Source organism: Pseudovibrio sp. Ad37 (assembly GCF_001623075.1).
Classification (GTDB): Bacteria; Pseudomonadota; Alphaproteobacteria; order Rhizobiales; family Stappiaceae; genus Pseudovibrio.
The window spans coordinates 1-56511 of the sequence record NZ_LMCF01000219.1 but is presented as its reverse complement, the minus strand read 5'-3'; the positions used below and the strand labels follow the sequence as shown (position 1 = coordinate 56511).

Annotated in this window: 59 protein-coding genes (1 of these 59 only partly in view); 36 read left to right on the top strand and 23 right to left on the bottom strand. The window is 52.4% G+C overall.

The window, feature by feature from the left end; translation table 11 throughout:
* The 8 genes from fliF to PsAD37_RS24700 all read left to right on the top strand — a co-directional run.
* Positions 1-619, top strand: the end of a protein-coding gene (gene fliF / locus PsAD37_RS24735) for a flagellar basal-body MS-ring/collar protein FliF (RefSeq protein WP_084408112.1). It extends 1028 nt beyond the left edge of the window; 619 of the gene's 1647 nt are visible here — the last part of the coding sequence; its start codon lies beyond the left edge, outside the window; it ends in the stop codon at positions 617-619.
* Between the two features lies 1 nt (position 620).
* On the top strand, positions 621-1685 hold the full coding sequence (locus PsAD37_RS24730; protein WP_063298353.1) for a flagellar motor switch protein FliG: 1065 nt from the start codon (positions 621-623) through the stop codon (positions 1683-1685).
* 36 nt (positions 1686-1721) lie between these two features.
* The gene (locus tag PsAD37_RS24725) at positions 1722-2402 is read left to right on the top strand and encodes a FliH/SctL family protein (protein WP_063298352.1); all 681 of its coding nucleotides are present in this window, start codon (positions 1722-1724) and stop codon (positions 2400-2402) included.
* A 60-nt stretch (positions 2403-2462) separates the two neighbouring features.
* On the top strand, positions 2463-2801 hold the full coding sequence (gene fliN / locus PsAD37_RS24720; protein WP_153039854.1) for a flagellar motor switch protein FliN: 339 nt from the start codon (positions 2463-2465) through the stop codon (positions 2799-2801).
* A gap of 31 nt (positions 2802-2832) precedes the next feature.
* Entirely contained in the window at positions 2833-4206 is a 1374-nt protein-coding gene (locus tag PsAD37_RS24715; RefSeq protein WP_063298351.1) for a sigma-54 dependent transcriptional regulator, read from the top strand.
* A 19-nt stretch (positions 4207-4225) separates the two neighbouring features.
* On the top strand, positions 4226-6400 hold the full coding sequence (flhA, locus tag PsAD37_RS24710) for a flagellar biosynthesis protein FlhA (RefSeq protein ID WP_063298350.1): 2175 nt from the start codon (positions 4226-4228) through the stop codon (positions 6398-6400).
* Positions 6401-6494: 94 nt separating this feature from the next.
* Positions 6495-7103 carry a GNAT family N-acetyltransferase gene (locus PsAD37_RS24705; RefSeq protein ID WP_063298349.1) on the top strand — a complete coding sequence of 203 codons (609 nt, stop codon included), beginning with the start codon at positions 6495-6497 and terminating at the stop codon, positions 7101-7103.
* A gap of 310 nt (positions 7104-7413) precedes the next feature.
* A complete protein-coding gene (locus tag PsAD37_RS24700) occupies positions 7414-8043 on the top strand; it encodes a hypothetical protein (protein ID WP_063298348.1) in 630 nt (209 codons plus the stop codon).
* Between the two features lie 79 nt (positions 8044-8122).
* Here the strand turns inward: PsAD37_RS24700 and PsAD37_RS24695 are convergent, their stop codons facing one another.
* Positions 8123-9058, bottom strand: coding sequence for a metallophosphoesterase (locus PsAD37_RS24695; RefSeq protein WP_084408110.1), 936 nt, complete (start codon positions 9056-9058; stop codon positions 8123-8125).
* A gap of 526 nt (positions 9059-9584) precedes the next feature.
* Here PsAD37_RS24695 and PsAD37_RS24690 point away from each other — a divergent pair.
* Together PsAD37_RS24690 and PsAD37_RS24685 are read left to right on the top strand one after the other, a co-directional pair.
* Positions 9585-9989: an NUDIX domain-containing protein gene (locus PsAD37_RS24690; RefSeq protein WP_063298347.1), complete on the top strand. Its 405-nt coding sequence runs from the start codon at positions 9585-9587 to the stop codon at positions 9987-9989.
* Positions 9990-10312: 323 nt separating this feature from the next.
* Positions 10313-10888: a GNAT family N-acetyltransferase gene (locus PsAD37_RS24685; protein ID WP_063298346.1), complete on the top strand. Its 576-nt coding sequence runs from the start codon at positions 10313-10315 to the stop codon at positions 10886-10888.
* A gap of 59 nt (positions 10889-10947) precedes the next feature.
* Here the strand turns inward: PsAD37_RS24685 and PsAD37_RS24680 are convergent, their stop codons facing one another.
* From PsAD37_RS24680 to PsAD37_RS24665, 4 genes are read right to left on the bottom strand one after another with little or no spacing between them, the layout of a single operon-like run.
* A complete protein-coding gene (locus tag PsAD37_RS24680) occupies positions 10948-13032 on the bottom strand; it encodes a hypothetical protein (RefSeq protein ID WP_063298345.1) in 2085 nt (694 codons plus the stop codon).
* A 37-nt stretch (positions 13033-13069) separates the two neighbouring features.
* On the bottom strand, positions 13070-15880 hold the full coding sequence (locus tag PsAD37_RS24675) for a DUF4159 domain-containing protein (protein WP_208992073.1): 2811 nt from the start codon (positions 15878-15880) through the stop codon (positions 13070-13072).
* Positions 15877-16803, bottom strand: a complete 927-nt coding sequence (locus tag PsAD37_RS24670; protein ID WP_063298344.1) for a DUF58 domain-containing protein — start codon at positions 16801-16803, stop codon at positions 15877-15879. Before PsAD37_RS24670 ends, PsAD37_RS24675 begins: the two co-directional genes overlap by 4 nt.
* Positions 16804-16825: 22 nt before the next feature.
* A complete protein-coding gene (locus PsAD37_RS24665; protein WP_063298343.1) occupies positions 16826-17839 on the bottom strand; it encodes a MoxR family ATPase in 1014 nt (337 codons plus the stop codon).
* A 455-nt stretch (positions 17840-18294) separates the two neighbouring features.
* Between PsAD37_RS24665 and PsAD37_RS24660 the strand changes: the two genes are divergently transcribed.
* From PsAD37_RS24660 to PsAD37_RS24635, 6 genes are all read left to right on the top strand, one after another.
* Positions 18295-18915, top strand: coding sequence for a DUF1285 domain-containing protein (locus tag PsAD37_RS24660; RefSeq protein WP_063298342.1), 621 nt, complete (start codon positions 18295-18297; stop codon positions 18913-18915).
* A gap of 27 nt (positions 18916-18942) precedes the next feature.
* A complete protein-coding gene (locus PsAD37_RS24655; protein ID WP_084408108.1) occupies positions 18943-19563 on the top strand; it encodes a CoA pyrophosphatase in 621 nt (206 codons plus the stop codon).
* Entirely contained in the window at positions 19563-19835 is a 273-nt protein-coding gene (locus PsAD37_RS24650; protein ID WP_208860182.1) for a DUF6111 family protein, read from the top strand. Before PsAD37_RS24655 ends, PsAD37_RS24650 begins: the two co-directional genes overlap by 1 nt.
* Positions 19832-21052 (top strand): CCA tRNA nucleotidyltransferase, encoded by a 1221-nt coding sequence (locus tag PsAD37_RS24645; protein WP_063298340.1) that lies wholly within the window; start codon positions 19832-19834, stop codon positions 21050-21052. Before PsAD37_RS24650 ends, PsAD37_RS24645 begins: the two co-directional genes overlap by 4 nt.
* A 2-nt stretch (positions 21053-21054) precedes the next feature.
* Positions 21055-21492, top strand: a complete 438-nt coding sequence (locus tag PsAD37_RS24640; protein ID WP_063298339.1) for a DUF1284 domain-containing protein — start codon at positions 21055-21057, stop codon at positions 21490-21492.
* Between the two features lie 173 nt (positions 21493-21665).
* Positions 21666-22718, top strand: a complete 1053-nt coding sequence (locus PsAD37_RS24635; protein ID WP_063298338.1) for a Tim44 domain-containing protein — start codon at positions 21666-21668, stop codon at positions 22716-22718.
* A 177-nt stretch (positions 22719-22895) separates the two neighbouring features.
* Here PsAD37_RS24635 and PsAD37_RS24630 read toward each other — a convergent pair whose 3' ends face one another.
* Positions 22896-23327 carry an organic hydroperoxide resistance protein gene (locus PsAD37_RS24630; protein ID WP_063298337.1) on the bottom strand — a complete coding sequence of 144 codons (432 nt, stop codon included), beginning with the start codon at positions 23325-23327 and terminating at the stop codon, positions 22896-22898.
* Between the two features lie 181 nt (positions 23328-23508).
* Between PsAD37_RS24630 and PsAD37_RS24625 the strand changes: the two genes are divergently transcribed.
* Positions 23509-23979, top strand: coding sequence for a MarR family winged helix-turn-helix transcriptional regulator (locus PsAD37_RS24625; RefSeq protein WP_208992072.1), 471 nt, complete (start codon positions 23509-23511; stop codon positions 23977-23979).
* A gap of 3 nt (positions 23980-23982) precedes the next feature.
* Here PsAD37_RS24625 and PsAD37_RS24620 read toward each other — a convergent pair whose 3' ends face one another.
* The 3 genes from PsAD37_RS24620 to PsAD37_RS24610 form a co-directional block, all read right to left on the bottom strand.
* Positions 23983-24456, bottom strand: coding sequence for a PAS domain-containing protein (locus PsAD37_RS24620; RefSeq protein ID WP_063298335.1), 474 nt, complete (start codon positions 24454-24456; stop codon positions 23983-23985).
* Positions 24457-24536: 80 nt separating this feature from the next.
* On the bottom strand, positions 24537-25520 hold the full coding sequence (locus PsAD37_RS24615) for an EamA family transporter (protein WP_208992071.1): 984 nt from the start codon (positions 25518-25520) through the stop codon (positions 24537-24539).
* Positions 25521-25522: 2 nt separating this feature from the next.
* Positions 25523-26647, bottom strand: a complete 1125-nt coding sequence (locus tag PsAD37_RS24610) for an AAA family ATPase (RefSeq protein ID WP_063298334.1) — start codon at positions 26645-26647, stop codon at positions 25523-25525.
* 242 nt (positions 26648-26889) lie between these two features.
* On the opposite strand from PsAD37_RS24610, the gene fumC reads away from it, so the two are divergent.
* Positions 26890-28296 carry a class II fumarate hydratase gene (gene fumC, locus PsAD37_RS24605; protein WP_057463612.1) on the top strand — a complete coding sequence of 469 codons (1407 nt, stop codon included), beginning with the start codon at positions 26890-26892 and terminating at the stop codon, positions 28294-28296.
* On the opposite strand, the gene PsAD37_RS24600 is transcribed toward fumC, so the two are convergent.
* A complete protein-coding gene (locus tag PsAD37_RS24600; protein ID WP_063298333.1) occupies positions 28283-28855 on the bottom strand; it encodes a TetR/AcrR family transcriptional regulator in 573 nt (190 codons plus the stop codon). The two genes, fumC and PsAD37_RS24600, sit on opposite strands and share 14 nt — an antisense overlap.
* Before the next feature lie 86 nt (positions 28856-28941).
* On the opposite strand from PsAD37_RS24600, the gene PsAD37_RS24595 reads away from it, so the two are divergent.
* Both PsAD37_RS24595 and PsAD37_RS24590 read left to right on the top strand, forming a co-directional pair.
* Positions 28942-29349 (top strand): hypothetical protein, encoded by a 408-nt coding sequence (locus PsAD37_RS24595; RefSeq protein WP_063298332.1) that lies wholly within the window; start codon positions 28942-28944, stop codon positions 29347-29349.
* Between the two features lie 215 nt (positions 29350-29564).
* Positions 29565-30155 (top strand): DUF2087 domain-containing protein, encoded by a 591-nt coding sequence (locus tag PsAD37_RS24590; protein ID WP_208992070.1) that lies wholly within the window; start codon positions 29565-29567, stop codon positions 30153-30155.
* A 74-nt stretch (positions 30156-30229) separates the two neighbouring features.
* Here the strand turns inward: PsAD37_RS24590 and hemF are convergent, their stop codons facing one another.
* From hemF to PsAD37_RS24570, 4 genes are all read right to left on the bottom strand, one after another.
* Positions 30230-31141 (bottom strand): oxygen-dependent coproporphyrinogen oxidase, encoded by a 912-nt coding sequence (gene hemF, locus PsAD37_RS24585; RefSeq protein WP_063298331.1) that lies wholly within the window; start codon positions 31139-31141, stop codon positions 30230-30232.
* A gap of 89 nt (positions 31142-31230) precedes the next feature.
* Entirely contained in the window at positions 31231-31806 is a 576-nt protein-coding gene (locus PsAD37_RS24580) for a DUF1176 domain-containing protein (RefSeq protein WP_208992069.1), read from the bottom strand.
* A gap of 242 nt (positions 31807-32048) precedes the next feature.
* On the bottom strand, positions 32049-32495 hold the full coding sequence (locus tag PsAD37_RS24575) for a DUF1176 domain-containing protein (RefSeq protein ID WP_208992068.1): 447 nt from the start codon (positions 32493-32495) through the stop codon (positions 32049-32051).
* A 200-nt stretch (positions 32496-32695) separates the two neighbouring features.
* On the bottom strand, positions 32696-33151 hold the full coding sequence (locus tag PsAD37_RS24570; protein ID WP_063298329.1) for a tRNA (cytidine(34)-2'-O)-methyltransferase: 456 nt from the start codon (positions 33149-33151) through the stop codon (positions 32696-32698).
* 567 nt (positions 33152-33718) lie between these two features.
* Between PsAD37_RS24570 and PsAD37_RS24565 the strand changes: the two genes are divergently transcribed.
* The 11 genes from PsAD37_RS24565 (at position 33719) to PsAD37_RS24515 (ending at position 43673) form a co-directional block, all read left to right on the top strand.
* Entirely contained in the window at positions 33719-34108 is a 390-nt protein-coding gene (locus PsAD37_RS24565; protein WP_063298328.1) for a hypothetical protein, read from the top strand.
* A gap of 73 nt (positions 34109-34181) precedes the next feature.
* The gene (locus PsAD37_RS24560; RefSeq protein ID WP_063298327.1) at positions 34182-36020 is read left to right on the top strand and encodes an ABC transporter ATP-binding protein; all 1839 of its coding nucleotides are present in this window, start codon (positions 34182-34184) and stop codon (positions 36018-36020) included.
* Between the two features lie 366 nt (positions 36021-36386).
* The gene (gene petA / locus PsAD37_RS24555) at positions 36387-36947 is read left to right on the top strand and encodes a ubiquinol-cytochrome c reductase iron-sulfur subunit (protein WP_063298326.1); all 561 of its coding nucleotides are present in this window, start codon (positions 36387-36389) and stop codon (positions 36945-36947) included.
* A 23-nt stretch (positions 36948-36970) separates the two neighbouring features.
* The gene (locus tag PsAD37_RS24550; RefSeq protein ID WP_063298325.1) at positions 36971-38227 is read left to right on the top strand and encodes a cytochrome b/b6; all 1257 of its coding nucleotides are present in this window, start codon (positions 36971-36973) and stop codon (positions 38225-38227) included.
* Between the two features lie 18 nt (positions 38228-38245).
* The gene (locus PsAD37_RS24545) at positions 38246-39088 is read left to right on the top strand and encodes a cytochrome c1 (protein ID WP_063298324.1); all 843 of its coding nucleotides are present in this window, start codon (positions 38246-38248) and stop codon (positions 39086-39088) included.
* Positions 39089-39233: 145 nt separating this feature from the next.
* Positions 39234-40106 carry an S-methyl-5'-thioadenosine phosphorylase gene (locus PsAD37_RS24540; RefSeq protein WP_063298323.1) on the top strand — a complete coding sequence of 291 codons (873 nt, stop codon included), beginning with the start codon at positions 39234-39236 and terminating at the stop codon, positions 40104-40106.
* Between the two features lie 77 nt (positions 40107-40183).
* Positions 40184-40738 (top strand): adenine phosphoribosyltransferase, encoded by a 555-nt coding sequence (locus PsAD37_RS24535; protein ID WP_057463664.1) that lies wholly within the window; start codon positions 40184-40186, stop codon positions 40736-40738.
* Positions 40735-41418: a 5,6-dimethylbenzimidazole synthase gene (gene bluB / locus PsAD37_RS24530; RefSeq protein ID WP_063298322.1), complete on the top strand. Its 684-nt coding sequence runs from the start codon at positions 40735-40737 to the stop codon at positions 41416-41418. Before PsAD37_RS24535 ends, bluB begins: the two co-directional genes overlap by 4 nt.
* 11 nt (positions 41419-41429) lie before the next feature.
* Complete coding sequence (locus PsAD37_RS24525; protein ID WP_063298321.1) at positions 41430-41924, top strand: GNAT family N-acetyltransferase; 495 nt, start codon at positions 41430-41432, stop codon at positions 41922-41924.
* Positions 41925-41993: 69 nt separating this feature from the next.
* On the top strand, positions 41994-42788 hold the full coding sequence (locus PsAD37_RS24520; RefSeq protein WP_063298320.1) for a DeoR/GlpR family DNA-binding transcription regulator: 795 nt from the start codon (positions 41994-41996) through the stop codon (positions 42786-42788).
* A gap of 75 nt (positions 42789-42863) precedes the next feature.
* Positions 42864-43673, top strand: a complete 810-nt coding sequence (locus PsAD37_RS24515; RefSeq protein ID WP_208992067.1) for a DeoR/GlpR family DNA-binding transcription regulator — start codon at positions 42864-42866, stop codon at positions 43671-43673.
* Positions 43674-43752: 79 nt separating this feature from the next.
* Here the strand turns inward: PsAD37_RS24515 and ychF are convergent, their stop codons facing one another.
* From ychF to lgt, 9 genes are all read right to left on the bottom strand, one after another.
* A complete protein-coding gene (gene ychF / locus PsAD37_RS24510; RefSeq protein WP_063290039.1) occupies positions 43753-44853 on the bottom strand; it encodes a redox-regulated ATPase YchF in 1101 nt (366 codons plus the stop codon).
* Positions 44854-45618: an aminoacyl-tRNA hydrolase gene (gene pth, locus PsAD37_RS24505; protein WP_063298319.1), complete on the bottom strand. Its 765-nt coding sequence runs from the start codon at positions 45616-45618 to the stop codon at positions 44854-44856. It abuts the gene before it with no gap.
* Between the two features lie 29 nt (positions 45619-45647).
* A complete protein-coding gene (locus PsAD37_RS24500; RefSeq protein WP_063298318.1) occupies positions 45648-46262 on the bottom strand; it encodes a 50S ribosomal protein L25/general stress protein Ctc in 615 nt (204 codons plus the stop codon).
* A gap of 316 nt (positions 46263-46578) precedes the next feature.
* Positions 46579-47514 (bottom strand): ribose-phosphate pyrophosphokinase, encoded by a 936-nt coding sequence (locus PsAD37_RS24495; protein ID WP_057463594.1) that lies wholly within the window; start codon positions 47512-47514, stop codon positions 46579-46581.
* A 234-nt stretch (positions 47515-47748) separates the two neighbouring features.
* Positions 47749-48252, bottom strand: coding sequence for a hypothetical protein (locus PsAD37_RS24490; RefSeq protein WP_063298317.1), 504 nt, complete (start codon positions 48250-48252; stop codon positions 47749-47751).
* Positions 48253-48328: 76 nt separating this feature from the next.
* Positions 48329-49489 (bottom strand): Xaa-Pro peptidase family protein, encoded by a 1161-nt coding sequence (locus tag PsAD37_RS24485; protein WP_193778332.1) that lies wholly within the window; start codon positions 49487-49489, stop codon positions 48329-48331.
* A 71-nt stretch (positions 49490-49560) separates the two neighbouring features.
* Entirely contained in the window at positions 49561-50328 is a 768-nt protein-coding gene (gene pgeF, locus PsAD37_RS24480; protein WP_063298315.1) for a peptidoglycan editing factor PgeF, read from the bottom strand.
* Between the two features lie 24 nt (positions 50329-50352).
* Positions 50353-51444, bottom strand: coding sequence for a class I SAM-dependent methyltransferase (locus tag PsAD37_RS24475; protein ID WP_063298314.1), 1092 nt, complete (start codon positions 51442-51444; stop codon positions 50353-50355).
* Complete coding sequence (lgt, locus tag PsAD37_RS24470; RefSeq protein ID WP_063298313.1) at positions 51441-52274, bottom strand: prolipoprotein diacylglyceryl transferase; 834 nt, start codon at positions 52272-52274, stop codon at positions 51441-51443. Before lgt ends, PsAD37_RS24475 begins: the two co-directional genes overlap by 4 nt.
* Positions 52275-52581: 307 nt before the next feature.
* Between lgt and PsAD37_RS24465 the strand changes: the two genes are divergently transcribed.
* From PsAD37_RS24465 to PsAD37_RS24445, 5 genes are all read left to right on the top strand, one after another.
* The gene (locus tag PsAD37_RS24465) at positions 52582-52866 is read left to right on the top strand and encodes an accessory factor UbiK family protein (RefSeq protein ID WP_063298370.1); all 285 of its coding nucleotides are present in this window, start codon (positions 52582-52584) and stop codon (positions 52864-52866) included.
* Positions 52867-53147: 281 nt separating this feature from the next.
* Positions 53148-53648: a YbjN domain-containing protein gene (locus PsAD37_RS24460; RefSeq protein ID WP_063298312.1), complete on the top strand. Its 501-nt coding sequence runs from the start codon at positions 53148-53150 to the stop codon at positions 53646-53648.
* Positions 53645-54466, top strand: a complete 822-nt coding sequence (gene proC / locus PsAD37_RS24455; protein ID WP_063298311.1) for a pyrroline-5-carboxylate reductase — start codon at positions 53645-53647, stop codon at positions 54464-54466. Before PsAD37_RS24460 ends, proC begins: the two co-directional genes overlap by 4 nt.
* A gap of 341 nt (positions 54467-54807) precedes the next feature.
* Positions 54808-55500 (top strand): hypothetical protein, encoded by a 693-nt coding sequence (locus PsAD37_RS24450; protein ID WP_057463661.1) that lies wholly within the window; start codon positions 54808-54810, stop codon positions 55498-55500.
* 121 nt (positions 55501-55621) lie between these two features.
* A complete protein-coding gene (locus PsAD37_RS24445) occupies positions 55622-55978 on the top strand; it encodes a tRNA-binding protein (RefSeq protein WP_057463587.1) in 357 nt (118 codons plus the stop codon).
* The last annotated feature ends 533 nt before the right edge of the window (positions 55979-56511 follow it).

Below are 56511 nucleotides of genomic sequence, written 5' to 3'. Positions count from 1 at the left end.
AGCTGGTGGTCTGGAACGGTTATCTGTAGCGGTTCTGGTTGATGGTACCTATACAACCAGTGAGGATGGCACGCAGACCTATCAGCCACGCAGTAAAGATGAGCTGGAGCAAATTGCTACTCTGGTTCGAACTGCAGTTGGTTTTAACAAACATCGCGGTGACAATGTTGAAGTGGTCAACATGCGCTTTGTCGAAGCTCCTCTTCAGGACTTTGGTGATAGCGAAGGCGGGCTGTTCGACTTTACACGTGCTGACATCATGAAATTTGCTGAGCTGGGTGTTCTGTTTGTGATCACCATCTTGCTGTTGATCTTCGCAGTCTCTCCGCTGATGAAGCGTATTCTTGCTAAAGAAGAAGAGAGAGCTGCGGCGGCAGAACGCGGTGTTCAGATGCTGCCAGATGGCACATTGGTCGCTGAGGGCCCTGCGCAAATTGGAGGTGTCGTTGGTGAAATGGAGGAGGTTCCTTCTGAAATGCCAACAGCAGAATGGATTGAAGATGCCAAAATGCAGGCAGCTCTCCATCAAAGCTCAATTCAGCAAATAAGTGAGTTGATTGAAGATTCTCCGAGCGAAGCGGTCAATATCGTTCGCGGTTGGTTGAACGAGGCAGCGTAGGATGAGTGAGGAGATACAGCCGCAGGAATCGACAGCGCAAGCCTTATCAGTCTCATCCGGAATAGCTGAACGAGAGCTTGGGGGAGCAGAGCGCGCAGCCGTTCTGCTCTTGGCGCTTGGGCAGAAGTATGGGAAGGCCATTTGGGCCGGGCTGGATGAAATAGAAGTGCGTCAGGTTTCCAGCGCGATGGCGAGCCTTGGTCCTGTTACGCCGACCATGCTTGAAGAGCTGTTTGTTGACTTCCTGAAGCGACTTTCCACCCGGGGTGCGTTGAATGGCAACGTAGATGTTACGGAGCGCCTGCTGAACTCTTTCCTGCCAACTGATCGTGTTGCGATCATTATGGAGGAAATTCGAGGTCCTGCAGGTCGGAACATGTGGGAGAAGCTTTCAAACGTTCCTGAAAACGTTCTGGCGAACTACCTGAAGAATGAGTATCCGCAGACCATTGCAGTGGTTCTTTCCAAAATTCAGAGCGACCATGCGGCTCGCGTTCTGGCTCTGCTGAATGAAGAGCTGGCGCTGGATGTGGTGAACCGCATGTTGCGTATGGAGTCTATTCAGAAGGATATTCTGGAGAAGGTTGAGCAGACACTGCGGGTCGAGTTCATGTCGAACCTGTCCCAGACCAGTCGTCGTGATAGCCACGAAATGATGGCAGACATCTTCAATAATTTCGACAGGCAGACCGAAGGCCGCTTTTTGGCAGCACTGGAAGAAGATAGTCGCGAGTCTGCAGAGCGTATCCGCAATTTGATGTTCACCTTCGAGGACTTGTTGAAACTAGATTCCGCTGCCTGTCAGACCTTGCTTCGCAATGTTGAGAAGGATCAGCTGGCCATGGCTCTCAAAGGAGCTTCTGAAACTGCTGTTGTGTTCTTTACGGCCAACATGTCATCGCGTGCAGCAAAGATGCTTCAGGAAGACATGGAAGGTATGGGACCAGTTCGATTGCACGATGTAGATGAGGCGCAAAGCTCACTTGTCCTGAAGGCGAAAGATTTGGCAGCCACTGGTGAAATCAGCATTAACAAGAAGAAAGGAGAGGAAGAGTTTGTCTACTAATCGTTCCTTTTCTTCGCGATCACTGGAGGCCCGCTGATGGTTACTGTGATGCCTCAAGGTGCCGTGCGGCGACGCTTTTTGTTTGATACTAAATCGATCGATGAGGCTGAGGCCGCAGCAATAGTCGAAGACCTCCCTCCGCTGGAGCCTACTATTACAGTTGCTGAGCACAAGCAGCTTTTAAAAGCTGCTGAAGAGGCTGCGTTTGTTCGTGGTGAGATGCAGGCCCGGCAGGCCATTGCCGAGCAGCAGAAGCTGAGTGCACAGGAAGAACTGGTAGTGTTGCGGGACCGACTTGAAGTTGCTCTTGGTGATCTTGAAAGCCAGATCCGCGCTCAAGAGCAGAACCTGGTTTCTATGTGTTTTCTGATTGCGCGCCGTCTTTGCAGTCACCTTATTGCGCGTGAGCCGCTTGCTGAAGTTGTGGCATTGCTTGCCGAATGTCTGGCTCCTCTGCGCAAGATCCCTCAGATTTTGATTGAGGTGCCGACAGAAGATACGCATGCGCTGGAAGACATGGTTGATGGTCTGGTTCTGAACAGCAGCTTTGAAGGCAAGGTGCATGTTGTGAAGTCAGAGAGCATGTCGCGCGGTGATTGCCGGATCGAATGGCCGGATGGCGGAATTATTCGTGATCGTCGCAAAACGGTTGAGCATATTGAACAAGTCATAAAATCTCATTTCGACGCCCGTGAGCGGGCGAGTCGAGCAGCGTGATTTTAGTTTTTGCCTATGACCGGGCTGGCTATGGTCGGTGCGGGATCAGAAAGGTTGATTATGAGCAGTGATGAACAGGGAATGGTGCTGGACCAACACCAGAGTACCCAGCGCGCTGGTGGCCTGGATGAAGAAGGTGCAGGTGGCATTAAAGCAGCTGAGGATTTGGAAGCTGTCTTTGATGTTCCGGTCCAACTGGCTGCTGTGCTTGGACATACAAAGATGAAGGTTTCCGACCTTTTGCATTTGGATACCGGGATGGTTATGGAGCTCGACCGGAAAGTGGGTGAGGCCATCGACGTTTACGTGAATAACAGGCTAATTGCGCGCGGAGAAGTTGTGCTCGTGGAAGATAAGCTTGGTGTCACCATGACTGAAATCATCAAAGCGGATAAGTGATTGTCATGGGGCGTAATGGAAAGGAACTGACATGCGACTCTTGATCGTTGGGACCCTTGGCGGTCAGCTGACGACCGCAACCAAGATCGCGATGGAGCGGGGGGCCTCTGTTACCCATGCGCCTGGCGTTCCTGAGGCCATGAAAGTCTTGCGCTCTGGTCAGGGTGCGGATCTTCTGATGGTGGATGTCAATGAAGATATCGGTCAGCTAGTGGAGCTGACAGAACGCGAGCGTATCCATGTGCCACTCGTTGCGTGCGGGTTGGGAACGGATGCGCGCGCGGCTGTGTCTGCCATTCGGGCTGGAGCAAAGGAATACATTCCGCTGCCTCCTGATCCGGAGTTGATTGCTGCTGTGCTGGCTGCTGTTACGGAAGAGCGCGAAGACCTAATCTATCGCGACGCGGCCATGGCGAGTGTGATCAAGTTGGCGGAGCAGGTGGCTCCATCTGATGCATCGGTTCTGATTACGGGTGAGTCCGGGTCTGGTAAGGAAGTGATTTCCCGCTTCCTGCACAGCAAGTCCAGTCGTGCTGATAAGGCCTTTATCTCCATCAACTGTGCTGCCATTCCTGAGCATCTTCTTGAATCCGAGCTTTTTGGTCATGAAAAGGGTGCCTTTACCGGTGCTGTTGCGCGCCGTGTTGGTAAGTTTGAGGAAGCCAATGGCGGCACCTTGATGCTTGACGAAATTTCTGAAATGGATGTTCGTCTGCAAGCCAAGCTGCTACGCGCTATTCAGGAGCGGGTGATTGACCGTGTTGGCGGTAGCCGTCCAGTTCCCGTTGATATTCGCATCATCGCGACATCCAACCGCGATTTGGCTGAGGAAGTGCGTAATGGCGGCTTCCGTGAAGATTTGCTGTACCGCTTGAACGTGGTGAACCTGAAGCTGCCAGCGCTGCGAGAGCGGCCAGCAGATATTCTGGAGCTGGCAAGCCACTTCATCGAAATTTATGCCAAGGCGAATGGTACCAAGGCACTGCCAGTTTCTCAGGAAGGCCGTCAACTTCTGTTGGCTAACCAATGGAAAGGAAATGTACGCGAGCTGGAAAATACCATGCACCGCGCTGTTCTTCTTTCCTCTGGTAGCGAGATTGATGCAGACGCTATTCGCATGCCGGATGGGTCCCCAATCGCCATGGGGGCTGGTCAGCAAACGGCTGCGCGGGCAGCCCATGCAGCTGAAGCTGTCTCGCGCGATATGGTCGGGCGTACCGTTGCTGATGTGGAGCGTGATCTCATTTTGGATACGCTGGATCATTGTTTGGGGAACCGTACCCACGCTGCAAAGATCCTTGGTATTTCGATCCGCACGCTTCGCAACAAGTTGAACCTTTACACCAAAGAGGGTGTTGAAGTTCCGGGTCCAGGCGAAGCACGCGCGGGCACTGCAGACGCATAAGAACGGATAGGGCGCGGCGATGTCTGAAGAGACAAATACAAAAGCGGCTCAAGGAGGAAGCGACAGCGTTCCTTCTGCTGCTCGCGTGCCCGGATTAGGTGCTGCTGGTGGTTCAGCCTTTTTCCAAGACCTTTGGGGCGCCATAAAACAAGGCGACCTTGGGCTTGCTGCAGGTGTGATGGTCATCCTTGTGATGCTCATTGTTCCGATGCCTGCGATGCTTCTGGATATGTTCCTTGCGATTTCGATCATCTTTTCCGTGATGATTCTGATGGTGGGGCTATTCATTCAGAAACCGCTGGAATTTTCCGCATTCCCGACTGTGTTGTTGATTGCGACCATGTTGCGATTGTCGTTGAATATGGCCTCAACGCGACTGATTTTGGCGCACGGACATGAAGGGTCTGATGCTGCAGGCAATGTGATTGCGGCCTTCGGTAGCTTTGTGATGGGCGGTAATTTCGTGATCGGGATTATCGTCTTTGCAATCCTTGTGATTGTGAACTTCATCGTTATTACAAAAGGTTCTGGCCGTATCGCAGAAGTTTCTGCCCGCTTTACGCTGGATGCTATGCCCGGTAAGCAGATGGCGATTGATGCGGATTTGGGTGCTGGCCTAATTGATGAAGAGACTGCACGGACCCGTCGTAAAGAGCTGGAATCTGAATCCACCTTCTTCGGCTCCATGGATGGTGCCTCTAAGTTTGTGCGCGGTGATGCCGTTGCCGGTCTGATGATCACGTTCATCAACGTGATTGGCGGTATCGTTATCGGTGTGATGCAGCAGAACCTGACGTTCGCTCAAGCTGCCGAAAACTATACGCTGCTGACGATTGGTGATGGTCTGGTCTCTCAGATCCCGGCACTGATCGTTTCCACTGCTGCTGGTATTCTTGTTTCCAAAGCGGGTGTTGAGGGTGCTGCTGATAAGGCGCTTGTCCGACAGTTTACCGGCTATCCTAAAGCGCTTGGCATGTCTGCGTTTGTGATGGTTGTGCTGTCGTTTTTGCCGGGTATGCCGATGTTGCCGTTCCTGGCATTGGCGGGTGCTGCTGGTTATCTGGCGCGCCAAGCAAGTAAGAAGCATGCTGTCGAAAAAGCGGTGGAAGTCGCTGCAAAAGTAGAAGCTGAAGTGCCTGAGGAGCCGCAGGAAGCGCCAATTTCCGACAGCCTGAAAATGGATGTGCTGCGGATTGAGCTTGGTTATGCACTGCTGCCAATCATTAATGGGCGTAATAAGCAGGAAACGGATCAGGTTACCGAGCAGATCAAAGCGCTGCGTCGTCAGATTGCCTCTGATATGGGCGTGATCATGCCGTCTGTGCGCATCCTTGATAACATTCAGCTTGGCGCGAATGATTACATGATCAAGGTGAAGGAAGTGGACGCAGGTGGTGGGTCCCTGTTCCCGAACCAGTTTATGGTGATGGATCCTGCTGGTGGGCAGGTTCGCCTGCCGGGGACACATACCACTGAGCCGACCTTTGGTTTGCCTGCGACCTGGGTGGAAGCGCAGTATCGCGAAGAAGCCAATCTGCTTGGGTATACGGTGGTTGATCCTGCAACGGTTATTTCTACGCACCTGACGGAGACCATCAAGTCTCACATCTCTGAGCTGCTCACATACGCAGATGTTCAGGTTCTGTTGAAAAAGCTGGATGAAGAGCAATCCAAGCTGGTGGAAGATATCGTTCCGACCCAGATTTCCATCTCTGGTATTCAGCGTGTGCTGCAGGCTCTGCTGGAAGAGCGCATTTCCATTCGTGATCTGGGAACAATTCTGGAAGGGATTGCGGAGGCGATTGGTTCAACGCGGAACCCGAATGCCATTGCGGAGCATGTTCGTACTCGTCTGGCACGCCAAATCTGCTCTGCCAATCAGGCGCCCGGTGGTTATTTGCCTTTGATCAGCCTGAGCCCTGTATGGGAGTCTGCATTTCTTGAAAGCATCATTGGGGATGGAGATGATCGGCAGTTAGCTATGGCACCTTCCAAGCTGCAGGAGTTCGTTGGTTTGGTTCGTGATGCTTATGATGCGGCGGCCAATCAGGGGGAAGTCCCTGTGCTGTTATGCTCAGCTCAATCACGTCCATTCGTGCGGTCTATTGTTGAGCGGTTTAGAGCGCATACGTTTGTTATGAGCCAGAACGAAGTTCACCCGCGTGCACGCCTGAAAACAGTGGCAAGCATATAGGATCTCAAGTGTTTCGTGAGATTGGGACACTTGCGGCCTTTCTTGCTTCCAGTTACCCAGAGTGAATTGTTTCTTCCGAATTTGAGAGAGCGAGATGGCGCATATTCAACTGGATCTTGATGGATACACAGACTTGCCAGAAGGCAAAGTCGCGACTGTGGTGACGTATCTGGAGATGTTGGAGAAGCCCGCTCTCAAGCCGATTGAGCGGCCTGACCTTACGCTGGAACGGGCCGGCGAGATCGACATTACCGAGTATAGAGCCCTCTTTAAACGTGTGGGTGAGCCGTGGCTTTGGTTTGGTCGTTTGGTGATGAATGACGCTGAACTGGAGGCGACACTGAGCAAGCCGACCAATGAGTTTTACTGGGCTATGAAGAACGGTGAGCCTGTGGGAATGCTTGAGTTGAATGTTGCCAAGGAAGATGAAGTCACACTGAGCTATTTCGGGCTAGTGCCAGAAGCTGTTGGTGGTGGTGCTGGCCGCTGGCTGATGAACCACGCGATCAACAAGGCTTTCTCTCGTCCTGAGGTAAAGCGCTTCTGGTTACACACATGCACAGGGGATAGCCCACAGGCGCTGCAATTTTATCTGCGTAGTGGCTTTAAGCCCTTCAAGCGGTCCATTGAGGTTGCTGATGATCCGCGTCTGAATGAGATTCTTGATCGATCCTGCGCTCCTCACATTCCTTTTTTGCCATAGGGCAGAGCAGGTTGAAGGCTAGGAGTATCCGGTAAGCCTGACACACTTGCGCTCGCGCGTACTGCTTGTCTTTTACAATCCTAAATTGTGCAGCGGAAACCCCTCAGGGTCGGTGTTGGAAAAGTGGCCCAAAACGGGACAGTTAATGAGGTTTCATTAGAGTTTTATCTAGGATGTGTTAGTTTCCTTTTACCATGTACCTTGGATTAATCGTGGACGATGTGTGAGGGCTGCACGCAAATCGATTGGTTGTACGTAGGTTGGGGGCGGTTGAAACGGGGTGAGTTCAACCGAATATTCGGGAGCTGCCATGTCAGAGCTACATGACAACGTTGTGCCTCATGAGAAGGTGCGGTCGCTGAGAGATAGTATTCGCAAAGTGCGTGTTGCGGAGATGGAACGGACAGACGTTGTTGTGAGCCTTCAGGAGAGCGAGAAAGCACGCCTTGAATTGCTCAGCGAAGAGCTGATTGATGTGTTCAAGGAAGTTCCTGAAGACGACGACCAGTTTGCCTTCCAGATCGTTCCCGGTACCCAGCCACGCCTATGGATCGACATGACCAGTCATGTGTTGATGGGTCGTGACCGCCATTCCTATCGCTTTGTCAAGGAGACCCGTCTGGGGCGGATGGTTTTGCTTGAGACTGCCGATATTGATGATATGGCGGACTGCATCACCGAATACATTGCAGAGCGAATTATCGAGAAGGAACGTGCGCTGGAAGCAGACTGGATGCTCAATCGCATTCGCCAGCAGGATGTTCCAACTGGTAAGAGGCTGGATCAGCTTAAACAGGAAAATGCAGGCAGAGCTGTTGCGGTCAAACGCAATAAGGCGCGTGACTTCTTTATTCTGATCTGCGGGCTTTTGCTGGGAACTGTTATCGGGGCGGCGGGTCTTGTGGCGCTGGCTTTATATGCGAACCCTTTTGCGGGCTAAGCGCTGTCTTTGTGAGAGGCATCAGTATGCCTCTCTGTCTTTTAATCTGAAAACGAGCCCCACGTTTTAGGCTCAGGATTTACGCTGCTTGCCTTAAGCTGGGTATGGACAGATCATGCTGTGCGATGTGATGCACGCCTTCTCCTGCCGTTGTAAAACCGCGTTCTTCCATAATGCATGACCAGCCATCGCCATCTTTTTCAATGGTGAAGAGGTTGTAGCGAGCAGGTGGCTTATGGCCACTCAGACCATTTGATGCGGATGGAACGCAAATCACCGGCACCGGACCTTCTGGTCCGTTGATTTCCATGCGGGTTGCCCTGTGGGTATGGCCATGGAGAACCAACTCTGCGCCATGTTCTGCAATGACATTGCGGAAGCGGCTGGAGCCTACCAGACGCTTGTACCAGGCTGTCGCGTTGCGTACAGGCGGGTGATGCAGCATGACAACGCGGAAATCACCGCGCTCTTTTGCGCGTCGCAAATGGTCTGCCAGCTCGCGCAGCTGGTTGCTGCTGATGTGGCCTGTGGCCATGAAAGGGCCAGTTGCTTTGGCAGTAGAGAGGCCAATAATCGTGACGTTGCCTCGTCTGCGCGCAAACGGGAAGTGGGGATCAGTTCCCAGAGGCGGTGTCAGTCCCAAACCCGCGTCGCTTTGCATATACGGACGCCAAGCGCCGTAGGCTTGCTTTAAAGCGCCTGGGACATAGGCATCATGATTGCCTGGTGTCAGGGATAAAGTCTCGGGAGAGCCAACGGTTGCGAGCCAGTCTTTGGCTCCAGCAACTTCTTTGGGCAGTGCAATGTTGACCAGGTCTCCGCAAAGCGCGATATGATCCGGCTGCTGCGCGTGAATATCGCGTATCAGTGCATCAAGATAAGAGTTGGTCATTGCATGGGCGCGGTTGCGCCGCCAATTTATGTAGCCAAGAATACGCTTCGAGACCAACTGGACTGGCTGAACGTCCGGCAATGGACCCAGATGTGGGTCAGATATGTGTACAAGCTTAAACATAACCTGCGCATCATCGCTGCATTGCGCCTGAGGTCAAGGAGTTTTCCTTAATTCTGGGAATTACCCTCAAGCGCCTTTAACAGATCGGCAACGCTGACTTCCAATTTGCCTTAAAGGCAAGAAGACGGACGCAAAACAGCAGTGTCGTGGGTGTTTGCAGAGTTGACTGCAGGTGCCCAATGGAAGCGCTTTGTACGACGGAAACGAGCGAGAACTTTAGTAAGCATGACGTGTTACTCCTGCGATCTGGGAAACGCGGATTGGGTGTCTATTATAAGTAGGTGATGGGGCCGCCCTGATTAATTTTTGGGCGTATGCTTATTCTTTGATCTCTTTCTACGCCTATCCTGTGGGTTGTGTAGTGTTAGTTTTGCAAGGGTGGTATGCACTTTTTGCATGAATGATATTTCAGAATATAGTGCTGTTATATCAATGTTTTATATTGATTGTGAGGCCAGACGTGGCAAGCTTAAAGACGCGAATTATCAATATACTGGTGCAATCCGGGGCTCTTTTGAGTCGTGGAATGACGATGGGCGCGCGCGTTGCGGCATTTGATGCTGAAAACCGAGTCCTTCTCGTGCGTCATCAATATCTGCCGGGCTGGTACTTTCCTGGTGGCGGTGTTGATTCCGGGGAGACGATGGCGGAGGCCGCTCGCAGGGAGCTGGCAGAAGAAACGGGGTATGGATGCGGACCAGATGTGGCATTGCTTTCCATGCATCTTAACCGTGGTGGAACAGGCCGGGACCATGTAGGCCTCTTTAAGGTGAGCTTGACTGAGCAAGATCAGAACTGGAAAAGACCGGCTCTGGAAATCTCAGATCTACAACTATTTGCGTTGGATGCTTTGCCTGATGATGTGAGCCCGGCGACGCTGCGTCGTCTGCAGGAAATTGCGGGTGAAGCTGAGCCTGATCCCTATTGGTAGTTGTTTTTCAAGGGCCTACGTGCCGGTGGCCTACAACTAACGAATACGCATCTGCACTTAGTTTTGTGCTTTACGACAGAAAATTTGCGTGTTAGTTAGTCAGGTGAAATTATATTTCGTGTGCTCTGGCATGCGATAGACCGAGAAACTGGGGTGTGAGCCTTATGGCTATTTGCTGGGAACAGCGACGACGAATGAACGCGCGGGACTTGCTCTCGCGTGGTGCATCGTGCCGTCCTTCTCCCAGTGTGCTCCCAACATCGGTCTAACTGCCCGAGCCACACGGATCGACGGTCTTCCTCCTTCGATTTGTGGTATGTGACATGATAGTTTCAAAATGGCTGGTGCGGCAGGAAACCCCAGCAGATTTCTCCGAGATTGAGCAGATGCAAGCAGAGGCGTTTGGCCCTGCGCGGTTTGAGCGGACGGCGTTCAAGATCCGTGAAGGCGTTCAACAAGCTTCTCAGTTATGTTTTGTTGGAGAACTCAACGGCGAGATTGCCGGGTCTGTGAAACTCACTCCCATCATGATTGGCAATAGCCAGAGCATGTTGCTGGGACCATTGACCGTAAAGGCCGCCTATAAAGGGCAGGGGCTGGGTCGCCTTTTGCTGACGACTGTTGCAGCTGAGGCCAAAACGCAGGGCGTTCAGTCCATTTTGCTTGTTGGGGATCATCCTTACTATGGGCCGCACGGATATGAGCAGGTGCCTCATGGCCAGATCACGTTGCCGGGTCCTGTTGATTTGGATCGGTTGCTTGTTTTGAAACTGCAGGGTGGGCAAATGCCGACTGGTGCTGTGGTTGGTGGCTACGTGAAGCCTGCGTTGGTTGCCACAAAGCAGAGTGACAGCCAACTGGTGGACGTGATGCAGGGCTCGCTGGCAATGGCGACTTGAAATACTGAGCAGGAGAACTAATTCATCCTGTAGATCCCTTTTCCATCTAAGATGTTTTTCTATCGTCCTTCGCGGTACCAAGTGAAGGACAACAGCCCTAACAGCAAGGCAAGGCCGAGAAAGCCGATGAGAAGCGGATAGCGGTCTATGCCATTCAAGATGCTGGCGTCTGTTCGTTTGATGCCGATCCAGCCGTTTCCATGATATTGAGCGGATGAACGCTGTGCGATGACATTGGGCAGGGACAAGGATGCGCCGTCGTCACCGCCGATCCGCAAAGCTGTACCACCTGTCTGTTCTGTGATGCCAGAGAGTTTGTCTGCCGTTGAAACCACTTCCAGAAACTCTCTCGGATTTGGCGGGCCGACATTAATCAGTGCTGTATGTGCGCCACCGGTTGCTGAATAAAGGCCGAGTTCTTCCACTTTGACGGAAGCGGTCCAATGTCCTGATGTGTCTTTTATCAGCTCCAGCTGCTCTGTTTTGCCAGAGGGCGTTGTAAGCGTAACCGGATCAACCAGATTTGCAAGGGTTTGTCGCTCTGTCAGCAGGTTGGAACCGCGTAAAGACAATCGCAGGGCTTCCTCTTCCAGATCAGGTTCCTTCATGAGCCAATGGGCCAGCCTGCGCAGAAGCGGGACGTGTGGTCCTCCGCCCTCATAGCCTCTTGCCCAGAGCCAGACATGATCAGACAGCAGGGCGGCAACGCGGCCTTTGCCAACGCGGCTAAGAACCAGCAGCGGCTTGTCGCCCAACGCAGTCATGATGGGTTGGCCTTCTTGCACATTTGCACCGACGAGACGGAACCATTTGCTCCACTGTGGTGGGCTTTCACCAGCACCGGGCAGGTCGCGTGTTACCGGATGGCGCAGGCCGAGTTCTGAGACGTTGGCAAAGAAGGGTTCTTCAAAGACTTCACCAGTTGGTGCGGCTGGAAGCACGCGGCCCAGCGGTGTTCGGAAGATGCTGTTGGCTTCTGCATAGTCAGGACCACCTGCAATGAGGACCGCGCCGCCGTCACTGACGTATCGGGCAATGTTGTCGAAGTAGAGCAGGGGGAGGACGCCGCGGCGTTCGTAGCGGTCGAAGATGATGAGGTCGAATTCGTCGATCTTGACGGAAAAAAGCTCACGGGTTGGGAAGGCTATCAGAGACAGCTGGTTGATTGGCGTTCCGTCCTGTTTTTCTGGTGGCCTCAAAATGGTGAAGTGGACGAGATCGACTGAGGCATCTGATTTGAGCAGATTGCGCCATGTGCGCTCGCCTGCATGAGGAGAGCCGGACACCAGCAGGACGCGGAGATTTTCGCGAACGCCATCAATGGTGACGAGGGCGCGGTTGTTCAGTGGTGTCAGCTCGCCATTGAGTGCTTCCACCTCAAACTCATAGATGTTCTGGCCACCATGTTCGATCTCAACTGCGATTTCTGCCGGATAGCCTGAAGAGATAAACTGCTTGGACAGGATATCGCCGTTGCGGCGGACTATGATTTCAGCGCGATTGCCGAAGGGCTGCGGGGTGCCTTCCTCGATTAATTCCAGCTGGACAACCTGTGTTGAGCCAACCAGACCAAAGCGCGGGGCTTTGGCAACTTTTAAACGGCGATCAAATTCGCCTTCACGGCCTGTGATGAGCGCATGGACCGGAGCTGAGAAGCCGAGCTTTTCTGTAGTGGCTGGTACATCATGTATCTGACCATCGGTGATCACGATGGCTCCAGCTATTCTCTCTGGCGGGACATCAGCCATTTCATTGGAGATTGCGGTGAAGGCGCGGGTGCCATCGCCGCTTTCCATGGAAGTATCATTGAGAGAGACTTGCCGCAGATCGATGCCGTCAAGGGCTTTAAGTTGATTGACGATACCCTCTCGCACCGCCTCAGTCAGCTCTGCACGGTTTTCCAATTGCTGGCTTTGGCTGTTGTCTGAAACGACAACGACGGTACTTGGCAGGTATTCCCGATCCTCTCGTAAGACCGCCGGATTGAGCAGGGCCAGAACCAGCAGAGCCAAGGCGGCGGAGCGGATCAGCGCGCCGCGCATACCGACGAAGAGGAGGTAGGCACAGACCAGAGCTATGATCACTCCAAGCGCGATTATTGCCGGAAGGGGCAAAAGCGGGTCGATGGAAAGAGACCATGTCATGTGTGTAGCTGTGCTCCGCGTCTTGTTTGCTGACTTATTATTGGCCGATACGTTCCAGTAGAGCAGGGATGTGAACCTGATCTGCCTTGTAGTTGCCTGTCATGGTGTAAATGAGGATGTTGATGCCCACCCGCGCCGCCATCTCGCGCTGGTTGCCATCAGCAGGAATGGTTGGGTAAAGGTAGTTTCCTTGCGTATCAATGGCCCATGCTGCAGCGAAATCGTTGCCGCTGATCATGATGGGGGACACGCCATCGCCTGCGCGGACCGGGCGGCGGCCATCTGAGGTGGTCGCACTGGCTTGTACCCACATGGGGCTTTGATTGTAGCGGCCGGGGAAGTTATCCAGAATGTAGAAGGTTTTGGTCAGCACGTGGTCTTGCGGAACAGGTTCCAGACTAGGAATGTCCAATCCGCGTAAGAGTTGCTGAAGCTTTAGTTTGTTTGGAGAGTTTGAGCCTGTTCCAAACGCATCTCTGGTGTCGAACAGGATTGTGCCGCCGTTGCGCATATAGGCACTGATCCGCGACATGGCCTCAGGGTTTGGCATCTGCATGCCTGCATCTATGGGCCAGTAGATGATTGGGAAGAAGGCCAGTTCATGGCTTTGCAGATCCAGACCCACCGGAGCTTCAGGCTCCAATGCTGTTCTGTCGGTTAGTAATCTGGTGAGGCCGAACAGTCCGGCTCGGCTGATTTCGTCCACCTCTGGCACGCCTGTCATTACATAGGCGAGGCGGGTGTCTAATGAAGCGTCGAGGGCGAACTGTTCTGCGTTGTCTTGTGCCTGCGTTTTATCAGCACCTGTCAGGCTCAGGCTGGAGGCGATGAGCAAGAGAATAGCGGCGTGTGTGAACTGGCTGCGGCGTAGTTTACCGGAGAGCCAGAGCAAGGCGAGCGTATCCAGCAAAGCCAGCAGGATTGCGATAGAGAAGAACCAGCCACGAAGGTCCAGCGGTTTTTCTGAGGGGTAGTCGAGTATTTTTGCCACGGACAGTGGTTTGAGATCTAACGGGATCAGATTGTCCTCATCTTCCATGAGGTTGAGTGCGCGTGCTGCATCGTCGGTCCCGTACAGACCTGGGGGGGTATCGCGGCCTGGATGAGTGGTTGCAAAATCGCGCTCCAGAATAGGTTTGTGACTGGCAGAAGGCGGTGTGAGTTTGCCATAGCCATCCAGCATTTTGAGCAGAGGCAGGGCGGAGGCTGATGTTGTGCCGTCAGCTTCATCATCCGGATTGAAGACAGCCGTTGAGGAGATGCTTGTGATGGCTCGCAACATATCCACAAACCCACCGGAAAGAGGCAGGTTGGACCACTTGGTATCAGGGGTGACATGGAACAGGACAATGGTTCCGTTGCCATGTTTCTTGGCCGTGACGAGAGGTGTACCGTCTTCCAGTGAGGCCCATGTTCTGTCAGGCAGGTCTGCGGTTGGTTCTGCGAGCACCTGACGGTTTACGGTGACGTCCTTAGGAAGAACGATAGAACGGAACGGGCTATTCTCTGAAAACGACTTGAGTGCCTGTGGCTCCTTCCAGGAGAGAGAGCCGCCCAATTTACGGTCGCCTAGACGGAGAGCAACAGGGATGAGCGAGTCTTGTTTTTCCGGGAGTTGCGGACCTGCGAAGCGTATCAGTGTGCCGCCTTTGGAGACCCAGCTGGCAATGTCAGCTTCTGTGGTCTTGGGCAGAGTGCCGACTTCAGCGAGGACGAGAACGGAGATGCCTTTGTCAAAGTAGTCGGAGATGGCTGTGGTGATGTCTGTGCTTTTTGCTGGTGGAAGGTCTGCGAAAGGGGCAAGTGCACGTTCCAGATAGTAAAGCGGTGAAAGCAGAGGCTGAGAGCGGTCGGCAAAACCGCCAGCGAACAGGCCGACTTTTCGGCGGCGCCATTGTTCATCCACGAGCACCGTGCTGCCAGCGCTGGACTTGCCAAGAATTGCGAGTTTAGTGATGTCATTGCGCAGTTCTGACGGCAGCTCCAATGAAATTTCGGCGGCGCTTTGGCCTGCTTTCATCTCGATGGTTTGTTCTGCAATAGTGCGTTGCTTGCGATCGAAGGCGCGGACTGTCAATGTTTCTGCCAGTGGTGCTGGGTGGCGGAGGACTGTGATTGTCATGGCGCCAGCGCTGTTTTGCAACTGTTTGAGTGCGTAGACCAGGGTGTCAGAGCGGTAGATAAGGAAAGAACTTTCGCGCACGTCTGAGGCTCTGGCAATGCTGGCTAATCCCTTTGCAAAGCTTGTGGTGGATGGTTCCTCAAGCGGTGATGAAAACCAAAGGATTGCACCGGGCGCGTTTTGCTCTGCTTGCTTTTGCAGGGCAGGAATGAGTTCTGACCGGGCAGCTTGCCAGCCTTGAGGTGTCAGTGCACGAAGCTGGTCGGCAACTTCCTGCGCACTGGAAAGACGCATGGGTTGGGCAGGACCATCTGCTGTTGTCACCAGCATGACGGTTCTGTTGTTCTGCGCTGCGCCGTCTACCATGAGTTCCGCCATACGGATTTGGCGGTCCCAATCTGCTGAGGCATCCCATCCATTGTCGACGATGATCCAGAGTGGGCCTGTTTTTGGCTCTGCGATATCCAGAGGTTTCCAGACGGGGCCAGCCATAGCGATGATCAGGACCGCAGCCAGCATAAGGCGCAGCAGGATCAGCCACCATGGGGTGTGTTGCGGGGTTTCCTCTTTGTTGCGAAGAGAAAGCAGGAGGCGCAGAGGCGGAAACTTAACGTGGGCAGGTTGAGGTGGCGTGGTGCGGAGTAGCCACCACAGAACGGGAAGAGCTGCGAGTGCGGTGAGTACCCACGGTGCTGCAAACCCAATTGGGAGAAGAGAGCTGATCATCGCAGGTCTCCCCTCATTTTGTGTTGTGGTGCGTCTGCCAGACGGGAATGAAGTAACATTACCGGCTCGACCGCAGGGCGGTCTGTGTGGTGTAACGTATAGCTCCAGCCGAATTTACGGGCGAGTGAGTTGATCTGGTCTTTATGTGCAGCGAGGCGGTGCAGGTATTCTTGTTGCCAAGTTTGCGCGCGGCCTGCCTTAAGCTGCTCTCCATTCTCTGGGTCTTCGAACTGGGTAGGGCCAGTGAAGGGAAAGGTTTCTTCAATCGGGTCCAGCAGTTGAATGAGATGACCTTTGGCACCAGTGCTGGCGATGTTGGCCATCCACGCTTCCAGCTTTTCTGGTGGGTCGAGCAGGTCTGAGAAGAGTACAATCTCAGAAAAACGGCGGATTCCTTCAGGGTTGGGTAGCGTTGCCTCAGGGTTCTCGTGCACCAGAGTTTCTGCGATGGTCTGCATTGAATTTCTACTGGCCAGTGGCCTTGTCAGGCCAGCCAGACCGACACGTTCGCCAGCTTCATTCAAGGCATAAGTCAGAGCCAGCATGAGCAGCAAAGCGCGGTCACGTTTGGAGGCGGTGGCTTGTCTGCTTTGGAAGCGCATGGAAGCGGAGAGGTCTGCCCAAACCCAAATGGTTTGGGCGGCTTCCCACTCGCGCTCACGTACATACAGATTGTCGTCGCGAGCGGAGCGGCGCCAGTCAACTTGCTGGGCTGCCTCACCAGAGAGGAAAGGGCGGAACTGCCAGAAGGTTTCGCCGGGACCTGCTCGGCGGCGACCATGCCAGCCAGAGGTGACATTGGCTGCAATGCGTCTTGCCTCAACCAGCAGCTCTGGCAAGGTATCAGCAATGGATTGCGCTTCGCCCGTTAAGCCGAAGATGTTTTCCTGTCTGTCTTGAGGAGCGGTCCTCGAAGATAACATATGCGATCCTGTCGGCTTGTTGTTAGGCGATGCGTTCTTTTATGTCTTTGAGCAGTTGCGGAATGGTTTTTCCGTCGGCTCTGGCGGCAAAGGTGAGAGCCATGCGGTGTTGCAGTACAGGTTCGGCCAGAGACATGACATCGTCAACGCTTGGAGACAGGCGTCCGTCTGCCAAAGCACGGGCACGAACGGTCAACATGAGTGCCTGACTGGCGCGCGGTCCTGGACCCCAGGCGATGTATTGGGCGAGATCGTCAAAGCCATCTGCTTCGCCGGGGCGGGCTGCTCTGACCAGTTTCAGGATAGCGTCCATGACGGTTTCGCCCACGGGAATGTGGCGTACCAGTTGTTGCATCTCCCGCAGCTCTTCAAGTTGCAGGACCTGTTTGGATTTGGCTTCTGTCGCCCCTGTGGTTTCCAGCAGAATACGGCGCTCTGCATCTATGTCCGGATAATGGACATCAATCTGCATGAGGAAGCGGTCGAGCTGTGCTTCCGGAAGTGGGTAAGTGCCTTCGTGTTCAAGCGGGTTCTGAGTGGCCAGTACGTGGAAGGGGGCAGGCAGGTCGTGATGATGGCCTGCGATTGTGACGTGGTATTCCTGCATGGATTGCAGGAGAGCGGACTGGGTTCGCGGGCTGGCGCGGTTGATCTCGTCTGCCATTAGTAGCTGGGCGAAGACCGGGCCGGGAATGAAGCGGAAGGAACGCTTGCCGTCCGGGGCTTCCTCCATCACTTCTGAACCCAGAATATCAGAGGGCATCAGGTCTGGTGTGAACTGGATACGGCTGGAATCGAGGCCGAGCACTGTTCCCAGAGTTTCCACCAGTTTGGTTTTTGCAAGACCGGGAACGCCGACCAGCAGGCCGTGCCCGCCAGAGAGAATCGTCACCAATGTGCGTTCGACAACGCTTTCCTGACCAAATATGGAACGGGCGATTTCCTCTTTTGCCTGTCGGATTTTCTCACAAGCCGCCTCTGTGCGTGTGACTATATCCTCTGGTTTGGGGGGCATGCCTGTCATATTGGTGTTCATCGCTGCTCTCTTTTCGTCGCGCGTTGCAACCCTGCCTAGCTCACCTTTGCATCATACTCGGTTTTAAAAAAGGCGATCCCTAGCAAATTTATAGGCCTGTACTTTTCAGCAATAGGCTGACTATGCAGGCAGAAGTGCAATGCAAGGCGCGAAAGCCAGTTTCAAAATGTTTTGATATGATCGGGGTCAGAGCATCCCTGGGTTATAGTTTGGTTTGCTCTACCCTAACGGCATTTCTGTGAACAGATAGTGAGTCTGAGGGCTGAGATTCCGTTTGCCCCTGAGAATTGAGAGCATTGCGCAGGTAATAGAGCCCACCAATGACGTCTCTTATTTTGCTGCGTCGATGCTTATCGCAAAGGTATAACTTGGCGCGGGCTTTGAGGGAGGGTAGCGTTAGAGCTTGCGTGACACCATATTACCCCAATAGTGGTGTGTTCCGATGTATTGGTAGAATGACCGTGGTGAGCGAACTTAAAGAAAAGAGCATTCCGGAAATCAAGGAGATGCCGAAAGGTCTTCAGGCTTTGATTTCGCGTGCGGGAAAATCCAAAAGCCTGCCTCCTATCCATCTTTGGAACCCGGAGTTCTGCGGTGATCTGGATATGCAGATCAAGCGGGATGGGTCCTGGTATTACATGGGCACGCCTATTCAGCGTGAGGCTCTGGTGCACCTGTTCGCGACTGTTTTAAAACAGGAAGACGACGGGAAGTATTATCTTGTCACGCCCGTTGAGAAGATTGGCCTGACTGTTGAGGATGCACCGTTTGTGGCCGTGGAGATGGACATTCACCAGCAGGACGGAGAGCAGGTGATTACGATCCGGACCAATTGCGGTGACGTTGTTGAAGCTGGGCCTGATAACCCGATCCGGTTTGTGCAGCAGGAAGAAGATGGCGGGCTGAAGCCTTACATCCTTGTGCGTGACCGATTGGAAGCATTGTTTGCGCGGACACTGGTTCATGAGCTCGCGCCGCATTTGCAAGAGCGTGAAGGCGAGGGTGGACGGGTTGTTGGCATTGAAAGCCATGGTGCATTCTTCGTGGTGGATACGGTCCAGAACCTTGGATTTTAGGAAGAGACATTAGGACGGCGTATTATCTTGTCTGAGTTTACAGCAGAGAATTTCAGATCTCGGGTGATGGACCGGCTGACCGACCAAGCCTATGAACCTGCAGGAGATCACATCCTCAATCCGGATATTCCTGATTATGGTGAGGATCTGGAGCAGGTACGGGATGCTGCTGTTCTGATCGGTATTGTTGACCGGGGGACAGAGGCGTCCATTCTTTTAACCCAGCGTACCGCGCACCTGCGTTCTCATGCAGGGCAGATTGCGTTTCCTGGTGGCAAAATTGATGAGGATGATGACGGGCCTGTGGGTGCAGCCTTGCGAGAGGCGCATGAAGAAGTTGGCCTGGACTCTGACTTAGTAGAGATTTTAGGTGATCTTGGTGATTACTACACGGGCTCCGGGTATCGGGTCGTGCCGGTTCTTGCGACGGTCAAACCGCCGCTGATCCTCTCTCCCAATCCGGCAGAGGTGGATGAAGTATTTGAAGTGCCTTTGTCTTTTCTGATGAACCCTGAGAACCACCAGAAAAAAAGCGGAGAATTCAGAGGCAAAACGCGCTACTATTATGCCATGCCGTTTGAGCAGCGTTACATATGGGGTGTCACCGCTGGCATCCTGCGCGTGCTTTACAATAGGGTTTATGCCTGATGATACGAATGCTCCTGACACATGGGTTGTTGTTCTTTGTTCCTTTTATCGCCTATGCAGTGTGGGTGATGGTTGTGCGCAAGGCAAAGAAAGACAAGCGATTTCGCGATGGCCCGATGTTGTGGTTGAGCATCAGCGGAATAGCTCTTGTCATCGCCAGCCTGATGCTGCTTGCAGAGACAAGCCGCGCACCTCTTGGCTCGCAATACAGACCAGCGCAAGTGGTGGATGGTGAGTTCGTTCCAGGTGGATACGAGACTCCTCAAAAATGACCAGATTACAACAGAGCGGCTGGCTGGACAGTGCTGCTGTTCAGCGGGCTTTTGACGTTCTGGAACAAGACGGTGATGTTGCGCGTGCAGTTGGTGGAACTGTGCGCAATTCCCTACTTGGTGAAGTGGTGGATGATGTTGATATCGCCTGCACTGCCTTGCCGGATGTGGTGCTTGCCAGAGCGGAAGCTGCTGGTGTCAAAGCCATCCCAACTGGTGTTGACCATGGAACGGTGACGCTGGTTATTGATCGCCAACCGATTGAAGTGACCTGTCTGCGTGAGGATATTGAAACGCACGGACGCCATGCGACGGTTAAGTTTGGGCGGGACTGGACAAAAGACGCGCAGCGCCGCGATTTCACAATGAATGCGCTCTATGTGGACCGTCATGGTGAACTGTTTGACCCGCTGGGCGGTCTGGATGACTGCCTCAACCGGCATCTGCGGTTCATTGGAGATGCGCGTGCGCGTATTCGCGAAGATTATCTGCGCATCCTACGGTTCTTCCGGTTCTTCGCAACCTACGGGCAAGGGGAGATCAATGCGGATGGTTATGCTGCCTGTATTGAATTGAAAGATGGCCTTTCTCACCTTTCCAAGGAGCGTATCACCAAGGAAGTTCTGAGAATGTTGTCTGCACCGCGTGCTCTCGATTCTTTGCTACTGATGGAGCAGGGCGGAATCTTGCAGCTCATTTTAGGTGGAGAGGCTGCGAGCTCTCGTTTGGCGCGCCTTTTGGACCTTGAGGATTTGCCAGAAGTTGCTCTCCAGCCAGTGTTACGGCTTGGTGGTGTTGCTGGGCCGCAGGTTGCTGAGCGCCTGCGCCTTTCTAATGCGCAGAAGAAGCAGATTGAGATTGCTGCTGATATTGCTGAGGCTTTGCGTTTACACGGGCAGAGCAAGCAGCAGTTGAAAGCGTTGTTGGTTGCTCACGGTACAGATGCTGTTGTTGATGGTGTTTTGACTGCCTGGATGAGCGATATCGTGCAGGGTGAGGCGGAGCTGAAAGAGCTGCTGGCCTTTGCGCAGAACTGGGTGATACCGAATTTTCCGTTGACTGGTAAAATGATGATTGCTGGCGGTATTCCTGCCGGACCTGATATGGGCAAGGCAATGCGGCTGGCACAGCAGATCTGGGCTGATGCGGATTATCAGCAATCTGCTGAGAGTTTGCTGGAGCAGGTGAAAGTGCTGCTGGCTGATGAGGTGAAGTGATCATGAGTGTTAAGCTGCGTGGTCATCACTCGCTATGCGTGCTTACATTTATTGGGCACGGCTATTCTCCTGCGTTCTCCAAAAACTATGAGGCTGTGGTGAAGCGCCTGAATGCGGGAGAGGCTGCCCTACTGGTTGAGGGGCCGGATGAGATTTGTGCGGTTCTGATCAACGAAGAAGAGCAGCCGCATTGTTTTAATTGCAGTGTGGTGGAGCGTGATAAAGCGGCTGTGACGTTGATCTCTCGTCTGCTTGGGACTGAGCTGCGTGTTGGTGATGAGCTTGTGCTGAGTTCGCATTTGGTCACCAAGATGCGGAAGGCATATGCTGAGGGTGTTTTTAAGACAGCCTGCCAAAACTGCGAGTGGGTGGAGTTTTGTGATGAAATCTCCTCATCTGGCTTTCAAAAAGTCCATCTTCACAATCCAATGAAGCCCTGAAGTCGTTTGCCTTTGTTTTGAGGGGCTTAAGCTGCTTCTGAAATTTTCATTGGTGCGTATTCTTGTCCGAAAACCAGCTTCCACTTTTCGGGAATGCAGTTTGGTCTTCAAATTTTAACAGAATGCCCCCATATGGAGGGCAACATGAGTTTACGGGCAGGTTTAAGGGTTACATGCTTGCATTGAATAAGTTTCCAAAGTTTCTCACCTTATTGGTGTTCTCGATCGGTCTGATCTTTGTGACAGCTGACTTTGCTGAAGCAAAGCGCGGGTTTAGCTTCGGTAGCCGTGGTTCACGTAGCTATTCAGCTCCAAAAGCGACTAAGACTGCGCCAAAGACAGCTCCGGTTCAGCGAACCATGACACCTAACAACGGCACCAACACAGGTGCGCAGCAGCAAAATGCGGCTGCAGCCTCCAAGGCAGCTGCTGGTCAGCGCCGTGGTTTGTTTGGCGGTGGTTTCCTCGGCTCCATGCTGAGCGGTCTGGCGCTAGGCGGATTGCTGGGCATGTTGTTCGGTTCCGGGTTCGGCGGTATGGCCGGGTTCTTCGGCCTGATCATGCAGGTGCTGCTGATCGGCGGTGGTATCATGTTGTTGATGCGGTTCTTGCGGGGACGCCAACAGCCACAGGCCGCTGGTGCTGCTCATGGATACCAGCAGGAGCCACAGCAGAACCAGTCGTTCAGCTTTAATGATGCGGGTGCGCAGGATGCGCCGCGCCGTTCAGGATCTTCTGGCATTCCGAACACTGGTTTTGGTGGTGGTCAGGTGCCTCAGTTTGAGGAAAAGCCTGTCTTTTCTACCGAAGCGGATGATGAAATCGGCCTGACTGCGGATGACTTTGATGCCTTTGAAGCGCTGCTGACAACCGTCTGGACTGCTTACGGCTTTGAGGATTACGGTAAGATCCGCGAAATCGCGACGCCTGAAATCATGGGCTACTTTGCTGAGGAACTGGGCAAGGCTGCGTCCAACGGTCTTGTCAATGAAGTGCGCGGCATCAAGCTGCTTCAGGGTGATCTGAGTGAAGCCTGGCGTGAAGGTGACAAGGACTATGCGTCTGTCGCAATGCGTTATGAGGCTATTGATGTGATGCGTGAGCGGGCCAACAACAAAGTGGTTGAAGGCAATCCGGATGTACCGGAAGAGCGGACAGAGATCTGGTCGTTTGTTCGTGATGCCGGTGAGAGCTGGAAGCTCTCAGCTATTCAACAAGCTGATTAATCAGAGCAGATAATAGAAATTGGAAAGGGGCCTCATGGGCCCCTTTCTCTTTAATGGTTCGATGGGTCTTGTGCTGCTAAAGCAGTTCGCGTTTTAGCTGAAACGCTTGATCTGCTTTAGCTTTTGCTTTTGCGTATCTACCTCCGAAAACCGATAGGCACTTTTGGGAGATACGCTTTAGGTTGTGACAGAAAGCTTTACATCGATGTTGTTGCGGGTTGCGTTGGAATATGGGCAGACCTCATGCGCTGCAGCGACGAGTTCTTCTGCTTTTGCTTTGTCCATGCCCGGTACGGTAACTGCCAGAGCAATTTCCAGACCGAAACCACCTTCGGAGCGTGGGCCAATGCCAACGGTTGATTCTACATTTACGTCAGCAGGCAGAGCGATGTCAGACTGCTGAGACGCTACAAACTTCATAGCTCCGATGAAACATGCGGCGTATCCAGCAGCGAAGAGCTGCTCTGGATTGTTGCCTTCACCACCTGCGCCACCCAGTTCTTTTGGGGTTGCAAGTGTCAGTTCCAGAGCACCGTCCTTTGTTTTTGCAGTGCCGTCACGGCCACCGGTAGCAACTGCGCTTGTTTCATAAAGAACGTTAACTGGCATTTGGTATTCCTCGTTGTTGTTATGTATCGTGCACGATTAAATCCTATGCGATATAGTTAAGAAGAAATGTGGGGTGCTGTCAATCAAAACGTGAATTAATCGTGTGCGATTTAGTTTGACGGCTTTTATATTGATGGGTAGAACGAGGAAAGAGGATGTTACTCAGGACTGGAATACGGTGATGGCCGAGAAGAAATCTGAAGAATTTCAAGGCTTTGGTTTAGATCAGCATTTGTGCTTTGCCATCTATAAGGCCAACCACGCCTTTAATCGGTTTTATAAACCGGTGATGAAGAAGCTTGGGGTCACGTATCCGCAGTACATCACTTTGCTTGCTCTTTTGGAAAAAGACCATCAGCGCGTCTCCGAGTTGGGGGAGCGCCTGTTCCTTGAGTCGAACACTCTGACACCGTTGCTTAAGCGCCTTGAAGAAATGGGCTTTCTTGCTCGTGCGCGCTCCAAAGAAGATGAGCGGCAGGTTATTGTTAGCCTGACGAAAGAAGGGCGTGATTTGAGTGAGGGCGTGATTTACGTACAGCACTGCGCCTTTTCGAATCTGGATGTGCCGGTAGAAATCATTGGCCAGCTGGTTGAGCAGCTTAATGACATTCAGGAGATGTTGACGGAAGCCAAAGAGAAGGTTTCCAGCTAAAGATCAGCTGTCGGGCAGCATCGCTTTTTCAAAGGGATCGCGGCCATGCTGATCATATAAGCAGCACAGGTCCTGCACTTCTTCTTTTAACAAGACAAACAGAGAAAAGCCGACGAGCTCTCCGTCAATGTGGATTGGGGAGACGGTGACGAGTATGGTGGTGGTTCCGTATGGATTGGCCACATACCGCACCGGGTCTTTGCGGCCATCTTTGAACAGCTGCAGCATGGCATCAAACCGCGAGTTGGTGATGGCGCGGCGGTGGTTTTCTTTTTCGTTGTGCCCGATGTGGCGGGGCTGGCGATCCAGATTTTCTGAAGCCCATTTGTTGTAGTAGAGCAGCTTGCCGTCTTTATCGATGATGGTGACACCGATGCCTGCTTCTTCCAGCAGGCGGTCAGCCCAGCCTGACAGTCTCCACGCTTCCAGAATGCGTTGTTCAGTGACTTCCGGCAGTTCGCTCTTGTTGTCAGTCATGTCTGCTTACTCGCTGTTCGCCCAAACCTTAGCGAAGGCGAGTAAGCAATTGCTTTCAGAAATACTCGGGTTTTCTAAAGCTATGAGAATGCGGCGGCTGTTTTGAACTTGCGCTGGCGTGCCCAGAGAATGCCCAGTGAACCCGCCGTCATGATGACGCCTGCCAGAATGGCGATTGGATCTAGTAGTGTCTGAGGCAGATAGCCAGTTTTGTCGGCGATGAGCTCAAACAGCAATGAGGTGAACGGCAGAGCGGCGATTGTGGCAACGTAGTTCTGACTGCCAACCAGATTAATCGCCTGCATGGACAGGAACATGGACACACCGCGCAGGGTTATGCCGACACAAATGGCCGCGAGCCACATGGTTGGGCTCCAGACCTGTGTCAGGTCGATGAGCGGCAGGTTGCTGGTCCAGTCCGTTGCTTGCTGTGTTGCTGCAGGGCCATCGGTGATGAGAGAGAGGGCGGCGAGGGCGATGAGCATGATCAACGCGCTAGCCACCAGCATGATACCGCTGAGCGAGGCACGTTCCTTCAGATCATCTCCCTGATTTTGCGGGTGGAACTCAGCGATAATAACGGAGGCAACCACTGCGAATTCTGAGAAGATCATCAGATAGACGGCGGGGTTGGAGTAGGTGCCTTCCAGCGAGGAGATCAGCAGAACAACGCCAAGAATAATGATCAGATGACCGGGCAGTTCCAGAGCGGTGGGGAGCCGGAAAAACAAGAGAGCAAAGGCGAGCGCTGAAAACGGAACGGAGACAAGGCCGAAAAAGCCTGCGTTCGCCGCACTTATGTACAGCAGTGAGGCTGTGAAACAGGCTGCGGAGAGGACACGGGCAACCCCGTAGGCCCAGGTGTAAGGGCTCTTGAGCGCATCCATTGTTGCGCCCAGCTTTCGGCTGACGGCGATGAGGAACAGGCCGCCAAACATCAGCTGAATGATAGTGAAGATCCATGGATCAAGATTGTAAGTAAGCAGCAAGCCTTTGCTTATGACAATCAGAAACGCCCAGCTTACCATGGTGGCAAGGCAGACAATCAAGCCCTTGGAGGTCAAACTTAGTACTCCTCTCCGACGAATTCGCCGGTGATTTTCAGGCCATCAATTCCGGTCTGGCCGTTTTCTTTATAAATGCGCCTTGGGTATGCCCCTGCATGATTGGCAATATGATCAGCAAGTTGCTCAGAATGTGTGACGAGCCAGATCTGGCTGCGCTCTGAGGCTTTGGCAATGACTTTGGCGAATGGTTCCAGCAAGTCAGGGTGCAGGCTGGCTTCGGGTTCGTTGAGGGCAATGAAGGAGGGCAGGCGATAGGATAACATAGCGCCAAGCAGGGCGAGATATTGCAATGTGCCGTCCGACAGTTCCTGAGAGGGGAACGGGCGGCGGATTTCCGGTGTCTGTAATGCGAAGCGGCAATCCTGCCCATTGGCTTCGATGATCAGCTTGCTGTTGGGGAAGGCATCATCGACCGCTTCCTGGAGATAGAAGGTGTCCTTGCGGATTTCCTTCAGCGTTGCGAAAACCGCTGCGAGATCGTTGCCGTCTGATGAGAGCGTTGGGGTGGTGACATTGGGGCTTGGACGACGTAACAGGCTGTCCCGGTCACTGCGGAAGGTGTGGTAGAAACGCCAGTCTGCGATTGCACGGCGGACCAGATCCAACTCTGGAAACTGACTGCCATCGCGAATGCTGGCGAGCGCCGTCTCGGAAGGCAGAAGTTCGTTGTCGTAGGTTACTTTGCTGCCGTTGCTGGCGCGCAGAAAGGCACTTGAGCCTTTGCGGTTCATCAGCACGACAGACTTGGAGTCTGTCAGAAGGTTTAGTTCTTCTTCTCTCACCATGGTCTCATAGGGCAGGGCGGGATCAGAGATCGGGTTGGGCAGGCCCAGCTGGATGCGGTAGGAGAGATCTCCCAGATCGGCACGCAGGATGATGCGCTTCTTTTCGTGGGTTTTCAGGTCCCCTGCCCACATGACGCTGTCTACGCCGCCTTCCTCTGAAACGGCGCGGGTGATACGGCCCAGTGCGGCTTGCTGCAGAAGTTCAAGCGACTTGTAGAGGTTGGTTTTACCGACGCCATTGTTGCCGACAAACACGTTGACGGCACCAACTCGCATGAACAGCTTATGTACGGAACGGTAATTCTTAATACCGATCGCCGAAAGAGGGGGCATAGACATCTGGTGAAACTTTTTTGATATATCTTCGGTAGGTATGGTTGAGAATAAGCAGGTTGGCTCACGAATGTAAATTGAACCGCGGCATTCATGCACCGGAAATTCACGTTTTGTTCGCCTGTGGTTGATGAAGCCCTGTGCTTCATGGCAGGGTTGTCTAAACTGCTTTATGGTTTCGTTGTCGTGTGTTCTCGCCTGAGAGGGATCATTCCTTTTTCGGGACTGCGCTTGAGAGGTAAGTGTCAATGTCTGATCAAAATTCTGATGGTATGCGGCAGGAATCCGATAGTTTTGGTGTGCTGGATGTCCCGATTGGCAAATATTGGGGCGCGCAAACCGCACGGTCTCTGATCAATTTTCCCATTGGCCGGGAGCATCTGCCACCTGCGCTGATCCATGCATTGGGCGCGGTGAAGCTGGCTGCTGCCAGGGTGAATATGGAAGAGGGGCGTTTGTCAGAAGATCTGGGCAAGGCCATTTGTCAGGCAGCGACCGAGGTGATTTCCGGCAAACTGGATGCGCATTTCCCGCTGGTGATCTGGCAGACGGGGTCTGGCACACAGTCCAACATGAACACCAACGAGGTGATTGCCAACCGCGCCATTGAGTTGCTTGGCGGACAGATCGGCACCAAGTCTCCTGTACACCCCAACGATCACGTGAATATGGGGCAGTCCTCCAACGACACCTTCCCGACGGCCATGCATATTGCGGCTGCTTGTGAGATCAACAAAGTGCTGCTGCCGGCCCTGACACATCTACACGACACCATGGAAGCCAAGGTGGCGGCCTTTGCGGATATCGTGAAAATTGGCCGGACGCACACGCAGGATGCGACGCCTTTGACGTTGGGGCAGGAGTTTTCTGGTTATGTGGCGCAGCTGGAGTATTCCAAGGAGCGTATTGAGCAGAGCCTTGTGGGGCTTTATCGCCTTGCGCAGGGCGGCACAGCTGTCGGAACCGGGCTTAATTCAACGCCAGAGTTTGCCAGTGCGTTTGCTACTCACGTGAGTGAGGTGACAGGTCTGCCATTCGTGACGGCGGTCAATAAATTTGAGGCACTGGCCACGCATGATGCGGCTGTGTTTGCACATGGTGCGCTGAACACGCTGGCTTGTTCGCTGATGAAGATTGCCAATGACATTCGTTTCCTTGCCTCCGGTCCGCGTTCCGGTCTTGGTGAGATCAGCCTGCCAGCCAACGAGCCGGGCTCTTCTATCATGCCGGGTAAGGTGAACCCGACCCAGTGTGAAGCGGTGACCATGGTTTGTGCTCAGGTGATGGGCAATCAGACTGCGGTGAGTGTGGGTGGATCGACAGGGCACTTTGAGCTGAACGTGTTCAAACCTGTGATTGCCAACAGCCTGCTGCAATCCATTGAGCTTCTGGCCGATTGCATGGTGAGCTTTGCGGACCGCTGCGTTGTTGGCATTGAGCCAAACATTGAGCGTATTGAAGAGTTGCTGGAACGGTCCTTGATGCTGGTGACAGCACTTGCGCCCACCATTGGCTATGACAAAGCAACCGAGATTGCCAAGTCAGCACATAAGAACGGCACGACGTTGAAGGAAGAGGCTCTTCGTCTTGGCTATGTGTCTGCGGAGGAGTTTGACCGTGTTGTCCGGCCAGAAAAGATGGTCAGGCCTGGGTAGGGTGATTGCCACCTATCATGATGTCCAAAACGTGTTTCAGGCAGGCTTTTGCGTCTGCCTCCTCTAACTGCTGAGCCCCAATGAGCGTTGCGTAAAGGATCTGGCTGTTGGTCTTTGCATGCTTCTTGGTCTGCGGGATTTGTGAGAACAGATTCTCGACGTACTCCAGACGCCGCTGATCTATCTTGCTCATATAGGTGCTGGCGAGATCATCAAACTGCGCCCAGTTGCGGATCGCGGCAGAAACGCCGTTTGCGCCATACTCCAATGAGACTTCCTGTGCTGCGATCTCAATCAGATCAAAGAGACGCTGTTTGGGGTCGGGGCTGCCTGCATCCACTTGCGCGATAATTTGTTGTGTGGCCAGTTGCTCCCAATGGTCCAGCATTGCTTTTTTCAAAGCAGCGACATCCTTGAAGTGCCAATAGAACGAGCCCTTGCTCACCTTCAGTGTTCTGGCAAGCGCTTCGGCCTTCAGGCTCTGAGGTCCATTCGTCGCTAGCGAGCGGAAGCCGCCTTTGATCCAGTCCACTGCTGTGAGTTTAGTTTTCTCTGTCATTCTTTCACCATACGCTGCCGTATTGACAGGGTCCAGCATTAAGCTACCATACGCTACCGTATGGAATCAAAGATGAGGGAATTCCAATGAATAAGTGGCTTTTGGCTTCTGGTATCCTGTCGTTGTTGTTGATGCTGGTACATGTGTTTCTGGGTGGGCCAGAGATCCACGGTGCTGTATTGGGCAGTGATCTTCATCCTGTGGTGATCGCGGTGCTGTCGGTGGTTTGGCATGGGATTACGGTGGTGATGTTGGTCAACGGTGTGTTGTTGCTGGCAGCTGCCTTTAGAGAGGAACTGGCCGCTGGTGTTGCCTGGGTGGTGATTGGGCAATATGGCGGGTTCACGCTGCTGTTCATCTACTATGGCCTCACCCAGTTGGGTAACCTGATGGATATGCCACAGTGGATTTCCTTCGCTATCATCGCTGGCTGTGTGGTGATGGGATTGCGGAAGGCCGGGCGTGCAAATGCATTGCGGAGTTCTGTAGCCTGAGTGGTTGAAATGGGTAACGCCCAAAACTGCTACGTGTTGACATTTCGCGGTTTGCGCTTTTATTGTCATCACCGGTCGGCAGTTCCCAAGGCGTCGCTGCCCCGTAAGGGGAGCTAAACCTGCCATTCACTTCGACAGCAATCGACATTCTTGTCCGATGCCGCTTCGCAAGCCAGCGACCACGAAAATGTAATGCGGCTCGAGAGGATTTTTCAATGTCGAGAGTCCCAGTCCCTCTTCGTTCGCCTGATATCTCCACGTTTGCGCGTAGTGTTGCCCGCCAGATGAAATCTCGCGGTGATGCTCCCTCGCATGTGGAGTTGATGAACATGCTCGCCAAAGCGGCGGGTTTCCAGAACTTCCAGCATCTAAAAGCTTCGCATTCTGCGGGTCGTCGCCTCGATACCGAGCCGGTTGTCGAGACGGTAGACCATCGGCTTGTTGAGCGCGCCCTCAATCAGTTTGATGATTTGGGGCGATTGGTGAGCTGGCCGTCACGGCGGCAGGTTCAGGTGCTTTGTCTTTGGCAGTTGTGGTCCCTTATTCCGGCTGGTGCATCGCTTCGGGAGAAAGAGATCAACATGCTGCTCAAGGAAGGGCACTGTTTTGCTGACCCTGCTTTGTTAAGGCGTGAGCTGTTTAGTCTCGGGCTTTTACATCGTAATCGGGATTGCTCTGATTACAGACGGCAGGAGCAGCAACCACCGCTGGAAGCGCGTGATCTGATCAAGCGTTTGAAGGGGAGAAGTTTGAAACGTGAGACTGGCAGTTCTGCCATGTCGTTTATCGTGCGACCGAGCGCTTAAGCTGGTTTTCACTTCCAAAGAGACAGAAAGCTCCCCAACACGTGGGTTGGGGAGCTTCTTTATTCTGTTGTGGCTTATGGCCACTTTACCACTGGCGGCATGGAGGACAGGATGGAGGAGACGTTTCCGCCTGTCTTGAGGCCGAAGATTGTGCCGCGGTCGTAAAGGAGGTTGAACTCCACGTAACGGCCACGACGGACCAGCTGTTCTTCGCGTTGTTCGAGCGTCCATGGGGTCAGGAAGTTTTTGCGGATCAGCTTTGGATAGATGTCGAGGAAGGCGTTGCCGACGGATTTGGTGAGGGCAAGGTCTGCATTCCAGTCGCCGGTGTTGTGGCGATCGTAGAAAATGCCACCGATGCCGCGTGCTTCGTTGCGGTGAGGCAGATAGAAGTACTCGTCGCACCACTTCTTGAAGTGCTCGTAATCAGCCCCCGGATGGTCTGCGCAGGCTGCTTTCATAGCCTCATGAAATTCGACAGTATCCGGATCTTCCTGCGTGCGGCGTGCGCTGAGCACAGGTGTCAGGTCTGCTCCACCACCAAACCACTGCCTGGTGGTGACGACCATGCGGGTGTTCATATGCACTGCTGGTACATTTGGATTGTGCATGTGGGCGATCAGGGAGATGCCGGAGGCCCAGAAACGCGGATCTTCGCTGGCTCCGGGGATCTGGTCGCGGAACTCTGGCGAGAACTCACCGTGTACGCTGGAGACGTGTACGCCAACCTTCTCGAACACACGTCCATGCATCAGGGACATGACACCGCCGCCGCCGTGGCCGCCGCTGTGGTCTGTACGTTCCCATGGGGTCCGCTCGAAACGTCCCGCTGGCTGGTCGGAGAGGGGGCCGTCCAGTTCCCCGACTTCTACTTCCAGCTGCTCAAAGGCATTGCAAATGTTGTCACGCAGCTGACTGAACCACGCGGATGCCTCTTGTTTTTTGTCTTCCAGATCTGCTGGAAGCGTGTTTTGTGTCTCGCTCATAGTCCCTCCTTGAGCGCAAAGCGTTCTTTGCTGTTCTATGTAAGGGAGCGCAACTGAGAAGTACAGGTGAGGCAGAGCGGTGCACGGAGCTATTTGGATCTGTCGAGGATGACCGGATACTTTTCCGGCTGGACATAATTGCCGTCACATTGGGGCTTGGCACGGAACTCTATCAGCTTGGGGTAGCCGTTTGAGGTGAACTTGTGGACCTCGTAAGTGCCACAGTCTCCAAGCCCGCGGCCTTCCGTGAAGCTGGTCAGATCTCCGGTCTTGATATCCCAGACACCGTTGAAGACCACGTCAGGGTTGTCGTTGCCTTCGTGTTTTGGGCGTTCAAAGGTCAGCAGCTTGGCGTTGTTGGGCTGGCGGGAATTTATACGGATGTAGAGGTGGGCCATGTTGTAAAGGTTGTTGGCGCACATGAACTCCAGCACCTTTACGTCCTTGCTGAACTGCAAGACGTGGTTGCCGGTTAAGTCGTAGGCGTCTTCCCAATCACAGGGGTAGGCTGCATTCAGCATGTTTATGTAGCGGTTCAGGATTGATGGATCGTGCTGTGTGACGGGTTTAACAGGTTCGGCGTGTAACGAGCTTGCCAGTAGAGCTTCGAAGAGAACGGTTGCTGCAAAACAGGTTGCGAATGTTCGGGGCAAGGTTTGGAACACGGCGATCTTCCTCTTTGGACAACCCAAAAGCAGTTCGCATTTAAGTTGAAACATATGAACTGCTTTAGTCTTTGTTTTTGCGTATCTTTATCCGAAAACCGATTTCCACTTTTCGGAGATACGCTGTAGTCTTCTTACTGTGTCCCTGAAGATGCCTTGCCAGCCTTACTCTTGCGCTAAAACTCTTGGTTTCATCGCGCTTACCAAGAAGCCTCGGGCTTTAATGGACTTGCTGGTCGCTTTTACCTTGGCGGGTAGATCAACGGGTAATCCGTTGGCTCACGGAATTTGCCGTCACACTGCCGCTTGGTGCGATACTCCACGAGTTCCAGATACCCTTTGGGTGTGAAGCGGTGGATTTCAAAAGAGCCACAGTCAGAGAGGCCGCGATCCACTGTGAAGCTGGTGAGAGCGCTGCGATTGTGATCCCAAAAGCTGTTGAACAGAATGTACCGGCTGGTGACTGGCTGGTCCTCAGGATGATCGAGGGAGACGAGTTTTGCAGGCTGGTTTGAGTTTTGGGTGCGACGGATATAGAGGTTCGCCAGATTGTTCATGCCAACGGTGCAGGAGAACTCGAGCACCTCGATGCCGTTGCCGAAGTCGTAGAGGTTATACCCGCTTCGTGTGTGTGCATCATGCCAATCACAAGGGTATATCTCGTCCAGCAGGTGGAGATATTGATTCAAGACGGCTTCGTCATGCAGGTTGGCATGGAGGACGGGTTCGAGCGGTGCTCCTGCGAAAGTAGGCTGTGGAACTGACAGCAAAAATGCAAAGCAAAACAGATGAGCGAATTTTCTCGAAAGACTCTCAAACATCGCAATAAAAACCTAAATCGCGCAAAGCAACGCATTCAATAACGCAACTAGTTTAGGTTGTGTTTTATTCAAAAACAATCTGTTTGACGAAGAGCTTCACCCAGGACCATGCCAGTGGAAACAGCCATGTTGAGAGATCGCATGCCGTTCTTCATTGGAATCAGCAGCCTTGCATCTGCAACTTGATGGATATCTTCCGGCACGCCAGAACTTTCGCGACCCATCAGGATCAGGTCGTCTTTCTTGAAAGCGAACTGCGTATAGGGGCGTGATCCTTTGGTGGTCATGAGGATAAGTCGGCGTTTTTCGGCTAACTGCCATTCACGAAAACTCTCCCAATCCATATGGCGTTGGAGTTTGGCGCGTTCGATGTAATCCATGCCAGCCCGTTTAAGTGCATGATCAGACAGGGGGAAGCCTGCCGGTTCGATCAGGTGTACCGTCACATCCATGCAAGCGGCCAGCCGTAATAGGGTCCCGGTGTTCTGCGGAATGTCTGGCTGGTAAAGGGCAATATCTGGCATGTTGTCGGGTGCTCGCGTTGTTTCCTAAAAGAATGGCTTATGGAAGCATCTCTTGGGCATCTAGAGGAACCCGGGGAAAATCTCCAGAAAAATCATAGAGTTTGTTGATAGGTGGGGCATTCCGGTAGGTGAAACCTAATGGAAATCAAGAGGTTCTATCTGAATTCGTGATATATGTTGCGAAAAAGATACACCACATCCTAAAGTGGTTTTCCGTATTTTTTGGGGCTAGGCATATCTCCGCCTTTATGAGTATAAGCATCTCGCACCGGCCGAGAGCCCTCATCTTACTTGACGAGACTCTCCGAGTTGCTGATCGCCCGATCAGCTATTTTTTAACGTTGGAACTAGGGAGACATACATGATTACTGAATTTGTGCTCGTGAACGTAAATGTTCTCCCAGCGACTGGCGCATGCGCTATGCATCCCGCCAAAAACGCAGGTTACGCCGTTTCCGCTTAGAAGGCGGATTTCCAACACTTTCTAGCTCGTATTTTCTTAATGCAGCCCTCTTCACGGACGTATTACGTCTGCGGTTGCATGCATATGTTGTCGGAGTATCTCCAATGATTACGTCATTTATCTGGGCGCAGATCGCGTCCCGTGACGATTCTGCATCTCAAATTCCGGTCGATGGTGGCCGGTATGTGCGCTCGGCTGGTTCTGAAAAAGGAACGTTTTCTCAAAGCCTTGGGCACGCGTTCTGGTTCTTGATGATTAGTGCCGGAGTCGCATTTTTTACAATTATTCCAACGCTTTACGCTGAGTTGGCGTCGGTTGAAATTGTAAGAGCAAACGGAATCGATGAAGCTGGCTCTCTGTTTCAGGGACGTCTGGTGGATACCCTGGTTGGCGCTTTTGCGGTTGGGGTTGGAATTGCCAGTGTTATCTGGACTTTTTCCGGCTCTCCGAAAGATAACCGGGATCCTTACGATCGAGATGAGCGGCTGCAGTAAGCAGCCGTCATCCTCTTACCATGTTGACGTGGTAGAGCACCTCGCAAACCAAATATCTTAATTGGGATTTGTCATGTTCTCTTATTTTGAGAAGCTTATTGACCCATTCAAAATGGAAGAGATCGAGACTCCTCCAAGTAAGTTTTGGGGGTTTATCTGGTATTATACCAAGCCTGTTTCAATACTACTTGTTGTGATCGCCTTTTTCGCTGCATCTATTGCTGTAATTGAAGTGGTCATCTTTACGTTTATGGGTGATTTGGTGAACTGGTTAGGCACCGAAGACCCGGAAACGTTCTTTGCCGACAACTGGGGCCACCTGATCTGGATGGGTGTTGTTCTTCTTGTGATTTCGCCGATCATGTCAGCAGTGTGGGAAATGTTCTTCCATCAGGGATTGGTTGGTAACTATCCAATGCTGATCAGGTGGAAGGGGCACCGGCAGTTACTTCGACAGAGTTTGACTTTCTTTCATAATGACTTTGCAGGTCGCATTGCTAACAAGCTGATGCAGACCTCTCTTGCTGTGCGGGAAGTTATTACGCGTATTGTCGATATATTTGTCTATGTAATTGTTTACTTTCTGGCTGCGCTTGTTGTGCTTGTGAGCGCAGATTGGCGTCTTGCATTGCCGATGATCGGTTGGTTGCTCTCCTACTTCCTCGTCATGTACGTCTTTGTTCCCAAGCTTAAGCGTATTTCCAAGAAGCAAGCAGATGCCCGGTCTGTGATGACTGGTCATATCGTTGATGCCTATACGAATATCTCGACCGTAAAGCTGTTTTCACATGCATCGCGTGAAGAAGACTATGCCAAAGGTTCCATGAGCACTTTCATGGATACCGTGCATAAGCAGATGCGGAATGTGACAAAGCTGAACATCTGCCTGACGCTGATCAATAATCTGCTCTTGTTGTCTCTTGGCGCTCTGTCCATCTGGCTTTGGCAGAGGGCTTTGGTGACGACTGGTGATATCGCGATTGCGATTGGTCTGGCCTTGCGTTTGCAGGGCATGTCTCAGTGGATTCTTTGGGAAGTTGCTGGTCTGTTTGAGAATATCGGTACGGTTCAGGACGGATTGGGCATGTTGTCCCGGCATACTGAGGTCACTGATAAGCAAGATGCGAAAGCGCTTGTTGTTTCTGACGCGGAAATTCGCTTTGAAGATGTGAAGTTCCACTATGGCAAAGGCAGCGGCGTTCTGGAAAACCTGACGCTCAACATTAAGCCGGGTGAGAAAATCGGGATTGTTGGTCGCTCGGGTGCAGGTAAGTCGACCCTGATGAACTTGCTGCTGCGCTTCCATGATCTGGAAGGCGGACACATTGCCATTGATGGTCAGGATATTCGCGGCGTGACGCAGGAGAGCCTGCGCCAGAATGTTGGTGTGGTTTCTCAGGATACTTCTTTGCTGCATCGGACGATTTTGGAGAACATCACCTATGGCAAAGACGGGGCAACTCTGGAAGAGGCGACCGAAGCGGCGAGACGGGCTCATGCCCTGGAGTTTATTGACGGCCTGAAAGATCCAGAAGGACGGACTGGCTTTGATACTCTGGTGGGTGAGCGCGGTGTAAAACTCTCTGGCGGGCAGCGTCAGCGCGTCGCTATCGCACGTGTCTTGCTGAAGGATGCTCCGATCCTTGTTTTGGACGAAGCAACGTCTGCTTTGGACTCAGAAGTAGAGGCTGCGATCCAGGAAAGCCTGTTTGAATTGATGGAAGGTAAGACGGTTATTGCAATTGCCCACCGACTTTCCACAATTGCGGCAATGGATCGCCTCATTGTCATGGATCAAGGCAAAATTGTCGAGATGGGTACCCATGAGGAACTTCTGAAATCCGAAGGTATCTATGGAAACCTCTGGAACCACCAATCTGGCGGTTTCCTTGCGCAAGTTGCCGCCGAATAAGGATTCCTGACAGGGAATCAAGCGGTTTAAACTAAAAGTGGTTCGGGGCGAGTTTGCGTCCTAGGGTCCCCGAACCACTCGACTTTTGACTCATATTTGCGTGTCAAAATCTCAATTGATCCCGTTTTTTTCCTCTTATGCCCAAGTTGTCTGCGACAATAAGTCCGCAAATTTTTAACCAGTCTAGACAAGTGCGGCCATTGGTGGCAGATAGCATCCGTCAATATAAGTGCGTATTTAGCGCATTTTCACCTATGTCTTCTTTGCGGTGTATAGACAGTGACCGGTTTTGACTGGTTGCGGGCCTGTCCTCACAGAAGAAATCGTAGGTGTTCTCTTTCAATTTTGTTTCGAGAGGACGCGACCTTGGAACACACGGACACGGCTGAACCGTCACGCCGCGATTTTCTTTACATCGCGACCGGTGCCGTGGGCGCGGTCGGTGCGGGAGCTCTGGCTTGGCCCTTTATCCATCAGATGAACCCCGATGCATCTGCACTGGCTTTGGCTTCTATCGAAGTTGATGTTTCTGCGGTTGAAGTCGGGCAATCGATTACTGTGGTTTGGCGTGGTAAGCCGGTCTTTATCCGTCAACGTACGGAAAAAGAGATCGCTGAAGCGACCGAAGTGCCTATTGCTGATCTGCCAGACCAGTTTGCACGTAATGCTAACCTAGAAGAGGGTGCGGATGCATCTGATGCCAACCGCGCATCGACAGGCAAGGAAGCCTGGCTGGTTATGGTTGGTGTTTGTACGCACCTGGGCTGTGTCCCTCTTGGTGAGTCTGGTGATTTTGGCGGCTGGTTCTGCCCATGCCACGGTTCTCACTACGACACTGCTGGTCGTATTCGTAAAGGCCCGGCTCCAGAAAACATGCTCGTGCCGCCTTACAAGTTTTCCGGCGACGACGTTGTTGTAATCGGCTGACGAGGCCCTTTCAGGAGGCAGCTATGGCTGGTCATTCTACTTATGAACCGCAAAACGCTGGCGCCAAATGGCTTGAGCGTCGTTTGCCGGTACTCTCCCTTGTACATGGGAGTTTTGTTGCGTTTCCAACCCCGAAGAACCTGAACTACTGGTGGACCTTCGGCGGTATCGCATTTTTCGTGCTCGTTGTTCAGCTCATTACCGGTATCGTACTGGTAATGCACTACACGCCGAATGATGCGCTCGCATTTGCATCCGTTGAGCACATCATGCGCGATGTGAACTACGGATGGTTGATGCGTTATCTGCACTCAAACGGCGCATCCATGTTCTTCTTTGCGGTGTACATCCATATCTTCCGTGGAATGTACTATGGTTCTTACAAAGAACCGCGCGAAATTGCCTGGATCCTGGGTGTGTTGCTGTTCTTCCTCATGGTGCTTACCGCATTCATGGGCTACGTGCTTCCTTGGGGCCAGATGTCTCTTTGGGGTGCAACAGTTATTACGAGCCTGTTCTCTGCAGTTCCAGTTGTTGGTGAAGCAATCACCACATGGCTCTGGGGTGGTTTCGCAGTTGGTAACCCAACACTGAACCGCTTCTTCTCACTGCACTATCTGCTGCCGTTCGTGATCCTGGGCGTTGTAATGCTTCACATCTGGGCGTTCCACGTTGCTGGTAACAACAACCCAGTTGGTGTTGATCCCAAGTCCGATAAAGACACAGTTCCATTCCATCCGTATTATACGTTGAAGGATCTGTTCGCGATCGTTGTCTTTATGATCCTGTTCTCCTGGTTCGTGTTCTACCTGCCAAACTATCTGGGTCATGCTGATAACTACATTCCAGCAAACCCAATGGTGACACCAGCGCACATCGTTCCAGAATGGTTCCTTCTGCCATTTTACGCGATCCTGCGTGCGATCACTTTCGATATTGGTCCAATTCCTTCCAAACTCGGTGGCGTGATTGCCATGGGTGGTGCGATTGCGATCTTGTTCGTGTTGCCTTGGCTTGACACTTCCAAAGTTCGTTCAGCGAATTACCGTCCTGTTTACCGGTTCTTCTTCTGGCTGTTCTTCTTCACCACAATCATGTTGGGGTGGCTTGGATCTAAGCCTGCTGAGCAGCCGTACATTGCATGGATCCAGTTCTTTACGGTCCTCTACTTCGCGCACTTCCTGATCGTTCTTCCAGTTCTCGGACTGATCGAAACGCCTCGGAAAGTTCCTGACTCAATCAATGATGCAGTGCTGGGTAAGTCCAGTGATGCGGCTTAAGGGCAGGGGATTTTAAAGATGAAAAATCTAATGTTCAAAAGCGCTCGTGCTCTGGCTGTTGTTGCAGGTCTTGCTGTAGCTGGTCCGGCTCTTGCTGCTGGCGATGGACCTCACGTTGAAAAGCAACCTTGGTCTTTTGCTGGTCCTTTCGGCCAGTTTGACAAAGCGCAGCTGCAGCGCGGCTTCCAGGTTTACCAGGAAGTTTGTTCTGCCTGTCACGGTCTGAGCTACGTCGCATTCCGTAACCTTGCTGAGGAAGGTGGACCAGGTTTCTCTGTTGATGAAGTGAAGGCTCTCGCAGCTGAATACTCCATCGAAGATGGCCCGGATAATGAAGGTGAGATGTTTGAGCGTGACGGCAAGCCGTTCGACAAATTTCCATCGCCATTCCCGAACGAGCAAGCTGCACGTGCTTCTAACAATGGTGCATTGCCACCGGATCTTTCTTTGATCGCAAAAGCGCGCGCTGCTACTCGTGGTTTCCCTTGGTTTGTTCTTGATGTTGCTACGCAGTACCAGGAAAATGGCCCGGATTACCTGTACGGACTGCTAACTGGCTACCATGAGGCACCTGAGGGTGTTGAGGTTCCAGAAGGTCAGTACTACAACCCTGGCTTCATCGCTGGACACACGCTTGCAATGGCGCCTCCGCTTTCTGATGAGCTGGTTGAGTACTCCGACGGTTCTCCAATGACTGTTGATCAGTATGCTCGTGACGTTTCTGCATTCCTGATGTGGACTGCTGAGCCTCATCTGGAATCACGCAAGCGTATCGGCTTTGGTGTGATGGCATTCCTGATCCTGTTCGCATCGCTGCTGTACTTTACAAAGCGTAAGATCTGGAGAGATGTTGACCACTAAGGTCACATTTATAAATTCAAAAAAGGGCTATCCTAATCGGGTAGCCCTTTTTTTTGGGGTTGCGGGCTGGATTTGATGTACCGCCAACTTCCCATCAGTGAATCAGGTAAGGTTGCACTGAAACTGGCAAAGCGGAGAGAGCGATATGCAGGCGGTTCTGGGCATTATCGGAGGTTCTGGCCTCTACAATATCCCTGGTTTTGAAAATGCCCGATGGGAACGGATCAAAAGCCCGTGGGGTGAGCCAAGTGACGATGTTTGTATTGGTGAGATTGGTGGCCTGAAAGTTGTTTTTCTGCCTCGTCATGGCCGCGGACATGTGCACTCTCCAACTGAGATCAACTATCGCGCAAATATTGACGTGCTTAAGCGGGCTGGTGTCACAGATCTGATTTCCGTCAGCGCCTGCGGGTCCTTGAAAGAGGAATATGCACCGGGAACTTTCGTTCTTGTTGATCAGTTCATTGATCGTACTTTTGCGCGCGAAAAGAGCTTCTTTGGAACAGGCTGCGTGGCGCATGTCTCTGTTGCTGACCCAATTTCGCCATTGCTGGTGGATGTTGTTGAAAGTGCCTGTCAAGAAGAGGGCCTTGCGTATAGCCGTGGCGGTACTTATTTGGCTATGGAAGGGCCTCAGTTTTCTTCCAAGGCAGAAAGCCATCTCTACCGCTCCTGGGGCTGTGACGTTATTGGCATGACGAACATGCCAGAAGGCAAGCTGGCCCGGGAAGCGGAAATCAGTTATTCAACTGTGGCGATGGTAACGGATTACGATAGTTGGCATGCCGACCACGGAAACGTAGATATCAACGCGATCATCAAGGTTCTACACGAGAACGTGGAAAGTGCTCAGAAGCTTGTTCTAGCTGTTGCCCGGAAACTGCCGAGAGAGCACCAGCAGTGCCCAGTTGGTTCCAATACGGCACTTGATTTTGCGATTATGACTGCTGAGGACAAAAGAGACCCGGCACTGCTTGCAAAGCTTGATGCCGTTGCAGGGCGCGTGCTTCGCAAATAATCAAGCACAGATCGTTTATGGGCTCTTATTGAAGGGCTTCTGACAAAAAACTATGCAATTCAAACGCGGAAATGACCATGACTGACATAACTAACAGTATCTCAGAGGAGCTGATTGCGTCCATTCGGACCATTCCAGACTATCCAAAGGAAGGTATTCTGTTTCGCGATATCACAACACTGCTGAGTGATCCTCGCGCCTTCCGCCGTGCGGTTGATGCACTGGTACAGCCTTGGGCTGGCTCCAAGATTGAGCAGGTTGCTGGTATCGAGGCGCGTGGCTTTATTCTTGGTGGTGCTGTGGCTCACCAGCTCTCCGCCGGTTTCTTGCCAGTGCGTAAGAAGGGTAAGCTGCCGTTTAAGACCATTGAGCAGGAATATGAGCTGGAGTATGGTACCGATACCATTGAGATCCACTGTGATGCTGTAAAGCCCGGTGAGAAGGTTATTCTGGTTGATGATCTGATTGCGACTGGTGGGACCGCAGAAGCTGCTGTGAAGCTTCTGAGAAGCGCTGGAGCCGACATCGTGGCTGCGTGCTTCATTGTCGATTTGCCAGAACTGCAAGGACGTGCAAAACTGGAAGCACTCGATATTCCTGTCAGGACATTGGTGGAGTTTCCCGGTCATTGAATGACGCCTTTGTAGAGAATGGTCCGCAGTTTTCTGCGGCCTTCAACCACGATTTTGAATTGCTTTTGAAATGGCGCCGGGATGTGCGCCATTTTAAGCAGGATATTATTGATCGCGAAACCGTTGATGAGCTTTTGCGATTAACTGATCTTTCCCCGAGCGTCGGCAACAGTCAGCCTTGGCGCTTTATAGAGATGAGTCAGCCTGCGAACAGAGAGGCTGTTTATCTCAATTTCCAACAGGCAAATTCTGAAGCTCTTAAGGGCTATAAAGGGGAGCGGGCGGAGAGCTATACCAAGCTCAAGCTGCAAGGCTTGACCGATGCTCCGCTGCAATTTGCTGTATTTTGTGATCTTGATCCAACACAGGGAGGCGGGCTCGGACGGCAGACTATGCCAGAGACGCTGGCTTATTCTTGTGTTAGCGCAATTAATTGCCTCTGGCTAGCTGCTAGAGCAAAAGGCATTGGCGTCGGTTGGGTCTCTATTCTCAACCCTGATAGTATCGGGCAGTTGTTTGGTGTTCCTGAAAACTGGAAATTTGTTGCCTATCTTTGCATAGGTTATCCCTGTGAGAACAACGAAGTCCCCGAACTGCAGCGCACTGGCTGGCAGGCACGTACTGCCACTGAATTGCGAATGTTAAAAGATATTGATCTAGTCAGGCCAGAAGCCAAATAGGAGTCTTCTTCGTGTCAATCCAAGTAAGAGCTATTGAACCAGAAGATCGAGAGCAGGTTGTTGAGCTGCTCGTCAACCGGTGGACCAGTCCTGAGCAATTGCTTGATGGTGAAATGGTGGACGCCTCACGGCTGCCTGGGTATCTCGCTCTGGATGAAGGGCGTCTTGTGGGGATGATTACGCTGATCAAGCGGGAGCAGGAGTGGGAGATCCTCACGCTGGATTCGCTGCAGCGATGGGGCGGTGTTGGTACGCTTCTGCTGGATGCTTCCGTTGATGCTGCGCGGCAGGAAGGCCTTGGCCGGATTATGGTGCGGACCTCTAACGACAATCTGGATGCATTTCGGTTTTATCAAAGACGCGGCTTCCGCTTAGAAAAAGTGGTGCAGGGTGTCATTGATGAGGAACGTAAGTTAAAGCCAGAAATACCAGTCACAGGCTTGCACGGCATACTGCTGCGTGACGAGGTGATTTTTGGCCGCGACATCACCGGCAATCGATCTTAGCTTTACATTCAAGCAGTCTTTGATTAATTTTATGAAAGATTAAATAAAATTGTATATGAGGGTTGTGTTGTGATCGTCCGCATAATCGAATTGGTGCGACGCTATAGAACGATACGGCTCTCCTTACTGGCCACTGTACTGGATTGCTCTGTCGATGAGATCCTGTATGCCGTTGATGGCTTGGAAAACAACAGTATCATGCGTGTGCGAGGCAGCTCCCTGGTTTCGAATGAGGCCATTGCAGAGAGTGATATCAGCGTGCGCATGCATTCTCGGTTTGCCGAGAAGAATGCCATTGGCAAACTTGCTGCCAGCCTGATTAAGGATGGTGAGCGTTTGCTGATTGAGGCGGGTAGTACGCTTTCCCTTTTTGCCAATCATCTGAAAGAGAAGAAAAATCTCTCCATCACGACGACGAGTCCGCTGATTGCGGAAAGCCTTGTCCGGCACAGTCGTACGTGTAACGTTGAGTTGATTGGCGGCAGGTTGGAAGTGCATACCACTGCGCTTCATGGTGAGGAGACGCAGGCGCGTATTCGTGACCTGAAGGTGGATTGGACCATCTTGAGCCCAACGAGCATGTGTATCCAAAAAGGGGCCTGCTACTTCCACAAGGTTGATGCTGAAACCAGCTTACTTATGCAGCGTAGTGCGAAGAAGACCATGATGTTGAGTGACAGTTCCAAGTTGGGCGTTCCCAGCCGCTATACCGCGCAAACAATGCAAGGTGTTGACGTCTTTATTACTGATAATAATGGGGAATTGGGCTTTGCTGAAGTCGATCATCATTTTAGAAAAGCGCGCGTTTTTCATGCGATTTCCGAGGACGCTGACAGCGAAGATTTCATTCTTCTGAATAGTTGATAAATTTTAAACCCTTTTGATGAAAATTGTGTCTGTTTACTGCCGGAATAGTATCTTGGATCTAGGCCAATTTAGATGATTAATGACTTAATGGTGGACGTTCTTGCCAATCTGGTTAAGCGCCACAGGCGTATTTCATTGACTGCTGCGGCAGATATTTTAGGAATGGATTTTGAAGAGCTCTCCAGTCTGGCGAAGGTGCTGTCGGATCGTGAGGAATTTGAACTCTTCGACAATTCTATTTGCTTCCTCATGCCACGAGACCAAGATGCATATCGGGTAAGGCTTCGCAGTCATTACATCGAGAAATATGCGATTGGCCGGCTGGCAACTTCATTCTTTAAGACTGGTGACCATGTGGTTGTTGAGTCCGGAAGCACAATGACAATCCTGGCGCAGCATCTTGCTCAGGTGCCGCAGATAAAGGTTTCGACCAATTCGTATGCGGTCGCCTCAATGATGATTGGGGCTGAGACGGCTGCAGACATCCATGTGATTGGCGGCAATCTCTATACCGACGGGCAGGGGGCTTTGGGGCCGATTGCTCTGGGTACGGTTGAGAGCCTTGAGGCGGACTGGGGGATCATTTGTCCTGTCGGTTTGTCCACCGAGGGGGATCTCATGTACTACGTGGAAGAGGAAGCCAAGTTTGCGCGGGCTGTCATGGCGTCTTGCAAGCGAACTATGGTGCTGTGTAACTCCAGCAAGATTGGCGTTCCGAGCCGGTTTATTGCCAATTCATGCGCTCAAGCAGATATGCTGATCGTGGATAGCGGCGTTGAGCCAAGTATTCTTGACAAGCTGATCGTGCAAGGCGTGAAAGAAGTCCACGTGGCTGATGTGGAGGCAGAAGCTTCCAGTGAGATTGTTTTGTTGGATATTTAATTTTTATCTCATTGATTTTTCAATAAAAAAGGCGCTCGATTGAGCGCCTTTTGTTTTATAGCAATCGTGCCATAGACTTTTATGTATTGAACTTGAAGAGCAGCACATCGCCATCCTGAACGATGTATTCCTTGCCTTCGTCGCGTGCTTTGCCTGCTTCTTTAGCTGGGTTTTCGCCGCCAAGCTCAACGTAGTCGTTGTAAGCGATGGTTTGTGCGCGAATGAAGCCGCGTTCAAAGTCCGTATGGATGACGCCAGCAGCCTGAGGGGCTTTGGTGCCTCTTGATACGGTCCAGGCGCGTGTTTCTTTCGGGCCAGCTGTGAAGTAGGTGATCAGGTGCAGCAGGTCGTAGCCTGCGCGGATCAAACGGTCGAGGCCTGGCTCTTCCAAGCCCATGTCAGCCATGTATTCACGCTGCTCTTCGTCTTCCAGCTGTGCAATTTCAGCTTCAATCGCGGCTGAGATGACAACGGAGGCTGCGCCTTGCTCTTCTGCCATAGCCTGAACCTTAGCGGACAGGCTGTTGCCTTTGTCTGCTGATTCTTCTTCCACGTTACACACGTAAAGAACTGGCTTGGATGTCAGCAGGTTCAGCATTTCGAGCTGTTTGACGTCTTCCGGATCGGTGAGGCCAAGTGCGCGCACTGGCTTACCATCCTGAAGAATTGCCAAGGCCTGTTCCATGATCGGAAGAGCCATCTTGGCGTCTTTGTCGCCAGACTTCGCTTTTTTGGCAAGCGGCGCAATACGCTTTTCGAGGCTTTCCATGTCAGAAACCATCAGTTCGGTTTCGACTGTTTCTGCGTCAGCGATTGGATCGATCTTGCCATCAACGTGCGTGATGTCGTCGTCTTCGAAGCAGCGCAGAACGTGTGCGATTGCGTCTACTTCGCGGATGTTAGCGAGGAACTGGTTGCCTAGGCCTTCCCCTTTGGACGCACCGCGCACGAGGCCTGCAATGTCTACGAAAGTCAGGCGGGTCGGGATAATCTCTTTGGAACCAGCGATCGCTGCAATCTTGGACTGGCGTGGATCTGGCACAGCAACATCACCAGTGTTTGGCTCAATGGTGCAGAACGGATAGTTTGCTGCCTGCGCCGCTGCTGTCTTCGTCAGAGCGTTGAAGAGGGTAGACTTACCAACGTTAGGCAAGCCGACGATGCCGCACTGAAAACCCATTTATTCTTGTCCTTTCGATCCAAACAGCTGCTCAAGCGCTGACGCGAGCGGCCCTTTTTTGTTAGCTTCTTTGTCCTGATAGCCCGTTGCTTTTGTGGCTGGCTTTTTTTCTGGTTCCGGCTTGGCAGGGTCCTGCTTCTTTTTAACAATAGCCTCGCGTGAGCTGTCCTTTTTGTAAGGTTTACCAGAGCCTTCCGGGCGTGTTGCCAGTGTCACCTTGTTGGCGAACTGGTTGTCTTGATGTTGTGCAAGCAAAGGAGCGTTGTCTGCAACTGCCTCCAGAAGAGGCTCAAGCCACTCCTGATCCGCTTTTGCAAAATCACCCAGGACCCATTGATGTACGCGGTCTTTATGGCCGGGATGGCCAATACCAAGGCGTACACGGCGATAGGCATCCGTGATGTGTGCTGTGATGGAGCGCAGGCCATTGTGGCCCCCGTGACCGCCGCCATTCTTCATGCGGAACTTCGCAGGAGGCAGGTCCAGCTCGTCATAGAGCACGACAACATCTTGTGGGGTGAGCTTGTAGAAACGGAGTGCTTCACCTACGGAACGACCGGATTCGTTCATGTAGGTCATTGGCTTCATCAGCAGGACTTTTTCACCTGCTAAAGTGCCTTCAGAAACCTGAGCCTGAAAGCGAGCCCGCCACGGGCTGAATGAGCTATGGCGGCGATGAATTTCATCTGCCGCCATGAACCCGATATTGTGACGATTACTCTCGTATTTAGGGCCTGGATTACCGAGGCCGACTAACAGCTTCATAGGTATTGTCCCAAGCCCTAGTTAGAGAATTACTCTTCGCCTTCACCTTCTTCAGAAGCGTCGTCTTCTTCTTTCAGACCTGCTGGTGCAACAATCGTGGAGATTGTGAAGTCGCGGTCTGTAATGGTCGGAGCACAACCAGCTGGGAGCTTAACAGCAGAGATATGCTGAGAAGAACCGAGGTCAGCTTCACCAAGATCGATTTCGAGAGCTTCTGGGATAGCGTTCGCTGGAACAGTCATTTCAACGGTGTGACGTACAACGTTGATAACACCACCGCGTTTCAGACCTGGGGAAGTTTCTTCGTTGAGGAACTTCACTGGGATTTCAACGGCCAGAGTAGCGTTTGCAGAAACACGCAGGAAGTCAACGTGCATCAGAGTATCTTTTACTGGATGCAGCTGGAAGTCTTTTGCAATTACAGAAGTCTTTTCGCCGTTCAGGTCGATTGTGCCGACGTGAGACAGGAAACCGCCCTTATGCAGGGTCATGGTTGCTTCTTTAATTGGCAGGCTGATAGACACTGCTTCTTTTTTGTCGCCGTAGATTACTGCTGGTACAAGACCTTCACGACGAGCTGCACGAGCGGCCCCCTTGCCGGCCCGTTCACGCACCTGTGCTTTCAGCTCATAGCTGTTTGCCATGGTGGAATCTCCTAGTTTGATTATAAAAGTAAGGCCGCGGGAGCGACAGATTTCTGCGCTCAACTACGGCCAACTCCGCACGCCTCCTCCAAGGGTGTCGACGTACGCGGCTCGTATACCCGATACTCCCAGAAAGAGCAAGGGCAACTGCCGAGCCTACAATAAGAAAAACCGAGGCGTACCCCGGTTTCTCAAAGCTTGTGATTAGAGCTCGTCGCGTTCATTTGCATTCACGCATCGTACTCTAACACCTTTGTTGGAGCGAATTCTTGTCGTTTGATTGAAACCAATCAAACGGAACGCGCTCTAAAGCGAATTAGGAATCGAACAAGCTGGAAACAGAGCGTTCCTGCGATGTGCGGTTGATCGCTTCACCCATGAGTGGGGCGATAGAAATAGTGCGGATGTTTGGAGCAGCCTGAACAGCAGCCGTTGGCTCGATGGAATCAGTGATTACCAGTTCTTTGAGCTTGGATGCTGAAACGCGTGCCACTGCGCCACCTGAAAGGACACCATGTGTGATGTAGGCCGTGACAGACTTAGCACCAGCAGCAAGAAGTGCATCTGCTGCGTTGCAAAGGGTTCCACCAGAATCGACGATGTCATCCACGAGGATACAATCGTAGCCGCTCACATCACCGATGATGTTCATGACTTCGGATTCACCAGGCTTGTCGCGGCGCTTATCAACGATGGACAGAGGAGCTTCAATGCGCTTTGCTAGTGCACGCGCACGAACCACACCGCCAACATCCGGAGAAACAACCATGACGTTGGTTGTGTCATAATGCTCTTTGATGTCACGGGTCATCACCGGCGCGCCGTAAAGGTTGTCGGTTGGGATGTCGAAGAAGCCCTGAATCTGCGCAGCATGCAGATCGAGTGTAAGAACTCTGTCTGCGCCGGCGTTGGTGATCAGGTTGGAAACAAGTTTCGCAGAGATTGGCGTACGAGGCGCTGACTTACGGTCCTGACGGGCGTAGCCAAAGTATGGAACCACTGCGGTAATGCGACGTGCTGAAGAACGGCGGAGCGCATCAATGATGATCAACAGTTCCATGAGGTGGTCATTTGCCGGATAGCTTGTAGGCTGAATGACAAAGACGTCCTCACCGCGCACGTTCTCCTGGATTTCAACGTAGATTTCTTGGTCTGCAAAGCGGCGAACCTGGCACTTCGACAATGGTACATCAAGATACTTTGAAATTTGCTCGGCCAGCGCGCGATTGGAGTTACCCGCGACGATTTTCATAACCCGCAAGTCCTTCTTGGGCTTTGATCTCACCCTGTGACATTCGTCGGTGGTGAGGTGGAAATTTGCGTCCCTTGGTGGAACCCGATTTCTTCTGGTAAGGCGTCCTGACAGGTCGCCTTGCGCGCCTTTTAGCAACCTCGTCTTAAGCCGACAATAGCCAGAACGCACAGCAGCTCAGCTTTTTTGCAAAAGCTGAGCTGCGTAATCGTGTATCTATTTGATTTTATTAGGTCACTTGCTGTGTAACCATGCTTCTAAAGAAGCAATTGTTCTGGTCGCAATTCTTTGCAGCGCATCGCCTGAAACAGACGCCCATGGGTCGCCAGAGTTGCCGCCAGTTTGCTCCTGGCCATCAATTCGGTGAACACGGTTGCCATTTGCATCAATAATATCAAATACATAGAAGACAGTGGTGGTGTATTGGTCGCCAGCTGCGGTCAAGAATCCTTTGACTCGGTACGTTGCTGGTGCACCAACGCGTCTGACGAGGTTGAGATTCGCTGCTGCTGCGCGATTCCCCAGTTCCTCAGAGAGATCGTCGGCAATATTGCCAGGCAGTCCGGTCAGCTGCTCAAATGCAAAAGTTGCTTTTGCCGGAGAGACAGTCGGAGGAGCTGACTTGGTTTCAATCATGTCCCCGATGCTGGAAGGGGGAAGAGGGTTTGCCGCACAGCCTGCAAGAATTGCCATAGCGGCAATGATTAATACCCGAGGTAAAAGTACGAGCTTCAGCATGTCAGTCCTTAAAGTCCACTCAGAGAATCAGCGTGGGGTGCCCCAATAGATTCGTAAAGGTTAATTATGGCAGTCTTTACCCTGCCTTCACAGGGAGGTCGAGAGAAAGCTGTGATAAGCTTTCAGGCCCATCTGCGTGTGTGATGTAGGTTTGGCCCAAAGTCATAGCGGTTTCGCTGTCTGAATCCATGATGATCATGTGCATAAACAACACCATGCTTTCCTGAATTTCATGTGCATTTTCTTTGAAAGCCATGTAGGGCGGTTCCATCCAGCTTGGTGTGAAGCGGGCACCAAGTGAATATCCGCAGGCATTCAGGCGGTGTGGCATCAGGCCGCGATCATCCAGAATGTTGGCATGTGCAGCAAACAGATCGCCAAACGTGTTGCCCACCTGCATGGCTTGTTCAACAGCCAGAAGGGCATCTTTTGCGGCGCGGTGGAGTTCCAGATGGCGCGGCGTTGGCTCTCCCAGAATGACTGTGCGGATGGAGGCTGCGTGATAGTGACGGTAAACCCCCGCCCATTCTATAGTGAGCTGATCGTTTTCTGAGAGGGTTCTGCGACCAGATTTGTAGCGGCAGAGTAGGGCGTCAGGGCCTGAGCCAATGACAAATTCGTTGGCCGGATAATCGCCGCCGCCTTCAAACACTGCGCTTTGCATCTTTGCCAGAATGCGGCCTTCGTCGGCTCCGGGTTTGATTTCCTCCATACCAGCAAGGAAAGCGGCATCTGCAAGCTTGCCAGCTGTGCGCACATATTCCAGTTCTGTTGGAGATTTGACCAGACGGAGCTCTTTTATGATGTCGGAGGCGTCCTCTACGTCTGCGAAGGAATGGAGAGATTCGTCCAATAACCGGCCATTGGCAGCGGTGAGGCCGTGGGTGTCATACTCTACGCCGATGCGGGTGCCGAGCAGGTCGAGATCAAACAGAAGCTCTTTGACCTGACCAACCGGAGATTTGCCAGCAACGTCCATCCAGAGGCGAATGTCTTTGAGGTTGGAGGTGTTGCGGGCTTGTCGCAGATCAGCAGAGCGGGTGAGAAGGATAGGTTCTTCACCGGGGCGGTAGATCAAGCACTGGAAGAAGCAGTAGCCGAAGGTGTCGAAACCTGTCAGCCAATACATGCTCTCCTGTGCGAAGATCAGCAGGCAATCGAGATGACGCTCTTTGAGTTTGGTGTCCAGAGCAACACGGCGCTCAGCAAATTCTTCCGGTGCAAAGTGCAGGGCCATGGTCTTCTCCCAATCCATAGTTTGCAAAGCAATGTGAAACAGAACTTACTCTTGCTCGTCGGTCAGCACAATCAGGCGGTCAACATGATAGTTGATATCTGGCGTCCGTAATCTGGTTCTTTGTTATGGGTGGTTCTTCGGTAGGAGAAGAACCTATCTGCATCCGCATAAGTACATAGTTCGAGGTCGATGACGTCTTTGAGGCCGAGTTTGTCCAGTTGAGCTTTGATGAAAGCCGGCAGATCAAACATGCTGTGCAGTGGCTTTTCTGAGGGAACGAAGAAGCGTTGGTTGTCCTGAGACTGTTCGAGGAAGCGCACCACAAACTCCGGGCCAACTTCATAAGCCTGCTGTGAGATCATCGGACCCATCACAGCTGTGATGTTCGATGGATTTGCACCCAGTTGCTGCATGGCTTGAACAGTGTTGGGCAGGATACCATCGACGGCGCCTTTCCAGCCTGAGTGGGCTGCGCCGATAACTCCGTTGTCCGGATCAGTGAACAGGATCGGGCCACAGTCTGCGGTCAGGATGCTAATGGCGAGGTTGGGGGTGTTGGTGACGAGAGCGTCAGCGCGCTTGTCATCTTCCTCAGCAAAGGGGGTATATACGCTCAGCACCTTAGCCGAGTGGATCTGGTAGGGCGTAACCATCTGTTCAGGTGTTGTGCCGAGTTGATCGGCAACGCGGCGGCGGTTTTCCAGAACGTCTTCACGGACATCGCTGGAACCCAAGCCGACGTTGAGGCCTTTGTAGATGCCGGAGGAAACACCTCCTTCGCGGGTGAAGAAGCCATGTGAAAGGCATTGCATTGCTTCAAGCTCTGGCACTTTAATCATTGGCTTCTCCCTGTTTCTTTGCGTTCAATTCTGGAAAGGAATTGGTTTTTCTGAGGTGTTGGTGATGCTAAGGACTTTGAAGAGCGTGCCCATCTGGTCATCGGCTGCGAGGCGCTCCACGTCTTTGCGGATCTGGTCCTGATCCAGTGTGGATTTGCCAGTCCCAAGTTGTCCTGCGCGCTCCAGCAGCCCAAGGCCGAGGAGAAACTCGCCCTGACCGATTGGGCCGTGCACGTTTGCCCCTTCTGCAGTGGCAGCGCTGGCGAGTGCCTGAAAGTTGACGTGAGCGGTTAAGTCCGCTTCGCCACAATGTTCCAGCGTGGAGACATACTCGTGCTTTTTGAGGGCCTGAAACGTGTCGCCTGTTGCCGTCTTTGCATAGCCGTAATCTATGAGCAGAGCAGCACCGCCGTCTGCCTTGAGGCGCTGACCGATTTGTGAGGCAATTGCGGTGGAGGCTGGAGACAGTTCCAGCGTATCGCCCAGTTTTGCCTGTAAACCGGCTTTGGCGACGTCTGCCGGAGACAGCGTGCCTGAGCCGATGCCAAATGTCAGATTGCCGTCGTCATCCAGCCCAACACATCGTTCACGCCAGCCTTGCTCGGTGAGCTGGTACTGGTGGATTGGGAGAGCATCGAAAAGTTCATTGGCAACGAGCAGGGTTGGGCCATCTGGGAGGGTCTCCAGCGTGTCGTGCCACTTGATTGTGTAGGCTTTGAGCAGTTTGCGCTGTGCTTTGCGTAAGGATGGGCTGGTTTCGACCAAGTGGATCTGAGTGTTGGTGAGCATCTGCGGGCGTAACGAGATAACGCGCAGGATGTCTTTCATCAAAGTGCCGCGGCCCGGACCCATTTCGACCAGATTCACTGGGCCTTTCAAATCCTGCGACAGCCATTGATGCATAAGCCAGGCACCGATCAGCTCGCCAAACAGCTGCGAGATTTCTGGCGCAGTGGTGAAATCACCTTTCGTCCCGAATGGCTGCTGGCGCATGTAGTAGCCATGCTCGGGATCAGACAGGCACATGCCCATATATTCAGCGAGGGTCATTGGACCATGGTCCGCGATGCGCTTTTTGATTTTTTCCTGAAGTGGCGTGGACGCAGAGCTGGTCATTTTGCTTCTTTGATTTCCGTGTTTCTTTTGAGAGCCCAAATTACGACTGCGATGCCGATCAAAACCATTGGCAGGCTCAGCAGCATTCCCATGGTGAAGAAGCCTGCGAGGTAGCCGATGTGGGCATCCGGTACGCGGTAGAATTCTACAAAGGTACGTGCCAGGCCATAGCCGATGGCGAAGCTGCCTGCGAGAACGCCCGGTTTTTGCAGCAGTTTGAAGCGGTGGGACAACAGGCGCAGCACGAGGAACAGAAGTGCTCCTTCCAGCGCTGCTTCATAAAGCTGGCTTGGGTGTCTTGGTTGTGGTCCGCCGGTTGGGAAGACCACGGCCCATGCAACATCTGTCGGGCGGCCCCAAAGCTCTGAGTTGATGAAGTTGGCGATACGCCCGAAAAAGAGGCCGATTGGTGCAGCTATAGCGGCCAGATCAAACATGGTCCAGCCGGACAGGCCGCGTGCTCTGGAATAGATGATCAGCACAACAATCATGCCCAACAAGCCACCGTGGAAGGCCATGCCTCCCTCCCAAACAGCCAGAATGTCTGCTGGATTGGCGAGGTAGTAGGGCAGATTGTAGAACAGGACGTATCCGAGACGACCACCCAGAACAATGCCGAGCGTTGCCCACATGACGAAGTCGTCGATGTCCGTTGCTGTTGGATGAGCTGTCTTGTTCCAGAGTGGCGAGTTGCGGACGGTTACGATCATGTAGCGCCATGCAAGAAGAATTCCGGCGATATATGCCAGTGCATACCAACGGATGGCCAGTGGTCCGAATTCAATCAGAACCGGATCAATCATCGGGAAAGGTATTGCTAAGAGCGGCATATGAAACCCTTCTGTTATTAAAGTGCCCTGCGCTCAGAGACCCTCACGCACTTTACTCTAATTCGGTTTGTTTGAGCGCATTGCAAGTGTTTGATCGGAGGTTATCAAACCTCATGCGCTTCAGTTCAGCGAGCATTCCGACAAGTGAAGGATTTGGTCAAGTGGTTTGTGGCAGGTGTTCAACACAAGCTTTCGACATCTTACTGACAGGTTCTTTAGGGTTCTGGGTGCAAATCAGCTCTCAGCGCTTGAAACTGACGGGCCGGACCAATACTTGTTTGTGAGAGAGAAATTTAAAGAGGACGCCATGAGCCAGTCTCCAAATCGTATGTTTGACGAGTTTGCAAAGCTGATGACCGATGCCGCTGGTGTTGCGCAAGGTGCCAAGCGGGAAGTAGAAACCGCATTCCGAGCGCAGGCCGAGCGTTTCATGTCGGATATGGATCTGGTTTCGCGTGATGAGTTTGACACAGTCAAAGACATGGCGATCAAAGCGCTTGATGAAGTTGAAAAGCTTGAAGGGCGCCTTGCAGCAGTAGAAAAGCGCCTTGCCGATCTAGATGAAAAAGCTGTGCCAGAAGACAAAGCGTAGGTTTGGCTGAAAATTACATGTGAATATGCTGTGGGCGGCTTTGAGTCGTCCACAATTTTCGCAATGATCTGTCTATTTCCCCTATAGGGGAAAGGCCAAATCTATCGGTATATTGGCAAAAAAGGGATTCGATGTCCTGCATCAACAGTTCCGGTCTGGAACTTCCTTTGTAGTACATGCTTCTATCCAAGAGCACGTAAGTGTCTGGTCCATGATCACTCGACCCGCGTCCGTCCGGAGTGGGTAGACAAACCATTCCTCAAACGGAAAGAGGACCGGAAATGAGCCTTATTGAGTTCGGCACGGAACGCCCCCTGAATCCGGTTGATACCATTGAAAACCTTGCAACCGGTAATGACTGGTCCTTTGAACGCCTTGGTGATGACGAGATTTCCATATCGGTTACAGGGACTTGGTGTGATTACCACGTAACCTTTTCATGGATGGAAGAGTTGGAAGCACTGCATATGGCAAGTGCGTTCGACCTCAAGGTTCCTGCTCCCAGAAAAAATGAGATTGTTCGTCTGCTTGCGCTCATTAACGAGCAGCAGTGGATGGGACATTTTGATATCTGGGGTCGTGAAGGTGTTGTTATCTTCCGTCAGTCGCTTTTGCTGGCTGGTGGTGCAGAAGCCAATTCATCTCAGATAGAAGTCCTTTTCTCTAATTCTCTTGATTCATGTGAGCGGTATTATCAATCGTTCCAGTTTGTCGTGTGGGCTGGCAAAACAGCACAGGAAGCGATGGAAACTGTGATGTTTGAAACTGCCGGTGATGCATGAAACTAACGAATGAACGCCCGCTTGTTCTGATTGGGGCAGGCAAAATGGGTGGTGCCATGCTTACTGGCTGGATGAAGCAGGGTATGGCACCTGAACATGTTGTGGTTGTTGACCCTAACCCACCATCAGACACACTTGAAACCATCACTGCACACAGCATCACCTGGCACAAGAGCGTGCCAGAAGGTGTTATGGCAGGTGTACTGTTGATGGCTATCAAGCCGCAGATGATGGAAGAGGTGCTGCCAACGCTTACTGATGTTGCCGATGAGGGCAGCATCATCCTTTCTGTTGCAGCGGGCACAACAATCAAGCGCTTTAAAGATACGTTCGGAGCAGCCCAGCCTGTTATGCGCGTGATACCGAATACGCCTTCTCAGGTAGGGCGAGGTGTGACTGCAGGTTATGCTTCTGTTGAAGTTCTGGATGAGCAAAAGGCTTTGATGAGCTCCCTGCTTGAAACAATTGGTGCGTTTTATTGGGTGGATGCTGAAGAGCAGATTGATCTGGCAACAGCTGTCAGCGGTTCCGGTCCTGCCTACGTGTTCCATCTGGTTGAAGCCATGAGTGAGGCTGGTCAACGATTAGGGCTGAATGCCGAGCTTGCAGAGGCTTTAGCCCGTGGAACAGTCGCAGGTTCTGGTGAGCTGCTCCATCAATCTCCTGAGAATGCTGATGTTTTGCGCAGGAATGTGACCTCTCCTGGTGGGACGACGGCTGCTGCGCTTTCCGTGTTGATGGGAGACGACGCTTTGACAAACCTGATGAGTGAGGCTGTTGCAAAGGCAGCTCATCGCGCCACAGAACTTGCTGACTAAAGCTGCACCTGTTTGTGCAGGTTCTGCCGCGCTGCTTTAGATTTTGTTGTCGCGTCTCTTTAGCGTAAAATCGGTTTCCACTTCTTGGAGATACGTTTTCAGCAGGTTCCAAAATTGCTCGATATTGAAGTAAAGCCTCGGTTACTAGACTGAGGCTTTTTCTTTGTATCTGTGCTGCTCCTGTGTGTATGATTAGGTGTTGATGCGTAGTTAGAGCAGGTCGCGTTCATTTACATTCACGCTCCGCACTCTAACTTCTTTAGTGGAGCGGATTCTTAGTGTTTGATTGAAGCCAATCAAACGGAATGCGCTCTGGAGTGTTGGCCATACAGGAGCGTGCCATGCCCACCGAAAAGACCCATCAGAAAGTCATCGCAAGTTTTATTGAGTTGCTGGAAACACACCGGATTGAAGAGATCACTTATACAGCGATCGCGGATAATGCTGGTGTGAAGATTGAGGTGGTGCGGGCGTGTTGCAATGGAAAGCTGGATCTGCTGGCAGCGTTTATGCAGGACATTGACCAGAAAGTTCTGAAAGAGCGTGATCCTGACCTGATGGATGAGACACGGCGTGATCGGCTGTTTGACGTCCTCATGTGCCGGCTTGATATCATGGAACCGCATAGAGAGGCGATCCGGAACCTACGCAAAACAGTGGTGAAAGACCCGGCTTTGGCCATGCACATGCACAAGCTGGTGACACGCTCGATGAAGTGGATGCTGGTGGCAGCAGGCATTGAAGAATTTGGTTTGCGCAGTGTCGGTATGTCCAATGCTTTGGCTTTGGGTTTTGAGCGGTTGGTTCGGGTTTGGCTTGAGGATGACGCGCCGGGACACCCGAAGGTTATGGTTGCCGTTGACGACATGCTGGCGAACGGTGAAAAATGGATGGGCCGCGCTTGCCGCGTTGAGAAAGTGGCAGCTCCCTTTATTGAAGGGCTGGGACGTTTGTGCCAGAGACCTTCACGCCCAACAGGTAAAAGCACACCTCCACCTGAAACTGCGAATGGTGGGGCTGAAGCCAGCCCCTAAACCAGTTTGCATTCAAGTTGAAACACAAGAACTGCTTTAGCCTTTGTTTTTGCGTATCTTTCTCCGAAGACCGGTTTCCACTTTTCGGAGATACGCTGTAATTTGAGTTATTGAGAAGAATATGGACCAAAAAGAAGATACAAAAACCATCGGTATTGATGACTTTTTGAATGTGGATGTGCGTGTTGGCACTGTTGTTGAAGCTGTTGATTTTCCCGAGGCGCGTAAACCTGCCTACAAACTGAAGATTGATTTTGGTGATGATATTGGCGTGAAGAGAACGTCTGCTCAGATCACTGCTCACTATACGCCTGAGGCACTTGTTGGCCGTCAGGTGATTGCTGTTGTGAACTTCCCACCGCGACAGATCGGGCCATTTATGTCTGAGGTTTTGACACTTGGGCTAGCGGATGAGAATGGAGATATCGTTTTGCTCCATCCCGACAGCAAGGTGCCTAACGGTGGCCGGATGCACTAGAATACGCTCCAGGTTTGCCGGACCTTTATGACGTGAGGGGAAAAAACTTATTCCCCTCCTGAATTCCTCCCATACTCTGTGTCTATGCCTACGTAACGGGCTGCTGGCGGAGCGACCGTCAGTTTGTCGTAGGCTGGGTTGGGCTGTTGGAAGACGTAACGCACCTTTCAGTGGTCCGGTGAACCGAACTTCAAACGTGACCGCATGGTTTGAGGGGAAGGGCCCAGGACTATAGGGTATCACGCGGTGACAGGTGCAGATGTACCGGCAGTAAGACCTGCTTTTGCAGATGTGTTTGTCAAAGACGGAGGAACTGTTTGGGCATGGAAACGTGTCTGGATAAGCCACTTTCTTTCCGGGAAACCGGCTATCGTGCCTTATAGGCAAAAGAGGCGACGTAGTTCATTAGAGCGTGCTGCGCCAGATCTGATTCAGGTTTCTCATTTTAACTTTTTGTGATTCAATGTTGCCATCCTTGTTTTTGGAGGGCACATGGGCAAGCCATATCCGATAGAATTACGTGAACGGGTTGT

Coding starts and splice junctions, on each gene's coding strand:
- PsAD37_RS24730 (WP_063298353.1), top strand. CDS start 621: ATGAGTGAGGAGATACAGCCGCAGGAATCGACAGCGCAAGCCTTATCA.
- PsAD37_RS24465 (WP_063298370.1), top strand. CDS start 52,582: ATGAGCCAGTCTCCAAATCGTATGTTTGACGAGTTTGCAAAGCTGATG.
- PsAD37_RS24625 (WP_208992072.1), top strand. CDS start 23,509: ATGGCCGAGAAGAAATCTGAAGAATTTCAAGGCTTTGGTTTAGATCAG.
- PsAD37_RS24660 (WP_063298342.1), top strand. CDS start 18,295: ATGACCGTGGTGAGCGAACTTAAAGAAAAGAGCATTCCGGAAATCAAG.
- PsAD37_RS24560 (WP_063298327.1), top strand. CDS start 34,182: ATGTTCTCTTATTTTGAGAAGCTTATTGACCCATTCAAAATGGAAGAG.
- PsAD37_RS24475 (WP_063298314.1), bottom strand. CDS start 51,444: ATGACCAGCTCTGCGTCCACGCCACTTCAGGAAAAAATCAAAAAGCGC.
- PsAD37_RS24500 (WP_063298318.1), bottom strand. CDS start 46,262: ATGGCAAACAGCTATGAGCTGAAAGCACAGGTGCGTGAACGGGCCGGC.
- PsAD37_RS24675 (WP_208992073.1), bottom strand. CDS start 15,880: ATGATCAGCTCTCTTCTCCCAATTGGGTTTGCAGCACCGTGGGTACTC.
- PsAD37_RS24645 (WP_063298340.1), top strand. CDS start 19,832: ATGACCAGATTACAACAGAGCGGCTGGCTGGACAGTGCTGCTGTTCAG.
- PsAD37_RS24690 (WP_063298347.1), top strand. CDS start 9,585: ATGACGATGGGCGCGCGCGTTGCGGCATTTGATGCTGAAAACCGAGTC.
- flhA (WP_063298350.1), top strand. CDS start 4,226: ATGTCTGAAGAGACAAATACAAAAGCGGCTCAAGGAGGAAGCGACAGC.
- PsAD37_RS24700 (WP_063298348.1), top strand. CDS start 7,414: ATGTCAGAGCTACATGACAACGTTGTGCCTCATGAGAAGGTGCGGTCG.
- PsAD37_RS24705 (WP_063298349.1), top strand. CDS start 6,495: ATGGCGCATATTCAACTGGATCTTGATGGATACACAGACTTGCCAGAA.
- PsAD37_RS24485 (WP_193778332.1), bottom strand. CDS start 49,489: ATGGCCCTGCACTTTGCACCGGAAGAATTTGCTGAGCGCCGTGTTGCT.
- PsAD37_RS24540 (WP_063298323.1), top strand. CDS start 39,234: ATGCAGGCGGTTCTGGGCATTATCGGAGGTTCTGGCCTCTACAATATC.
- PsAD37_RS24635 (WP_063298338.1), top strand. CDS start 21,666: ATGCTTGCATTGAATAAGTTTCCAAAGTTTCTCACCTTATTGGTGTTC.
- PsAD37_RS24535 (WP_057463664.1), top strand. CDS start 40,184: ATGACTGACATAACTAACAGTATCTCAGAGGAGCTGATTGCGTCCATT.
- pgeF (WP_063298315.1), bottom strand. CDS start 50,328: ATGATTAAAGTGCCAGAGCTTGAAGCAATGCAATGCCTTTCACATGGC.
- PsAD37_RS24715 (WP_063298351.1), top strand. CDS start 2,833: ATGCGACTCTTGATCGTTGGGACCCTTGGCGGTCAGCTGACGACCGCA.
- PsAD37_RS24565 (WP_063298328.1), top strand. CDS start 33,719: ATGATTACGTCATTTATCTGGGCGCAGATCGCGTCCCGTGACGATTCT.
- PsAD37_RS24725 (WP_063298352.1), top strand. CDS start 1,722: ATGGTTACTGTGATGCCTCAAGGTGCCGTGCGGCGACGCTTTTTGTTT.
- PsAD37_RS24600 (WP_063298333.1), bottom strand. CDS start 28,855: ATGACAGAGAAAACTAAACTCACAGCAGTGGACTGGATCAAAGGCGGC.
- PsAD37_RS24445 (WP_057463587.1), top strand. CDS start 55,622: ATGGACCAAAAAGAAGATACAAAAACCATCGGTATTGATGACTTTTTG.
- fliN (WP_153039854.1), top strand. CDS start 2,463: ATGAGCAGTGATGAACAGGGAATGGTGCTGGACCAACACCAGAGTACC.
- PsAD37_RS24570 (WP_063298329.1), bottom strand. CDS start 33,151: ATGCCAGATATTGCCCTTTACCAGCCAGACATTCCGCAGAACACCGGG.
- PsAD37_RS24665 (WP_063298343.1), bottom strand. CDS start 17,839: ATGAACACCAATATGACAGGCATGCCCCCCAAACCAGAGGATATAGTC.
- PsAD37_RS24490 (WP_063298317.1), bottom strand. CDS start 48,252: ATGCTGAAGCTCGTACTTTTACCTCGGGTATTAATCATTGCCGCTATG.
- PsAD37_RS24515 (WP_208992067.1), top strand. CDS start 42,864: ATGATTAATGACTTAATGGTGGACGTTCTTGCCAATCTGGTTAAGCGC.
- PsAD37_RS24680 (WP_063298345.1), bottom strand. CDS start 13,032: ATGACATGGTCTCTTTCCATCGACCCGCTTTTGCCCCTTCCGGCAATA.
- PsAD37_RS24460 (WP_063298312.1), top strand. CDS start 53,148: ATGAGCCTTATTGAGTTCGGCACGGAACGCCCCCTGAATCCGGTTGAT.
- fumC (WP_057463612.1), top strand. CDS start 26,890: ATGTCTGATCAAAATTCTGATGGTATGCGGCAGGAATCCGATAGTTTT.
- proC (WP_063298311.1), top strand. CDS start 53,645: ATGAAACTAACGAATGAACGCCCGCTTGTTCTGATTGGGGCAGGCAAA.
- PsAD37_RS24590 (WP_208992070.1), top strand. CDS start 29,565: ATGTCGAGAGTCCCAGTCCCTCTTCGTTCGCCTGATATCTCCACGTTT.
- PsAD37_RS24610 (WP_063298334.1), bottom strand. CDS start 26,647: ATGTCTATGCCCCCTCTTTCGGCGATCGGTATTAAGAATTACCGTTCC.
- PsAD37_RS24595 (WP_063298332.1), top strand. CDS start 28,942: ATGAATAAGTGGCTTTTGGCTTCTGGTATCCTGTCGTTGTTGTTGATG.
- PsAD37_RS24450 (WP_057463661.1), top strand. CDS start 54,808: ATGCCCACCGAAAAGACCCATCAGAAAGTCATCGCAAGTTTTATTGAG.
- PsAD37_RS24620 (WP_063298335.1), bottom strand. CDS start 24,456: ATGACTGACAACAAGAGCGAACTGCCGGAAGTCACTGAACAACGCATT.
- PsAD37_RS24695 (WP_084408110.1), bottom strand. CDS start 9,058: ATGTTTAAGCTTGTACACATATCTGACCCACATCTGGGTCCATTGCCG.
- hemF (WP_063298331.1), bottom strand. CDS start 31,141: ATGAGCGAGACACAAAACACGCTTCCAGCAGATCTGGAAGACAAAAAA.
- PsAD37_RS24650 (WP_208860182.1), top strand. CDS start 19,563: ATGATACGAATGCTCCTGACACATGGGTTGTTGTTCTTTGTTCCTTTT.
- pth (WP_063298319.1), bottom strand. CDS start 45,618: ATGAAGCTGTTAGTCGGCCTCGGTAATCCAGGCCCTAAATACGAGAGT.
- PsAD37_RS24495 (WP_057463594.1), bottom strand. CDS start 47,514: ATGAAAATCGTCGCGGGTAACTCCAATCGCGCGCTGGCCGAGCAAATT.
- PsAD37_RS24640 (WP_063298339.1), top strand. CDS start 21,055: ATGAGTGTTAAGCTGCGTGGTCATCACTCGCTATGCGTGCTTACATTT.
- PsAD37_RS24670 (WP_063298344.1), bottom strand. CDS start 16,803: ATGTTATCTTCGAGGACCGCTCCTCAAGACAGACAGGAAAACATCTTC.
- PsAD37_RS24685 (WP_063298346.1), top strand. CDS start 10,313: ATGATAGTTTCAAAATGGCTGGTGCGGCAGGAAACCCCAGCAGATTTC.
- lgt (WP_063298313.1), bottom strand. CDS start 52,274: ATGCCGCTCTTAGCAATACCTTTCCCGATGATTGATCCGGTTCTGATT.
- PsAD37_RS24630 (WP_063298337.1), bottom strand. CDS start 23,327: ATGCCAGTTAACGTTCTTTATGAAACAAGCGCAGTTGCTACCGGTGGC.
- ychF (WP_063290039.1), bottom strand. CDS start 44,853: ATGGGTTTTCAGTGCGGCATCGTCGGCTTGCCTAACGTTGGTAAGTCT.
- PsAD37_RS24545 (WP_063298324.1), top strand. CDS start 38,246: ATGAAAAATCTAATGTTCAAAAGCGCTCGTGCTCTGGCTGTTGTTGCA.
- PsAD37_RS24550 (WP_063298325.1), top strand. CDS start 36,971: ATGGCTGGTCATTCTACTTATGAACCGCAAAACGCTGGCGCCAAATGG.